This is a genomic window from Trinickia symbiotica (genome assembly GCF_002934455.1).
GTDB classification, from domain to species: Bacteria; Pseudomonadota; Gammaproteobacteria; order Burkholderiales; family Burkholderiaceae; genus Trinickia; species Trinickia symbiotica.
The window spans coordinates 56,327-112,217 of the sequence record NZ_PTIR01000014.1 but is presented as its reverse complement, the minus strand read 5'-3'; the positions used below and the strand labels follow the sequence as shown (position 1 = coordinate 112,217).

At 64.7% G+C, this 55,891-nt stretch carries 54 protein-coding genes and 1 other RNA gene (2 of these 55 cut by a window edge); 22 read left to right on the top strand and 33 right to left on the bottom strand.

The genetic code is table 11. The features are described 5' to 3' along the window. The 3 genes in view from B0G57_RS19925 to B0G57_RS19915 are tightly spaced (at most 34 nt apart) and all read right to left on the bottom strand, a layout consistent with a single transcriptional unit that may run on beyond the window. Positions 1 to 627, bottom strand: partial view of an NAD(P)(+) transhydrogenase (Re/Si-specific) subunit beta gene (locus B0G57_RS19925; RefSeq protein WP_018439953.1) — the 5' end (the start) only. The gene continues 825 nt to the left of window position 1, outside the view; only the first 627 of its 1,452 coding nucleotides appear in the window; it begins with the start codon at positions 625 to 627; its stop codon lies beyond the left edge, outside the window. Next, positions 628 to 945, bottom strand: a complete 318-nt coding sequence (locus B0G57_RS19920; protein ID WP_018439952.1) for an NAD(P) transhydrogenase subunit alpha — start codon at positions 943 to 945, stop codon at positions 628 to 630. It lies immediately after the preceding gene. A 34-nt stretch (positions 946 to 979) separates the two neighbouring features. Further along, the gene (locus tag B0G57_RS19915; protein WP_020566110.1) at positions 980 to 2,131 is read right to left on the bottom strand and encodes a Re/Si-specific NAD(P)(+) transhydrogenase subunit alpha; all 1,152 of its coding nucleotides are present in this window, start codon (positions 2,129 to 2,131) and stop codon (positions 980 to 982) included. Between the two features lie 332 nt (positions 2,132 to 2,463). Between B0G57_RS19915 and B0G57_RS19910 the strand changes: the two genes are divergently transcribed. From B0G57_RS19910 to B0G57_RS19900, 3 genes are all read left to right on the top strand, one after another. After that, entirely contained in the window at positions 2,464 to 2,946 is a 483-nt protein-coding gene (locus tag B0G57_RS19910) for an NUDIX hydrolase (RefSeq protein ID WP_018439950.1), read from the top strand. A gap of 63 nt (positions 2,947 to 3,009) precedes the next feature. Continuing rightward, positions 3,010 to 4,167 (top strand): tRNA 2-thiouridine(34) synthase MnmA, encoded by a 1,158-nt coding sequence (mnmA, locus tag B0G57_RS19905; protein WP_026229535.1) that lies wholly within the window; start codon positions 3,010 to 3,012, stop codon positions 4,165 to 4,167. A gap of 61 nt (positions 4,168 to 4,228) precedes the next feature. Next, positions 4,229 to 5,842, top strand: coding sequence for an FMN-binding glutamate synthase family protein (locus B0G57_RS19900; RefSeq protein ID WP_018439948.1), 1,614 nt, complete (start codon positions 4,229 to 4,231; stop codon positions 5,840 to 5,842). Positions 5,843 to 5,856: 14 nt separating this feature from the next. On the opposite strand, the gene B0G57_RS19895 is transcribed toward B0G57_RS19900, so the two are convergent. Continuing rightward, the gene (locus B0G57_RS19895) at positions 5,857 to 6,687 is read right to left on the bottom strand and encodes an ABC transporter permease subunit (RefSeq protein ID WP_018439947.1); all 831 of its coding nucleotides are present in this window, start codon (positions 6,685 to 6,687) and stop codon (positions 5,857 to 5,859) included. 75 nt (positions 6,688 to 6,762) lie between these two features. Beyond that, positions 6,763 to 7,374, bottom strand: coding sequence for a glutathione S-transferase family protein (locus B0G57_RS19890; RefSeq protein WP_026229534.1), 612 nt, complete (start codon positions 7,372 to 7,374; stop codon positions 6,763 to 6,765). A gap of 236 nt (positions 7,375 to 7,610) precedes the next feature. On the opposite strand from B0G57_RS19890, the gene B0G57_RS19885 reads away from it, so the two are divergent. From B0G57_RS19885 to B0G57_RS19845, 9 genes are all read left to right on the top strand, one after another. Next, positions 7,611 to 9,026: an aminopeptidase P N-terminal domain-containing protein gene (locus tag B0G57_RS19885; protein WP_018439945.1), complete on the top strand. Its 1,416-nt coding sequence runs from the start codon at positions 7,611 to 7,613 to the stop codon at positions 9,024 to 9,026. 62 nt (positions 9,027 to 9,088) lie between these two features. Further along, on the top strand, positions 9,089 to 10,342 hold the full coding sequence (locus B0G57_RS19880) for a UbiH/UbiF/VisC/COQ6 family ubiquinone biosynthesis hydroxylase (protein ID WP_018439944.1): 1,254 nt from the start codon (positions 9,089 to 9,091) through the stop codon (positions 10,340 to 10,342). Positions 10,343 to 10,488: 146 nt separating this feature from the next. Continuing rightward, entirely contained in the window at positions 10,489 to 11,553 is a 1,065-nt protein-coding gene (gene dusB, locus B0G57_RS19875; RefSeq protein WP_026229533.1) for a tRNA dihydrouridine synthase DusB, read from the top strand. After that, positions 11,550 to 11,783, top strand: coding sequence for a Fis family transcriptional regulator (locus tag B0G57_RS19870; RefSeq protein WP_018439942.1), 234 nt, complete (start codon positions 11,550 to 11,552; stop codon positions 11,781 to 11,783). Before dusB ends, B0G57_RS19870 begins: the two co-directional genes overlap by 4 nt. 41 nt (positions 11,784 to 11,824) lie before the next feature. After that, the gene (gene purH, locus B0G57_RS19865; protein WP_018439941.1) at positions 11,825 to 13,390 is read left to right on the top strand and encodes a bifunctional phosphoribosylaminoimidazolecarboxamide formyltransferase/IMP cyclohydrolase; all 1,566 of its coding nucleotides are present in this window, start codon (positions 11,825 to 11,827) and stop codon (positions 13,388 to 13,390) included. A 214-nt stretch (positions 13,391 to 13,604) separates the two neighbouring features. Then, a complete protein-coding gene (ruvC, locus tag B0G57_RS19860; RefSeq protein ID WP_018439939.1) occupies positions 13,605 to 14,147 on the top strand; it encodes a crossover junction endodeoxyribonuclease RuvC in 543 nt (180 codons plus the stop codon). 115 nt (positions 14,148 to 14,262) lie between these two features. Further along, entirely contained in the window at positions 14,263 to 14,844 is a 582-nt protein-coding gene (gene ruvA / locus B0G57_RS19855; protein ID WP_018439938.1) for a Holliday junction branch migration protein RuvA, read from the top strand. A 152-nt stretch (positions 14,845 to 14,996) separates the two neighbouring features. After that, positions 14,997 to 16,070, top strand: coding sequence for a Holliday junction branch migration DNA helicase RuvB (ruvB, locus tag B0G57_RS19850; RefSeq protein ID WP_026229532.1), 1,074 nt, complete (start codon positions 14,997 to 14,999; stop codon positions 16,068 to 16,070). A 69-nt stretch (positions 16,071 to 16,139) separates the two neighbouring features. Next, positions 16,140 to 17,078, top strand: coding sequence for an oxygenase MpaB family protein (locus tag B0G57_RS19845; protein WP_018439936.1), 939 nt, complete (start codon positions 16,140 to 16,142; stop codon positions 17,076 to 17,078). An 8-nt stretch (positions 17,079 to 17,086) separates the two neighbouring features. Here the strand turns inward: B0G57_RS19845 and B0G57_RS19840 are convergent, their stop codons facing one another. From B0G57_RS19840 to tyrS, 3 genes are read right to left on the bottom strand one after another with little or no spacing between them, the layout of a single operon-like run. Beyond that, positions 17,087 to 17,833 (bottom strand): histidine phosphatase family protein, encoded by a 747-nt coding sequence (locus B0G57_RS19840; RefSeq protein WP_018439935.1) that lies wholly within the window; start codon positions 17,831 to 17,833, stop codon positions 17,087 to 17,089. 23 nt (positions 17,834 to 17,856) lie between these two features. Beyond that, a complete protein-coding gene (dtd, locus tag B0G57_RS19835) occupies positions 17,857 to 18,315 on the bottom strand; it encodes a D-aminoacyl-tRNA deacylase (protein WP_018439934.1) in 459 nt (152 codons plus the stop codon). Positions 18,316 to 18,328: 13 nt separating this feature from the next. Continuing rightward, entirely contained in the window at positions 18,329 to 19,576 is a 1,248-nt protein-coding gene (tyrS, locus tag B0G57_RS19830; RefSeq protein ID WP_018439933.1) for a tyrosine--tRNA ligase, read from the bottom strand. Between the two features lie 107 nt (positions 19,577 to 19,683). On the opposite strand from tyrS, the gene B0G57_RS19825 reads away from it, so the two are divergent. Continuing rightward, positions 19,684 to 20,883, top strand: coding sequence for an anhydro-N-acetylmuramic acid kinase (locus tag B0G57_RS19825; RefSeq protein ID WP_018439932.1), 1,200 nt, complete (start codon positions 19,684 to 19,686; stop codon positions 20,881 to 20,883). A 123-nt stretch (positions 20,884 to 21,006) separates the two neighbouring features. Here the strand turns inward: B0G57_RS19825 and erpA are convergent, their stop codons facing one another. The 3 genes from erpA to rplM all read right to left on the bottom strand — a co-directional run bounded on the left by erpA (position 21,007) and on the right by rplM (position 22,411). Continuing rightward, the gene (gene erpA, locus B0G57_RS19820; protein WP_018439931.1) at positions 21,007 to 21,372 is read right to left on the bottom strand and encodes an iron-sulfur cluster insertion protein ErpA; all 366 of its coding nucleotides are present in this window, start codon (positions 21,370 to 21,372) and stop codon (positions 21,007 to 21,009) included. A 206-nt stretch (positions 21,373 to 21,578) separates the two neighbouring features. Beyond that, positions 21,579 to 21,971: a 30S ribosomal protein S9 gene (rpsI, locus tag B0G57_RS19815; protein ID WP_018439930.1), complete on the bottom strand. Its 393-nt coding sequence runs from the start codon at positions 21,969 to 21,971 to the stop codon at positions 21,579 to 21,581. Between the two features lie 11 nt (positions 21,972 to 21,982). Beyond that, positions 21,983 to 22,411 (bottom strand): 50S ribosomal protein L13, encoded by a 429-nt coding sequence (rplM, locus tag B0G57_RS19810; protein ID WP_020566108.1) that lies wholly within the window; start codon positions 22,409 to 22,411, stop codon positions 21,983 to 21,985. 536 nt (positions 22,412 to 22,947) lie between these two features. Here rplM and B0G57_RS19800 point away from each other — a divergent pair. After that, positions 22,948 to 23,370 carry an OsmC family protein gene (locus B0G57_RS19800; protein WP_018439928.1) on the top strand — a complete coding sequence of 141 codons (423 nt, stop codon included), beginning with the start codon at positions 22,948 to 22,950 and terminating at the stop codon, positions 23,368 to 23,370. 57 nt (positions 23,371 to 23,427) lie between these two features. On the opposite strand, the gene rnpB is transcribed toward B0G57_RS19800, so the two are convergent. The 3 genes from rnpB to pyrC all read right to left on the bottom strand — a co-directional run bounded on the left by rnpB (position 23,428) and on the right by pyrC (position 25,909). Next, an RNA gene (gene rnpB, locus B0G57_RS19795) (RNase P RNA component class A) lies at positions 23,428 to 23,855 on the bottom strand. Positions 23,856 to 23,945: 90 nt separating this feature from the next. Next, on the bottom strand, positions 23,946 to 24,788 hold the full coding sequence (locus B0G57_RS19790) for a DUF3025 domain-containing protein (protein WP_018439927.1): 843 nt from the start codon (positions 24,786 to 24,788) through the stop codon (positions 23,946 to 23,948). 32 nt (positions 24,789 to 24,820) lie between these two features. Continuing rightward, a complete protein-coding gene (pyrC, locus tag B0G57_RS19785; protein ID WP_018439926.1) occupies positions 24,821 to 25,909 on the bottom strand; it encodes a dihydroorotase in 1,089 nt (362 codons plus the stop codon). Here pyrC and B0G57_RS19780 point away from each other — a divergent pair. Then, positions 25,908 to 26,093: a hypothetical protein gene (locus tag B0G57_RS19780; protein ID WP_104489596.1), complete on the top strand. Its 186-nt coding sequence runs from the start codon at positions 25,908 to 25,910 to the stop codon at positions 26,091 to 26,093. The two genes, pyrC and B0G57_RS19780, sit on opposite strands and share 2 nt — an antisense overlap. A gap of 49 nt (positions 26,094 to 26,142) precedes the next feature. Beyond that, complete coding sequence (locus tag B0G57_RS19775; protein WP_018439924.1) at positions 26,143 to 27,060, top strand: class II glutamine amidotransferase; 918 nt, start codon at positions 26,143 to 26,145, stop codon at positions 27,058 to 27,060. 34 nt (positions 27,061 to 27,094) lie between these two features. Here the strand turns inward: B0G57_RS19775 and B0G57_RS19770 are convergent, their stop codons facing one another. The 6 genes from B0G57_RS19770 to B0G57_RS19745 form a co-directional block, all read right to left on the bottom strand. Beyond that, positions 27,095 to 27,820, bottom strand: coding sequence for an amino acid ABC transporter ATP-binding protein (locus B0G57_RS19770; RefSeq protein WP_018439923.1), 726 nt, complete (start codon positions 27,818 to 27,820; stop codon positions 27,095 to 27,097). Beyond that, on the bottom strand, positions 27,817 to 28,494 hold the full coding sequence (gltK, locus tag B0G57_RS19765) for a glutamate/aspartate ABC transporter permease GltK (protein ID WP_018439922.1): 678 nt from the start codon (positions 28,492 to 28,494) through the stop codon (positions 27,817 to 27,819). The genes B0G57_RS19770 and gltK overlap by 4 nt, the downstream gene beginning before the upstream one ends. Beyond that, the gene (locus B0G57_RS19760; protein ID WP_018439921.1) at positions 28,494 to 29,234 is read right to left on the bottom strand and encodes an amino acid ABC transporter permease; all 741 of its coding nucleotides are present in this window, start codon (positions 29,232 to 29,234) and stop codon (positions 28,494 to 28,496) included. The genes gltK and B0G57_RS19760 overlap by 1 nt, the downstream gene beginning before the upstream one ends. 101 nt (positions 29,235 to 29,335) lie before the next feature. Beyond that, positions 29,336 to 30,232 carry a glutamate/aspartate ABC transporter substrate-binding protein gene (locus B0G57_RS19755; protein ID WP_018439920.1) on the bottom strand — a complete coding sequence of 299 codons (897 nt, stop codon included), beginning with the start codon at positions 30,230 to 30,232 and terminating at the stop codon, positions 29,336 to 29,338. 243 nt (positions 30,233 to 30,475) lie between these two features. Further along, positions 30,476 to 31,780: a Glu/Leu/Phe/Val family dehydrogenase gene (locus B0G57_RS19750; RefSeq protein ID WP_020566103.1), complete on the bottom strand. Its 1,305-nt coding sequence runs from the start codon at positions 31,778 to 31,780 to the stop codon at positions 30,476 to 30,478. A 106-nt stretch (positions 31,781 to 31,886) separates the two neighbouring features. After that, a complete protein-coding gene (locus tag B0G57_RS19745) occupies positions 31,887 to 32,864 on the bottom strand; it encodes a LysR family transcriptional regulator (RefSeq protein ID WP_018439918.1) in 978 nt (325 codons plus the stop codon). A gap of 432 nt (positions 32,865 to 33,296) precedes the next feature. Here B0G57_RS19745 and B0G57_RS19735 point away from each other — a divergent pair, with 432 nt between their 5' ends. The 3 genes from B0G57_RS19735 to B0G57_RS19725 all read left to right on the top strand — a co-directional run bounded on the left by B0G57_RS19735 (position 33,297) and on the right by B0G57_RS19725 (position 36,927). Further along, the gene (locus B0G57_RS19735; protein WP_018439916.1) at positions 33,297 to 34,703 is read left to right on the top strand and encodes an MFS transporter; all 1,407 of its coding nucleotides are present in this window, start codon (positions 33,297 to 33,299) and stop codon (positions 34,701 to 34,703) included. 176 nt (positions 34,704 to 34,879) lie between these two features. Then, positions 34,880 to 36,268: an adenylosuccinate lyase gene (gene purB, locus B0G57_RS19730; RefSeq protein ID WP_018439915.1), complete on the top strand. Its 1,389-nt coding sequence runs from the start codon at positions 34,880 to 34,882 to the stop codon at positions 36,266 to 36,268. A gap of 194 nt (positions 36,269 to 36,462) precedes the next feature. Then, positions 36,463 to 36,927: a CHRD domain-containing protein gene (locus tag B0G57_RS19725; protein WP_018439914.1), complete on the top strand. Its 465-nt coding sequence runs from the start codon at positions 36,463 to 36,465 to the stop codon at positions 36,925 to 36,927. Positions 36,928 to 36,942: 15 nt separating this feature from the next. Here the strand turns inward: B0G57_RS19725 and B0G57_RS19720 are convergent, their stop codons facing one another. Next, a complete protein-coding gene (locus B0G57_RS19720) occupies positions 36,943 to 37,593 on the bottom strand; it encodes a cytochrome b/b6 domain-containing protein (protein WP_018439913.1) in 651 nt (216 codons plus the stop codon). Between the two features lie 516 nt (positions 37,594 to 38,109). Between B0G57_RS19720 and B0G57_RS19715 the strand changes: the two genes are divergently transcribed. Beyond that, positions 38,110 to 38,904, top strand: a complete 795-nt coding sequence (locus B0G57_RS19715; protein WP_018439911.1) for a substrate-binding periplasmic protein — start codon at positions 38,110 to 38,112, stop codon at positions 38,902 to 38,904. Beyond that, positions 38,901 to 41,609 carry a bifunctional diguanylate cyclase/phosphodiesterase gene (locus B0G57_RS19710; protein WP_018439910.1) on the top strand — a complete coding sequence of 903 codons (2,709 nt, stop codon included), beginning with the start codon at positions 38,901 to 38,903 and terminating at the stop codon, positions 41,607 to 41,609. The genes B0G57_RS19715 and B0G57_RS19710 overlap by 4 nt, the downstream gene beginning before the upstream one ends. Before the next feature lie 63 nt (positions 41,610 to 41,672). On the opposite strand, the gene B0G57_RS19705 is transcribed toward B0G57_RS19710, so the two are convergent. The 4 genes from B0G57_RS19705 to edd form a co-directional block, all read right to left on the bottom strand. Beyond that, entirely contained in the window at positions 41,673 to 42,185 is a 513-nt protein-coding gene (locus B0G57_RS19705; RefSeq protein WP_018439909.1) for a gluconokinase, read from the bottom strand. Positions 42,186 to 42,204: 19 nt separating this feature from the next. Continuing rightward, positions 42,205 to 43,626: a GntT/GntP/DsdX family permease gene (locus B0G57_RS19700; protein ID WP_018439908.1), complete on the bottom strand. Its 1,422-nt coding sequence runs from the start codon at positions 43,624 to 43,626 to the stop codon at positions 42,205 to 42,207. 302 nt (positions 43,627 to 43,928) lie between these two features. Beyond that, positions 43,929 to 44,564, bottom strand: a complete 636-nt coding sequence (eda, locus tag B0G57_RS19695; protein WP_018439907.1) for a bifunctional 4-hydroxy-2-oxoglutarate aldolase/2-dehydro-3-deoxy-phosphogluconate aldolase — start codon at positions 44,562 to 44,564, stop codon at positions 43,929 to 43,931. A gap of 17 nt (positions 44,565 to 44,581) precedes the next feature. Further along, entirely contained in the window at positions 44,582 to 46,447 is a 1,866-nt protein-coding gene (edd, locus tag B0G57_RS19690; protein ID WP_018439906.1) for a phosphogluconate dehydratase, read from the bottom strand. A gap of 307 nt (positions 46,448 to 46,754) precedes the next feature. Here edd and B0G57_RS19685 point away from each other — a divergent pair, with 307 nt between their 5' ends. Then, the gene (locus B0G57_RS19685; protein ID WP_018439905.1) at positions 46,755 to 47,597 is read left to right on the top strand and encodes a MurR/RpiR family transcriptional regulator; all 843 of its coding nucleotides are present in this window, start codon (positions 46,755 to 46,757) and stop codon (positions 47,595 to 47,597) included. Between the two features lie 21 nt (positions 47,598 to 47,618). Here the strand turns inward: B0G57_RS19685 and B0G57_RS19680 are convergent, their stop codons facing one another. The 8 genes from B0G57_RS19680 to dapB all read right to left on the bottom strand — a co-directional run. Further along, positions 47,619 to 48,035, bottom strand: a complete 417-nt coding sequence (locus B0G57_RS19680; RefSeq protein ID WP_018439904.1) for a CopD family protein — start codon at positions 48,033 to 48,035, stop codon at positions 47,619 to 47,621. A gap of 87 nt (positions 48,036 to 48,122) precedes the next feature. Then, a complete protein-coding gene (locus B0G57_RS19675) occupies positions 48,123 to 49,409 on the bottom strand; it encodes a glutamate-5-semialdehyde dehydrogenase (protein ID WP_018439903.1) in 1,287 nt (428 codons plus the stop codon). A 107-nt stretch (positions 49,410 to 49,516) separates the two neighbouring features. Continuing rightward, positions 49,517 to 50,608: a DNA polymerase III subunit delta gene (gene holA / locus B0G57_RS19670; RefSeq protein ID WP_018439902.1), complete on the bottom strand. Its 1,092-nt coding sequence runs from the start codon at positions 50,606 to 50,608 to the stop codon at positions 49,517 to 49,519. A 51-nt stretch (positions 50,609 to 50,659) separates the two neighbouring features. Beyond that, positions 50,660 to 51,211 carry an LPS-assembly lipoprotein LptE gene (locus B0G57_RS19665; RefSeq protein WP_020566099.1) on the bottom strand — a complete coding sequence of 184 codons (552 nt, stop codon included), beginning with the start codon at positions 51,209 to 51,211 and terminating at the stop codon, positions 50,660 to 50,662. A gap of 51 nt (positions 51,212 to 51,262) precedes the next feature. Next, a complete protein-coding gene (gene leuS / locus B0G57_RS19660) occupies positions 51,263 to 53,857 on the bottom strand; it encodes a leucine--tRNA ligase (protein ID WP_026229528.1) in 2,595 nt (864 codons plus the stop codon). Between the two features lie 156 nt (positions 53,858 to 54,013). After that, positions 54,014 to 54,451 carry an ExbD/TolR family protein gene (locus B0G57_RS19655; protein WP_018439899.1) on the bottom strand — a complete coding sequence of 146 codons (438 nt, stop codon included), beginning with the start codon at positions 54,449 to 54,451 and terminating at the stop codon, positions 54,014 to 54,016. 20 nt (positions 54,452 to 54,471) lie between these two features. Continuing rightward, positions 54,472 to 55,161, bottom strand: coding sequence for a MotA/TolQ/ExbB proton channel family protein (locus B0G57_RS19650; protein ID WP_018439898.1), 690 nt, complete (start codon positions 55,159 to 55,161; stop codon positions 54,472 to 54,474). A 210-nt stretch (positions 55,162 to 55,371) separates the two neighbouring features. Next, positions 55,372 to 55,891, bottom strand: partial view of a 4-hydroxy-tetrahydrodipicolinate reductase gene (gene dapB / locus B0G57_RS19640; protein WP_026229526.1) — the 3' portion only. 278 nt of this gene lie beyond the right edge of the window; the window shows 520 of its 798 coding nt (coding positions 279-798); its start codon lies beyond the right edge, outside the window; the stop codon is at positions 55,372 to 55,374.

The following is a 55,891-nucleotide window of genomic DNA, read 5'->3' as shown; positions in this document are numbered from 1 at the left end:
CGGCAGCCACGACTGGGTGAGAAAGAAGATAATGCCGAAGCCGAGCATGCCGAGCGCGAGCATCAGGTTCAGCAGATGCTGCCCGGGGTAGACGACAGGCGCGCCTTGAAAGAGGCGGAACTTGTACTTACCCGAGAGCTTGCCGAACGCGATGACCGAGCCCGAGAACGTGATGGCGCCGACGAACGTGCCGATGAAAAGTTCGATCCGGTTGCCGTAGGGCAGATAGCCGGCGTACGGCGCGTCAGGCGGCACGAGCCCGAAAGCGGCCGGCTCATAGACGACGGCGTAGGCAATCGCCACGGCAGCCAAACCGATCAGCGAGTGCATCGCCGCGACGAGCTCGGGCATCTTCGTCATCTCGACACGCGCGGCCACGAACGCGCCGATCGCCCCGCCGACGACGAGCGCGGCAAAGAGTAGCCCGAGCCCGAGCCCAAGGTTGGACCCGAACAGCGCCGCCTCCTTGACGATGAGCGCAAGCGTCGTGAGGATCGCGATCGCCATCCCCACCATGCCGAAGACGTTGCCCGCGCGCGCGCTCTTCGGATTCGACAGCCCCTTCAAGGCCTGAATGAAGCAGATCGACGCAAGCAAATAAAGGAGCGTAACGACGTTCATGCTCATTTATGCGCCCTCCTTCGTTAGCTTCATCGGCTCTTTCTTCTTGAACATTTCGAGCATGCGGCGCGTCACCAGAAAGCCGCCGAACACGTTGACGGCGGCGAGCAGCACCGCGAGCGTGCCGAAGAACTTGCCGGGGCCGCCCACGGTCAAGCCCGTGGCGAGCATCGCCCCGACGATGACGATCGCCGAGATCGCGTTCGTCACGGCCATGAGCGGCGTATGCAGCGCGGGCGTGACGTTCCAGACCACGTGGTAGCCGACATAGACGGCCAACACGAAGATGATCAGATTGATGACCGTGTGATTGATCACTTCCATCGTCGCTTCTCCTTAGCCTTATTCGTGTTCGGAATCACGCGCTGCGTGCAAGCGCGCCGTCGCGGGTCAACAGCGTCGCCGCGACGATGTCGTCCGCCATGTCGATATTGAGCGTCCCCTCTTTCGTCACGATCAGTTTCAGGAAGTCGAAGAGGTTGCGCGCATACAGCGAAGAGGCGTCGGCCGCGACCATCGCGGGCAGGTTCGTATGCCCGACGATCGTGACGCCGTGCTTCGTCACGACCTTGTCCGGCTCAGTCAGCGGGCAGTTTCCGCCGCGCATGCCGGGCGCCCCAGGCAACCCGGGCCCGCGGCCCGCGGCGAGATCGACGATGACGGAGCCGGGACGCATCGCCTCGACCGTCTCGGCCGAAATCAACGTCGGCGCATCGCGCCCGGGAATGAGCGCCGTCGTGATGACGATGTCCGATTGCTTCGCGCGCTCGTGCACGGCCGTCGCCTGACGCGCGAGCCAGCTCGCCGGCATCGGCCGTGCATAGCCGCCCACGCCCTCCGCGGCTTCGCGCTCTTCCTGGGTCTCATAAGGAACGTCGATGAACTTGCCTCCGAGCGATTCGATCTGCTCCTTGACGGCCGGCCGCACATCGGATGCTTCGATGACGGCACCCAGCCGACGCGCGGTCGCGATTGCCTGCAGCCCCGCCACGCCGGCCCCGAGCACGAGCAGGCGCGCGGCCTTCACCGTGCCGGCAGCCGTCATCAGCATCGGCAAAAACCGAGGATAAAGATCGGCGGCGATCAGCACCGCCTTGTAGCCGGCGATGTTCGCCTGCGAGGACAGTACGTCCAGGCTTTGCGCGCGCGTCGTGCGCGGCGCCGCTTCGAGCGCGAAGGCCGTGACGCCGGCGGCGGCGAGACGGGCGGCGTTTTCCGTATTGAACGGCTCGAGCATCCCGACGAGCACGGCACCGCGCTTCATGGTCGCGAGTTCGCTCTCGACGGGCGATTGGACTTTGAGAACGAGCTCGGCGCCGAATGCCGTCGCGGCATCGGCGAGCTCGGCACCGGCGGCGGCGAACGCCTCGTCGGTAAAGCTCGCGGCGCTGCCCGCCCCTCGCTCGACCGTGACGCGATGCCCTGCGGTGACGTACTTCTTGATCGTCTCGGGCGTCGCGGCCACGCGCGCTTCGTGCGCGCGCGTCTCGGCTGGCACTCCGATATGCATCGTGGAATCCTCCTCACCTTCTCGTTGTTCAAGTGCTGCGAAGACTGAAGACTGGCCGACGATGCTGCGCCGGCTCATCTCGAGACACACGGCTTGCACGACTCATTCGGTACGAACGCGCTCGAATCGCATGCCGCAGCCCGTTCCGGCGGACTGTCGGCCTCTCGCTCGAGGCGCGCTGAAGCGTCACTTTAACCGAAGTTGCCCGGTGCGAACGAATTCGGTTCGGATCGCAGCTCGTTGGGTCTCCGTGGCACCTGCGGCGTCCGACGTCTTGCCCCCGGGTCGGCGCGTCGGGCAGGGTTCTTCCGCAGACGGTAAAATACGCACCCATGAAACAGGAACGCTGGACGCCTCATGTAACGGTGGCGGCCGTCGTGGAGCGCGATGGCCGGTTTCTCGTCGTCGAGGAAGAAACGGCCGACGGCTTGCGCATCAACCAGCCGGCGGGACACCTCGAAGCCGGCGAAACGCTCGTCGAGGCGGTCATGCGCGAGACGCTCGAGGAAACGGCCCACGCGTTCGCGCCCGAGGCGCTCGTCGGCGCCTACATGACCTACATCGGGAAGCCCGGCGGCGGCGCCACCTACCTGCGTTTCACGTTTTGCGGGGCGAGCGGGGCTGAGCAGCCGGCGCGCGCGCTCGACGAGGGCATCGTCCGCGCGCTGTGGCTCACGGCCGACGAGTTGCGCGCCTGCCACGCAACGCACCGCACACCGCTCGTGCTGCGCTCGCTCGAGGACTACCTCGCGGGCCGACGATTTCCGCTCGACTTCGTGCATACGCATTCGGTCGGACCAGCGAGCGCGCAATGACGCCGGTCGGCACCGATCGGCCAATCGATCGGTCGCAAGACCGCCCAAGCAGCGAATGAATCAATGAGCAAGCAAAGAGTGGTGGTGGGAATGTCGGGCGGCGTCGATTCGTCGGTGACCGCATGGCTTCTCAAGGAAGCCGGCTACGAAGTCGTCGGCCTCTTCATGAAGAACTGGGAAGACGACGACGACAGCGAGTACTGCTCGACCCGGCAGGACTGGATCGACGTCGTCTCAGTCGCCGATCTGATCGGCATCGACGTCGAGGCCGTCAACTTCGCGGCCGAGTACAAGGATCGCGTTTTCGCCGAATTCCTGCGCGAGTACTCGGCCGGCCGCACGCCCAATCCGGACGTGCTCTGCAACGCCGAAATCAAGTTCAAGGCGTTCCTCGATCACGCGATGTGGCTCGGCGCGGAAACGATCGCGACGGGCCACTACGCTCGCGTGCGCGAAGTCGATGGTCGCTTCGAGCTGCTCAAGGCCAAAGACCATACGAAAGACCAATCGTACTTTTTGCACCGGCTCAATCAGGCGCAGCTTTCGAAAACGCTTTTTCCGCTCGGCGAGATCCCGAAGACTCAGGTGCGCGCGCTCGCCGAGCAAATCGGCCTGCCCAACGCGAAGAAGAAGGACTCGACGGGGATCTGCTTCATCGGCGAGCGGCCTTTCCGCGAGTTCCTCAACCGCTATCTGCCGACTCGCCCAGGACCGATGAAGACGCCCGACGAGGCGATCGTCGGCGAGCATATCGGGCTCGCGTTCTACACGTTCGGACAGCGCAAGGGCATCGGCCTCGGCGGCAGCAAGACCGGTAGCGGCGAGCCGTGGTTCGTCGCCGCCAAGGACATGGCCGCGAACACGCTCTACGTCGTGCAGGGCCACGATCATCCCTGGCTGCTCTCGCAAACGCTCGTGGCCGGCAACGTGAGCTGGGTTGCCGGCGAGGCGCCTACGAGCGGCGCGCGGCTCGCGGCCAAGACGCGCTATCGCCAGACCGATGCCGCCTGCACTTTCGGCGGCGAGACGCCGGCGCCAAGCGCGGACGGCGCATTCACGTTCGCGCTCTCGTTCGATGCCCCGCAATGGGCTGTGACGCCCGGTCAATCGGCCGTGCTGTACGACGGCGATGTCTGCCTTGGGGGCGGCATTATCGAAAAAGCGAGCGCATCCGCCGAGACCACGAAAAATCTGCTTACCGCTCAATTGCAAACGACCTGACATCGGACCCGATTAAAATCACGGACTTTCGAGCGGCCATCGCCGCCCAGGAGCCCCCCCGATGTTCTCTCGACGCTACTTCGCCGTCTGGTGCGCGCTTCTGCTCGCCGCGGCATGCGCCTTCTTCGCCGCGAAACATGGGATCTCGTGGGGGTGGTTGCTCGTGCCGCTCGCGCTGATCGCGCTCGGCGTCTTCGATCTCAGGCAGCAGCGTCACAGCATTCTGCGCAACTATCCGATAGCAGGCCGCCTGCGCTTCTTCTTCGAGTTCATCCGCCCCGAGATCCGCCAATACTTCGTCGAGGACGATACCGAGGAAAAGCCGTTTTCGCGCGCCCAGCGCAGCATCGTCTATCAGCGCGCGAAGAATGAGCCCGACAGCCGCCCTTACGGCACCGAGCTCGACGTGCGGGCGGTCGGACATGAATGGATCAGCCACTCACTGTCACCGACGAAAATAGAGAGCCCCGACTTTCGCATCGTCGTCGGTCCTGACCGCGCCCAGCCGTACTCGATGTCGATCTTCAATATTTCGGCGATGAGCTTCGGCGCATTGTCGGCCAATGCGATCCGCGCGCTCAATCTTGGTGCGAAAAAAGGCGGCTTCGCGCATGACACGGGCGAAGGCTCGCTTTCGAAATATCACCGCGAACATGGCGGCGACATCATCTGGGAAATCGCCTCGGGCTATTTTGGCTGCCGCCGCGACGACGGCGGCTTCGATCCCGACAAGTTCGCGAAGCAGGCAAGCGATCCGCAAGTGAAGATGATCGAGATCAAACTGTCGCAGGGCGCGAAACCCGGACACGGCGGCGTGCTGCCGGCCGCGAAGGTGACACCGGAGATCGCTGAAGCGCGCGGCGTGCCGATGGGCCGCGACTGCGTCTCGCCGGCCGCGCACAGCGAGTTCAAGACGCCGCGCGGACTGCTGGAATTCCTCGAGCGACTGCGAACCCTGTCGGGCGGCAAGCCGACCGGCTTCAAGCTCTGCATCGGCCACCCGTGGGAGTTCTTCGGCATCGCGAAGGCAATGCTTGAGACCGGGATCGTGCCGGACTTCATCGTCGTCGACGGCGCCGAAGGCGGCACCGGCGCGGCGCCGCTCGAGTTCACCGATCACATCGGCGTGCCGCTGCAAGAAGGGCTCCTGCTCGTGCACAACACGCTCGTCGGCATCGGCTTGCGCGATCGGATACGCATCGGCGCAAGCGGCAAGATGATCACGGCCTTCGATATCGCACGCACGCTTGCAATCGGCGCCGACTGGGTCAACTCGGCACGCGGCTTCATGTTCGCGGTCGGCTGCATCCAGGCGCAGACCTGCCATACGGGACGCTGCCCGACCGGTGTCGCGACGCAAGATCCGGTGCGTCAGCGCGCGCTCGTCGTGCCTGACAAGGCGGATCGTGTCTACCACTTCCACCGCAACACGCTCCATGCGCTGCTCGAGCTCGTCCAGGCGGCGGGCATCGAGCATCCGTCGCAATTGCGCGCGCACCACATCGTCCGCCGCGTGTCGTCCCACGAGGTACGGCTGATGTCGGACCTGCTCAAGTATCTCGAGCCGAACGACCTTGCCAACGGCAACTATCGCTATTCGCTCTACGAGAAGTGGTGGCCCGTCGCGCGCAGCGATTCATTCGCACCCAAGGCGCTCGCGCCGGCGCTTTCTTAGGCGCCCTCGCCGCACTATCGGTTCGATCGCCCGCTCGCTGTCGACTGGTCATTATCGAGCGGACGAGCTCCGTTCTCGATAGGAGCAGCGCGCCGCCGCCACGCGCGCTGGAGGGCACCGGCGAACAAGTCGACAACCACTCCAATGGCGACGAGGACGACAAGCGCCGCATAGACGCCGCCCGCGTTGAACTGCTGAACCGCGCGCGCGATGAGAAAGCCGATCCCGGAACGCGCGACGAAGCATTCGCCGAGCACGGCACCGGCGAGCGCGAGCCCGCACCGCCAGCGCACCGTCTCGAACGCGGGCCGGCTCGCGCGCGCGTCTGCAAACGCCACGAGGAACACGAGTATCGTGGCGAATGCCGCTCTCGCAGCTATGCCGAAGCCAAGCCCGAGCCCCAGTGCCGCTGCAAGCGCGACGACGGGTGCAGGCCGCAAAAGCCATACGAATAGCGCGAAGACGTCGCCGCGCAGCGTGCCGGCGCGAAACAAGAAAGCGCAAGCCGCGCCGAGAATCGATCCTGCCGCAACGCCGAGCGCAGCTTCCGCGAGCGTCACGCCGACATGGACAGCGAGCGGCCCATTCGACGTGCCGCCGTGCCACCAGTCGAAAAGCTGATAGGCGAGAGCCGAAGGGCGCGAGACGAAGAACGGATCGACCCATCCGCGCCGCGAAGCGAGTTCCCACCCGAACGCAAAAAGGACGACTAGCCCAAGCGTGATTGCCCAGGCGAGCAGACGCTTTGGTCTGATCAAAGACAAAGACCGCCGCCCGGCCATGGCGACCCCGATCCGGCCCGAGGCGCTCGGGCGCGCAGACGACGCGTCGGTCCTATCGGGCATGCTCTCTCCTTGCGATAGACCTCGGCCTGGCACGATCGGACGCGCCACGGCACGACGAGCGCCCGAGCCGCGTGCTCAGGCGGGAATCGTATCGATGAAAGACTGTCGCTGCGAGAGCTTGGCGAAGTGCTTTTCGAGATTCGAATGCTTCTCGCGCCAGTTGAGCTCGGGCATGCGGAAATCGAGATATCCCAGCGCGCAGCCTACCGCCACGTCGGCCAGCGTGAAGTGGTTGTTCGAGCACCACGGCTTGCCGGCGAGCCCCTGCGAGATGGCGTCGAGCCCCTCGTCGACCTTGCGCTGCTGCCGCGCGATCCAGCTCTCGCTGCGCTCGCCCTCGTTGCGCAGCGTCGATTCCAGCCGGATCAGCACGGCCGCTTCGAGCACACCGTCGGCAAGCGCTTCCCAGCAGCGCACTTCGACGCGTTCGCGGCCCGATTGCGGAATCAGCCGGCCGACCGGCGAAAGCGTATCGACATATTCGCAGATGACGCGCGAATCGAAGACGGCCTCCCCATCCTCCATGACGAGGCATGGCACCTTGCCGATCGGATTGAACGTATGAATGGTCGTATCCGGCGCCCAGACGTTCTCGAGCACCAACTGGTAGTCGATCTTCTTTTCTGCGAGCACGATGCGCGCTTTGCGCACGAAGGGACTCGCGAGCGAACCGATTAGTTTGATCATCTGCTTTCTCTGGAGTGCGACCGAGAGTATACCGTCGCCCACGATCATAACCGTGGACATGCCCGCCATGATATCGGCCCTCCCGGCAGCTGCGCGCGTATCGGTGTCGGCCCGACGCAACAACTCACCGCTCGCCGGCCTGGCTCTGGCCGTTGCCGGCCCGCGACTGCCGCGCCGCCGTTCGTCGATGGTCGCGCGGCGAGAGCCCCATTCGAATAGGGCGGTACAATCGAACGATGAATGAGCCAGCCGAATCTTCCATCGTCATCCCCGTGGCCGTCTACCGGGCGCGCCGCGAACGCGTGTTGGCCGCGTTGCGCGCGGCCGGCGGCGGCGTCGCCGTCGTTCCGACGGCCCCCGAAGTCTCGCGCAATCGCGACACGGACTATCCGTACCGCCACGACAGCTATTTCTACTACCTGACGGGCTTTTCCGAGCCGCAGGCGCTCGTCGTGCTCGACGCCGATGCCGATGTCGGGGCGGGGGAGCCTGCTTCGATCTTGTTCTGCCGGACGAAAAACGCCGAGCGCGAGACCTGGGAAGGATTCCACTATGGTCCCGAAGCGGCGCGCGAGGCGTTCGGCTTCGATGCCGCATTCCCGATCGAAGGAGTCGATGCGGAACTGCCGCGCCTCCTCGCCGATGCGTCGGCGCTGCACTATGCGTTCGGCCGCTCGGCCGAGCTCGACTCGCAGGTGCGCGGCTGGCTCGACGCCGTGCGTGCGCAAAGCAGGAGCGGCGTGGCCGCGCCCGCAACGCTCGCCGACATCACGCCCCTTCTCGACGACATGCGGCTCGTGAAGGACGAGGACGAGCTGGCGCTGATGCGACGCGCCGCGCGGATCTCGGCCGAGGCGCATCGGCGCGCGATGGCAACCTGTCGCCCCGGCATGCGCGAGTACGAGCTCGAGGCCGAGTTGCTGTACACGTTCCGCCGCCGCGGCGCGCAATCGCCGGCCTACGGCTCCATCGTGGCCGCCGGCGCCAACGCCTGCGTGCTGCACTACCCCGCCGGCAACGCGATATTGCGCGACGGCGACCTCGTGCTCATCGACGCCGCCTGCGAGCTGGACGGCTACGCATCGGACATCACGCGCACGTTCCCGGCAAGCGGACGTTTCTCGCCCGCGCAACGCGAGCTTTACGATATCGTGCTCGCGGCCCAACAGGCAGCCGTCGACGCCACGCGCGCCGGTGCGAACTTCGAAGCCCCGCACGACGCGGCCGTGCGCGTGCTCGCGCAGGGACTGCTCGATACGGGCATCATCGCGCGCGACAGGTTCTCGTCGGTCGACGATGTGATCGCCGAGCGCGCCTACGCGCGCTTTTACATGCATCGGACGGGGCACTGGATCGGCATGGACGTGCACGACTGCGGCGACTATCGCGAGCGCGACGCCGAGCGGAACGACCAAGGCACATTGCCCTGGCGAACGCTGCGCCCGTCGATGACGCTCACGATCGAACCCGGACTTTACGTGCGCGCCGCGGAGGACATACCCGAGCGCTACTGGAACATCGGCATCCGGATCGAAGACGACGCGATCGTGACCGAGACCGGCTGCGAGCTCATCACGCGCGACGTACCCGTGCGCGCCGATGAAATCGAGGCGCTGATGCGCGACGGCGACACCGCTCGGAAAAAGGCGTGACGCCGAAATTTCGGCCGATGGCGGACTCTCTTCGATAGACCCGGATAACGTGAGCACGAGCGATGAGCGATAACGCGCCCCTCTCTCCCTCGAAGGCCGTGGAAGATTTCGACGTGACGATCGTCGGCGCAGGCCCGGTCGGCCTCGCGCTCGCCGCTTGGCTCGCGCGACGCAGCGCGAGCACGGCGCTCACCGTCGCGCTCGTCGATGCACGGGAGCCCGTCGATGCGGCTGCCGATCCGCGCGCCATCGCCGTTTCCGAAGGCAGCCGCATGCTGCTCGAGCCGCTCTCCGCATGGCCCGCCAGCGCCCATGCGATCGAGCGCATCCACGTTTCCGAGCGCGGCCGCTTCGGCCGCACGCTGATCGAGCGCGACGAGCACGGGCTGCCGGCGCTCGGCTATGTGGCGCGCTACGGCGCGATCGTCGATGCGCTCGGAGAGACCGTGCGCCGCACGCACACGCGCTGGCTCACGTCCGCGAGCGCCTTGACGCCGCATGCCGAGCAGGGCGACGACTGGATCACGCTGCCAATCGAAAGCGGCCGGCAACACCCGACGTTGCACACGTTACGCACGCGCGTGCTCGTGAATGCCGAGGGGGGGCTTTATGGCGACGTGCGCGCAATCGGCGGCGCGGGCACGCCCGTCAGCCGCGAAAAAGACAACGGCGGAGCGACACGCGATTACGGTCAAACGGCCCTCGTCGGCACAGTAACCGTATCGGCCCCGCAGCCGCACACGGCCTGGGAGCGCTTCACAGCAGAAGGGCCGATCGCGCTCTTGCCCGTGGGCGGCATGCGCCAAGCCGACTACGCGCTGGTCTGGTGCATGGTGCCCGAGCAGGCGGAGCGCCGGCTGCCGCTTTCCGACGACGCCCTGCTCGCCGAGCTCGGCGTCGCTTTCGGCGACCGGATGGGTCGCTTCGAGGCCATCAAGGGACGCGCCGCCTTCCCGCTCGGCCTCACGGCCGCGAAGACACTCGCGCGCGGCCGCATCGTGGCGATCGGCAACGCGGCGCAGACGCTGCACCCGGTCGCGGGGCAAGGACTCAATCTGGGCCTGCGCGACGCGCACGCGCTGGCCGATGCGCTCGCTCGGCACGGCGCGACGCCCCGCGCGCTCGCGGACTTTGCTCGCGTACGCGCGCTCGACAGACGGCTTACGATCGGCGCGACCGACGCGCTCGCGCGCCTTTTCACAGTCGATATGGGGCCGCTCTCGGGGTTGCGCGGGCTTGCGCTCGCGGCGCTCGAGCTCGTGCCGCCGGCCAAGACCGCGCTCGCGCGCCAGATGATGTTCGGTCAGCGGCGATAGCGCCCGCATGCGCTGACCGCCGGTCTCCGCTCTCGCGGTTTCTCCCGCGCTGCAACTTGGCCGCTCCCCCGTTAACGGTAAAATGGTCGTTTCCCTCATCGTCCGCCGCGCTCGTGTGCGTCCCGAGCGCGCGCGGCCATTTCGTCATGCCAACGCTTGGGTCCCACGTCCTGCGCAACAACCTGTTCGTCGCCCCGATGGCGGGCGTCACGGACCGGCCGTTTCGCCAGCTCTGCAAGCGGCTCGGGGCGGGCTACGCCGTCTCGGAGATGGTCGCCTCCAACGCCCAGCTTTGGAAAAGCGAGAAGACGATGCGGCGCGCCAATCACGCGGGCGAAGTCGAGCCGATCGCCGTGCAGATCGCCGGTGCCGATCCCGCAATGATGGCTGAGGCCGCGCGTTACAACGTCGCGAACGGCGCGCAGATCATCGATATCAACATGGGCTGCCCCGCGAAAAAGGTCTGCAACGTCGCCGCGGGCTCGGCGCTTTTGCAAGACGAGCCGCTCGTCGCGCGCATCGTCGAAGCGGTGGTGAGCGCCGTCGGCACGGGGCCTGACGCCGTGCCCGTCACGTTGAAGATTCGCACGGGCTGGGACCGGGCGCACAAGAACGCGCTGACGATCGCGCGCATCGCCGAGAACGCCGGCATTTCGATGCTGACGGTGCACGGCCGCACGCGGGCCGATCTTTATCACGGCGAGGCCGAGTACGAGACCATCGCGGCCGTGAAGGCGGCCGCGCGCATCCCGGTCGTCGCGAACGGCGACATCGATTCGCCGATGAAGGCCCGCGTGGTGCTCGAAGCGACGGGCGCCGACGCGATCATGATCGGCCGCGCGGCCCAGGGGCGCCCGTGGCTCTTTCGCGAGATCGATCATTTCCTGCGGCACGGGGAGTTGCCGCCGCCGCCTCGCATCGCCGAGATCCGCGAGGTGATGAACGGGCATCTCGAGGATCACTACGCGTTCTACGGAGAATTCACGGGCGTTCGTACTGCGCGCAAGCACATCGGCTGGTACACTCGCGGCCTTCCCGGCGCCAATGCGTTCCGGCACCGGATGAACACGCTCGATACCACACGCGAACAGCTCGCTGCCGTCAACGAGTTCTTCGACGCGCAGCAGGCTTTGTCGGACCGTCTCATCTACGTGGAAGACGAGACGCTCGAGCAAACCGAGCCGACTTGTAACGAACCCTTAGCAGCATGAGCAAGCACAACATCGAACAATGCGTCCGCGACAGCCTGGGGATGTACTTCCAGGATCTCGACGGCGCGAATCCGCACGACGTTTATGACATGGTGATGTCGTGCGTCGAAAAACCGATGCTCGAGGTGGTGCTCGAGCAGGCAGGCGGCAACCAGTCGCTCGCCGCCGATTATCTCGGCATCAACCGCAACACGTTGCGCAAGAAGCTGCAACAGCACGGTCTGCTGTAGTCGCGCGCCGCCCTCGATTCTTTTCGGTCTTCGTTCTCATCATGATCAAGCAAGCGCTCATTTCCGTTTCCGACAAATCCGGCATCGTCGAGTTCGCCCAATCGCTCTCGGCGCTCGGCGTCAAGATCCTGTCGACGGGAGGCACGGCCAAGCTCCTCGCCGAGGCGGGGCTGCCCGTTACCGAAGTCGCCGACTACACCGGCTTTCCGGAAATGCTCGACGGCCGTGTGAAGACGCTGCATCCGAAAGTGCACGGCGGCATTCTCGCGCGCCGCGACCTGCCCGAGCATATGGCCGCGCTCGAGACGCACGGCATCCCGACGATCGATCTGCTCGTCGTGAACCTCTATCCGTTCGTCGCCACCATTTCGAAAGACGAATGCACGCTCGAAGACGCCATCGAGAACATCGATATCGGCGGTCCGACGATGCTGCGGTCGGCGGCCAAGAACCATCGCGACGTCACGGTCATCGTCGATCCGGCCGATTACGCGGCCGTGCTCGAAGAAATGCGCGCGAACAACAACAAGGTCGGCTACAAGACCAACTTCCGTCTTGCGACGAAGGTATTCGCGCATACGGCGCAATACGACGGCGCGATTACGAACTATCTGACGAGCCTGACGGAAGGGCTGCAGCACAACTCGCGTAATACGTATCCGAATACGCTCAATCTCGCGTTCACGAAGGTGCAAGACCTGCGCTACGGCGAGAATCCGCATCAAAGCGCGGCGTTTTACCGCGACCTCGCTGCGCCTGCTGGCGCGCTGGCCGCCTACCGACAGTTGCAAGGCAAAGAGCTTTCGTACAACAACATTGCCGATGCGGATGCGGCTTGGGAATGCGTGAAGACGTTCGAGGCAACGGCCTGCGTGATCATCAAGCATGCGAACCCGTGCGGCGTGGCGATCGGCGCCGATCCGCTCGAGGCGTACTCGAAGGCGTTCCAGACCGATCCGACTTCGGCGTTCGGCGGAATCATCGCATTCAACCGCGAGCTCGACGAGGCGGCCGCGGCGGCCGTCGCGAAGCAGTTCGTCGAAGTGCTGATCGCGCCGTCTTTCAGCGAGGGCGCGAAGGCGGTTTTTGCAGGGAAGCAGAACGTGCGCTTGCTCGAAATTCCGTTGGGCTCCGGTCAGAACCCGTTCGACTTCAAGCGCGTGGGCGGAGGCCTGCTCGTGCAGTCGCCCGATGCGAAGAACGTGACGCCGCGCGAGATTCGCGTCGTGACGAAGCGGCATCCCACGCCGCAGGAGATGGACGATCTGCTCTTCGCCTGGCGTGTCGCGAAGTTCGTCAAGTCGAATGCGATCGTGTTCTGCGGCAAGGGGATGACACTGGGCGTCGGTGCGGGGCAGATGAGCCGCGTCGATTCGGCGCGCATTGCGAGCATCAAGGCGGAGAACGCGGGGCTGTCGCTGAAGGGCTCGGCTGTGGCGTCGGATGCATTCTTCCCGTTCCGCGACGGCCTCGATGTCGTCGTCGCGGCGGGCGCGACTTGCGTGATTCATCCGGGCGGCTCGGTGCGCGACGATGAGGTGATCGCCGCCGCCGACGAGCACAAGATCGCGATGATCATGACGGGCGTGCGGCACTTCCGGCATTGAGCATCATGTCGCACTGCGATCCGACCGCCAACCTGCACAGCTTCTACCACGTCGTCGAGGGCGAAACGCTCATCGACACTTGGCCGATCGATATGCGCGGCAAGCTATGAGCGCCGCGCAGCCGCCGGCGTGTGACTCGCATCCCGCGAGCAGTCTGCTCGCGGGCAGCCGCCGTTCGTTGTAGTATCGCAGCCAGTTCGTCCGCCATCTTTTCATGAGAATCCTCGGCATCGATCCTGGCTTGCGCGTAACCGGCTTCGGCGTCATCGAGCAGACGGGCCAGCGGCTCGCCTATGTGACGAGCGGCGTCATCCGCACCGCCGACGGCGACCTCCCCTCGCGGCTCGGCACTATCTTCGCTGGCATCGCCACACTGATCCGAGAACACTCGCCCGATCAATCAGCGATCGAGAAAGTCTTCGTCAACGTCAATCCGCAATCGACGCTGCTGCTTGGCCAAGCGCGCGGCGCGGCGATCTGCGGCCTTGTCGCGGGCGGAGTCCCAGTCGCCGAGTACACGGCGCTGCAGTTGAAGCAGGCCGTCGTCGGCTACGGCCGAGCAACGAAGGAACAAATGCAGGAGATGGTCGGGAGGCTCCTCAATTTGCCTGGACTGCCAGGCACTGACGCGGCAGATGCGCTGGGTATGGCAATCTGCCACGCGCACGGCGGAAGCGCACTCGGCACGCTGGGTGGCATGGCGCCCAGCCTCGCTAAAAAGGGCTTACGCGTACGGCGGGGTCGGCTGGTCGGCTAGAAGCGTTCTCCCTCTACACAAACGCTCCTTTCAACGCGGAAGCAAGCCGCACCGCAAAATCGACAGCAGCACCTTGCGCTAAACTCGCGCTTTCCCGTCCTCACTCGCATTCGCCATGATCGGTCGCATCGCCGGCACGCTGCTCGAAAAGAATCCCCCTCATTTGCTCGTGGACTGCAACGGCGTCGGCTATGAGGTCGACGTGCCGATGAGTACCTTCTACAACCTCCCATCGACCGGCGAAAGAATCGTCCTGCTGACGCAGTTGATCGTTCGCGAGGACGCGCACCTTCTCTACGGCTTCGGCACGGCGCAGGAGCGCACGACGTTCCGCGAGCTGCTGAAGATCAGTGGGATCGGCGCGCGCATGGCGCTCGCGGTGCTCTCGGGCATGAGCGTGGCGGAGCTCGCCCACGCCGTGACGCTGCAGGATGCAGCGCGCTTGACGCGCGTGCCCGGCATCGGCAAGAAAACGGCCGAGCGGCTCTTGCTCGAGCTGAAAGGCAAGCTCGGCGCCGATCTGGGCGCGAGCGCCGCGGCAGTGTCGCCGTCGGACCACGCGACCGATATCCTGAACGCGCTGCTCGCGCTCGGCTACTCCGAGAAGGAAGCGCTCGCGGCCATCAAGAACGTGCCGGCCGGCACGGGCGTGTCCGAAGGCATCAAGATTTCGCTGAAGGCGTTGTCGAAGGCGTAAGCGCCCTTTCGACGATTGCGCGTCCCAGCGGCAAGCGAGAGCCGAGAGCCGAGAGCCGACAGCCGAGAGCCGACAGCCGACAGCCGACAGCCGACAGCCGACAGGCAAGCGTCGCCGCTTGAGCATCGAGCGCGCGCGGTACAATGACGCGCATGATCGAAACCGACAAGCTCGCCGCCGAGCGCATCATTTCCGCGACGCCCGCTTCCTCCCACGAGGAGGCGTTCGAGCGCGCGCTTCGTCCGCGCCAGCTCGACGAATACGTCGGCCAGGAAAAGGTGCGCGGCCAGCTCGAAATCTTCATCGAGGCGGCCAAGCGCCGCTCCGAAGCACTCGACCATGTCTTGCTGTTCGGCCCGCCGGGCCTCGGCAAGACGACGCTCGCACACATCATCGCGCGCGAAATGGGCGTCAATTTGCGGCAGACGTCGGGGCCCGTGCTCGAGCGCGCCGGCGATCTCGCGGCACTGCTCACGAACCTAGAGGCGAACGACGTCCTGTTCATCGACGAAATCCATCGGCTGTCGCCCGTCGTCGAAGAGATCCTCTATCCGGCGCTCGAGGACTATCAGATCGACATCATGATCGGCGAAGGGCCGGCCGCGCGCAGCGTCAAGCTCGACTTGCAGCCCTTCACGCTCGTGGGCGCAACGACGCGCGCCGGCATGCTGACGAATCCGCTGCGCGACCGCTTCGGTATCGTCGCGCGCCTCGAGTTCTACAACGCCGAGGAACTCTCGCGCATCGTCGTGCGCTCGGCCGCGCTGCTCGGTGCGAACATTCACCGTGACGGCGCCCTCGAAATCGCGCGGCGCTCGCGCGGCACGCCGCGTATCGCGAACCGGCTGCTGCGGCGGGTGCGCGACTTTGCCGAAGTCAAGGCGGACGGGAACATCACGGCAGGCGTGGCCGACGCGGCGCTCGCCATGCTCGATGTGGACCCGGTCGGCTTCGACCTGATGGACCGCAAGCTGCTCGAGGCGATCCTGCACAAATTCGACGGAGGTCCCGTCGGGGTCGACAATCTGGCCGCCGCGATCGGCGAGGAGCGCGATACGATCGAAGACGTACTCGAACCGTATCTGATCCAGCAAGGCTACCTCCAGCGTACGCCGCGCGGCCGGGTGGCCACGCTCGCCGCCTATCGCCACTTCGGCCTGGCCACGCCCGCGGAATCGAGCCCCGTGCGAAGCCTCTGGGATGATGGAGAGGCCGATCCCGCGTAGCGCCCGCGGAACGTCCTTTCGGGCAGCGCTCGATGAGCGAAACGCAGTCTCGATAACGGAACACAAACGATGTCAGACCATGCCGGCATCCCGCCTCGTGATCACTCCGGCATCGGGCATTCGCTCGCCGGTCACTTGCGCAAGCGAGTCGCGCATGCCGTGACGCATCTGACGACGGGCAGCGGCGGCCCATCGCTCGACTATTCGTCACCGCCCGGCGATCCGGGCCTCTTCGGTCCCGACGCCGTTTGCTGGCAGGTCCATTCCGATTTCACGGCCATGATGGTCGGCGGCATCAGCGCCCTCATGCTGCAAGCGCTCCATCCGCTTGCGCTCGCGGGTGTTTGGGATCATTCGACGTTCCGCACCGACATGCTCGGCCGATTGCGCCGCACCGCGACGTTCATCTCGGGCACGACCTACGGCAACCGCCACGACGCGCTCGCGCTAATCGAGCGCGTGAAGCGCATCCACGCAGCCGTGAAGGGAACCGCGCCCGATGGCCGCCCCTATCGCGCCGATGACCCTGCTCTGCTGACATGGGTCCATGTCGCGGAGGTCTCGAGCTTTCTCGCCGCGCATCTGCGCTATGTCACCCCGAGGCTCAGCCCTGTCGCGCAGGACCGCTACTACGCTGAAATGGCGTGCATCGCGCAATCGCTCGGCGCAACCGACGTCCCTTGCTCTCGCCATGAGATCGCGGCCTATCTCGCGGCGATGCAGCCCGAGCTCGAAGCTGGACCACGCGTCTTGGAGGTCGTGAGAATACTGCGCCATGCCGCGCCCGGCAGCGCGCTCATGAAGCCGGCCGGGGCTCTGATGTTCGGCGCCGCCGTCGATCTGCTGCCCGACTGGGCGCAACGCCTCATCGGCTTCTCCGCGCTCGCGCGCTTGCAAGGAAGACTGTCGCGGCCCGGCGTGCGCACCGTCGCCCCCGTTATTCGCTGGGCGCTCGTCAACGGCGTATCGAAGCGCGCACGTCGCCGCGTTGCGGCGAGCCAAGGCTGAGAGGCTTTTCAGCGAGAGGCGGCGCTTGCAGGGCTAAGCCCGTCGTCCTCGCTTTCGCCGTGGAGATGTTCGACATCGGCCCACGCCACGATCGACGCGCGGCCCGCTTCGTCGAAGTCGACCGTATTGATGCTGGCATTGAGGAGCGGATAGTCGCGTGGCGCTTCGAGCGACAACCCGCGCGCATGGCGATAGATGCAGTCGAGCACGCCGCCGTGCGTCACGCAGGCAATATGGCCGCCCGGATGCGCGGCGACGATCGAGGCCACCGCATGCAGCACGCGGTGAAAGAACCCGCGCGACGACTCGCCCCCGTCGGGCGCAAACCCGGGATCACGCGTTTGCCAGACCGCGTAGGCATCGGGAAAGCGTGCCGCAATCTCGCCGCTGTCATGTCCCTGGAAGACACCGTATGCGCGCTCGCGCAACCCCGTGCATAACTGTAGCGGAAGCCCCAGCGCGCTTGCCGTCGGCTGAGCCGTTTGCTGCGCGCGCTGCAGGTCGCTCGAATAAATGGCGTCGAGCACCGAGCGCGGCGGCTGCGCTTCGATTGCACCCACTGAACGAGCTTCGCACGCTGACTGCGACGGCCGCGCCGGCTGCCGGCCATTCATTCGCGATGCAAGCCGCGCGGCCAATCGCTCGGCTTGCGCCAATCCGCTCGCCGCGAGCGGAATGTCGATATGCCCCTGTATCCGCTTGACGCGATTCCAGGTCGTTTCGCCGTGACGAATGAAAAGCACGCGAGTCGTCATTGCGTAGGGACCTCTTTCTTTCGTCAGCCGCGCGTTTGCAGCCAAAAGGTGACGGGACCGTCGTTGATTAGCGAGACCTGCATTTCGGCGCCGAACTCGCCCGTTTCGACGATCGGATGCCGCGCACGCGCCGCCGCGACGAAGCAATCGAAAAGACGCCGCCCTTCATCGGGCGGCGCAGCCGGCGTGAAGCTCGGCCGCAATCCGCTGTCCGTATCGGCGGCGAGCGTGAACTGCGAAACGAGCAACAGCCCGCCCGCGCGACCCTCGCCGTCGATGTTCGTGACGGGCAAATTCATCTTGCCGGCCGCGTCGCTGAAGACACGATAGCCGAGCAGCTTCGCCACGAGCTTGTCCGCGAGCGCCTCGGTGTCACCGCGCTCCGCGCAAATGAGCGCCAGGAGCCCGGCGCCGATCTGGCCTGTCACGCGCTCGCCCACGCGCACCTCGGCGCGCGCGACACGCTGAATCAACGCGATCATCGCCGCGCCGCCGTTACGCCGAAAGCGTGACGCGCGCGAAGCGGCGCTTGCCGACCTGCACGACGTATTCGCCGGCTTCGACTTTGAGCCCCTTGTCGGAGATCGTCACGCCGTCAATCTTGACGCCATTCTGCTCGATGTTGCGCAGCGCCTCGCTCGTCGACGGGACGAGGCCCGCCTGCTTGAGCAGTTGACCAATGCCGAGCGGCGCCCCGGTGAGCGCGACCGACGGAATATCGTCGGGTACGCCGCCCTTCGCGCGATAGTCGAATTCCTCGAGCGCGCGTTCGGCATCGGCCTGCGAATGAAAGCGCGCGACGATTTCCTTCGCGAGCATGACCTTGAAGTCGCGCGGATTGCGCCCTTGCCCGGCTTCGCGCTTAAAGCGCGCGATCTCGTCGAGGCTGCGGAACGAGAGCAGCTCGTAATAGCGCCACATGAGATCGTCCGAGATGCTCATCAGCTTGCCGAACATGTCGCCGGGCTTTTCGCTGATCCCGACGTAGTTGTTCTTCGATTTCGACATCTTCTCGACGCCGTCGAGCCCTTCGAGCAGCGGCATCGTCAGGATGCATTGCTGCTCCTGTCCGTACTGCTTCTGGAGCTCGCGTCCGACGAGCAGGTTGAACTTCTGGTCCGTGCCGCCGAGCTCGAGATCCGCATTGAGCGCAACGGAGTCGTACCCTTGCATCAGCGGGTAGAGGAATTCATGGATCGAGATCGGAACGCCGCCTTGAAATCGCTTCGTAAAATCTTCGCGCTCGAGGATGCGCGCGACGGTGTAGCGGGAGGCGAGCTTGATCATGCCGTCCGCGCCGAGCGGCATCGACCATTCGCTGTTGTAGCGAATCTCCGTCTTCTCCCGGTCGAGCACGAGCGACGCCTGCTCGAAGTAGGTCTTCGCGTTCGATTCGATCTGCTCGCGCGTGAGCGGCGGGCGCGTCGCATTGCGACCGGACGGATCGCCGATCAGCGAAGTGAAATCGCCGATCAGGAAAATCACGGTGTGACCCAGGTCCTGGAGCTGCCGCATCTTGTTCAGCACGACCGTGTGGCCGATATGGATGTCGGGCGCCGTCGGATCGAGCCCGAGCTTGATCCGCAGCGGCTTGCCCGTCGCGGCGCTCCTCGCGAGCTTGCCGGCGAACTCCTCTTCGATCAGCAGTTCATCGGCGCCGCGCTTCGCGACGGCGAGCGCGTGGCGAACCTCGTCCGTGATCGGGTACGTCGGCGCGGGTTTGGCAGTGGACTCGGTGCTCATCTCTGGAATTCTTGAAACGGGGATGGTGCAAAAGCCTCGATTGTCCCATATTCTCGCCGCGCTTCCGGCGCATCGCTCGCTTAACCGGGTCCCCGCTTGCGCGGATAATGGTGGACTGCGGAACAAATTATGAGGAGCCCAGCGTGCCACGTAACACGCCCCCCACTTCGGACGGCATCTATTTCGGGCTGATGTCGGGCACGAGTCTCGACGGCGTAGACGGCATCGCGGTCGAATTCGCCGCCGGCAAGCCGCCTCTCGTGCTCGCCGATGCCTTCGTCAGCTTCGCCGACGGTCTGCGCGGCGCCCTGCTCGCGTTGCAGCAGCCGGGCGAGAACGAGATCGAGCGCGAGGCGCTCGCTTCGTCGGCGCTTGCGTCGCGCTACGCGGTCTGCTGCCACGAACTGCTGCGCTCGGCCAACGTGGGGCCCACCCGTGTGCGGGCGATCGGCGTGCATGGGCAGACCGTCCGTCACCGCCCGGAAAAGGGCTATACGCGCCAGATCAATAATCCGGCGCTGCTCGCCGAAATGACGCATATCGACGTCGTCGCCGACTTCCGCAGCCGCGACGTCGCCGCCGGCGGCCAGGGCGCGCCGCTCGTTCCAGCGTTCCACGCGCAAATCTTCGGGTCTGACGACGAAACCCGCGTCGTCTGCAATCTCGGCGGTATCAGCAACATCACGATCTTGCCCGCCGCCGTCGACGCGAGCGTGGGCGCGTCCGTGCGCGGCTTCGATTGCGGCCCCGCCAACGTGCTGCTCGACGAATGGGCGTTCCGGCATATCGGCATGCCTTACGACGAGGGCGGGCGCTTCGGCGCGAGCGGCACCGTGCATCAGCCGCTGCTCAATGCGTTGCTCGACGAGCCGTTTTTCGAGCAGGCGCCGCCGAAGAGCACCGGCCGCGACCTCTTCAACGCCGCGTGGCTCGACGCCAAGCTCGCCGCCTTCAGCGATGCCGAGCTGAAGCCAGCCGACGTTCAGGCGACGCTCGCGGCGCTTACGGGCGTCACCATCGCGCGCGAGATCGAGCGGCATGCGTCCGATTGCCGCGCCGTCTACGTGTGCGGCGGCGGTGCGCGCAATCCTCAGCTGTTGAAGGCGATCGACGCGGCGCTCGCCAGGAGCGGCGTCAATGGCGTACCCGTCAGGACGACCGATGCGCTGGGCGTGCCGCCCCATCACGTGGAATCGCTCGCATTCGCCTGGCTGGCTATGCGGTGCGTGGAACGCACGCCCGGCAATCTGCCCGCTGTCACGGGCGCTGCCGGTGAGCGAATTCTGGGCGCTATCTATCCGCGCTGAAGCGCAACGGCACCCGGCCGCTCGAAGCGGCCAGACATGGCAAACGGGGCCGGAGCCCCGTTAAAGTGCCGCGACAGCGAGCGCTGCGGCGGCCCAACAACGATTGTCGACGCTGGCGCCGACTCAGACCGAGAACGACGATCCGCAGCCGCAGGTGGTCGACGCGTTCGGGTTCTTGATGACGAATTGCGCGCCGTTGAGGTCGTCCTTGTAGTCGATCTCGGCGCCGACGAGGTATTGATAGCTCATCGAATCGATCAACAACTGCACGCCGCCTTTCACCATGACGGTGTCGTCTTCGTTGATCGTTTCATCGAACGTGAAACCGTACTGAAAACCCGAGCAGCCGCCACCCTGCACGAAAACGCGCAGTTTGAGGTCGGGATTGCCCTCTTCGTCGATCAGTTGTTTCACCTTGTCAGCCGCCGCGTCCGTGAAGACGAACGGGGCCGGCATTTCGGTCACGGGGGTATCGGTGACGGCGTTCATTCGAACTCTCCAAAAAAGCTTCTAGCGCCATTGTAAGTCGCTTAGGAATATCGTGCTGAAAGCCTTGAATGCAATAGGTGCATGTGGGTGCATGTGCGCCACGCAACGAAAAGAGCCGCCGACACCCGTGGCTCGGGCATCGGCGGCTCTTCGTGCCGCCTCTCGCAACGCCATTCCGCTCTCGCGGTGCGTGCGCAGCGCGGTGCTTAACGCTTCGAGAACTGCTTGCGACGACGTGCCTTGTGGAAACCGACCTTCTTCCGCTCGACCTCACGTGCATCGCGCGTCACGAAGCCGGCGCTCGACAGCGCCGGCTTCAGCGTGGCGTCGTAATCCATCAGCGCACGCGTGATGCCGTGACGAACGGCGCCCGCCTGACCCGTCTCGCCGCCACCCGTGACGTTGACCTTGATGTCGAACGTCGTGGCGTGGTTCGTGAGCTCGAGCGGCTGACGCACGATCATCAGCGACGTTTCGCGCGAGAAGTAGTCGGCGATGGGCTTGCCGTTGACGACGATCTCGCCCTTGCCCGCCTTGATGAACACACGGGCGACAGCGCTCTTGCGACGGCCCGTGCCATAGTTCCAGTTACCGATCATGTGGGCTCCCCTTAGATCTCGAGCGCTTTCGGCTGCTGAGCCGTATGCGGATGCGTGGCTTCGGCGTAGACCTTCAGCTTCTTGATCATCGCGTAGCCGAGCGGCCCCTTAGGCAGCATGCCCTTCACGGCCTTCTCGAGCGCGCGGCCCGGGAAACGCTCCTGCATCTTGCCGAACGTCGTTTCGTAGATGCCGCCCGGGTAGCCCGAATGGCGGTAGTACTTCTTGTCCGTCGTCTTGTTGCCGGTAACCTTGAGCTTGCCGGCATTGATGACGATGATGAAATCACCCGTATCGACGTGCGGGGTGAACTCAGGCTTGTGCTTGCCGCGAAGACGGCGTGCCACTTCGCTGGCGACACGGCCGAGAACCTTATCCGTCGCGTCAATCACGTACCATTCGCGCGTCACCTCATGGGCTTTGGCGGAAAATGTCTTCATGATCGATCCCAAAAATTGCCCTGCCCTTCATGTTGTTCCTGCTTGTTCGCGGCGCTGACGGTACCCGGCCCTCGTCGTCTCTCGACTTCGTCGGGCCGCTCCGGCGCGCTGCCGGCCGCTGGATCGTTTTCGGTGCCGAAAACCCCCAAAGGCTCTTGCTGCAGGCTCTCCCTGTTCTTCTTCCGCGGGCATGGATGCGGAAAAGCCCTGAATTATAAAGGAATTCGTCGAGCAGAGTCAAAAAAAAGCCCGAACTCTCGGTTCGGGCTTAATCCACCTAAGGAGGAGGGTGGAGGAGACATGCGGAGGTTGCCAGCATCGACAACCAATGCAGTGTATTGTACAGACGCGTTGGCGAACGCGCAAGAAAATTTGCATCGCGAAATCGCAACCCACAATGTGGAATAAGGATAGGCGCGATCGCGGAAAGGGGCTCGACTCGACCGGACGTCGGGCGGGGCTCGCTGCACTGCAGCGAAGGCCCGGCAGCGCGGTAGAATGGCGTTTGAACTGATCAACCGCGCGGGAGCTTCGACATGGAATGCAAAGTGAGCTGGATGGGGCCTGACGGCATGGCGTTCGCCGCCGAAACCGGCAGTGGCCATCTCGCCATGATGGATGGAGCGCCCGAAGGCGGTGGCCGCAATCTTGCGCCGCGGCCGATGGAGATGGTGCTGCTCGGCACCGGCGGCTGTACCGCGTACGACGTCGTGATGATCCTCAAGAAAAGCCGGCAGGAGATCGCGGGCTGCTCCGTCACGTTGAAGGCAGAGCGCGCGAGCGAGGATCCGAAGGTGTTCACGAAGATCCACTTCCATTTCACCGTCACAGGCAAGAACCTGAATCCTGCAACGGTCGAGCGCGCCATCAACCTCTCGCACGACAAGTACTGCTCGGCTTCGATCATGCTCGCGAAGACGGCCGAGCTTTCGCATTCGTTCGATATCGTCGAGAACTGAAGCGCGCGTCATCAAGAAAAAAGCCGGCGCCGAGAACGACGCCGGCCCTTCCATGATCGGCAAAGCGGGCCGGTAAGCCGGATTCTGTGCACGCGCAACGCCGCAATGGGCGCCGCGCGCGTGGCAGCCATTCCTCTAGGCGCGCCATTGCTGACGCGCTCGAGCTTCCTACCCGCAGGCGCGACGGGGGCCCCGCCCTGCATCCGAAGATGCGTGCCTGCCTACTTGGAATTGCTCCGGGTGGAGGTTGCCGTGCCGGACTGCGTCGCCGCAGCCGCGGTGCGCTCTTACCGCACCGTTTCACCCTTGCCTGATCCCGGCTTGCGCCGGGCCATCGGCGGTCTGCTTTCTGTTGCCCTGTTCCGCGTGTCGCCACGGATGGCCGTTAGCCATCACCCTGCCCTGTGGAGTCCGGACTTTCCTCGCCCTCCCACCGTCAGGGCCGAAGCCCGACATCAGGAGGCCGCGACTGCCTGGCCTGCTTTGCAAATGCAAGTATAGCAACAGCCACGCACGTGCATGCTCACGGGCGCTGGCGCTACAGCGCCCGCCTCTTCCGGAAGGGCGCCGTCCCGTCAACGAAGCGGCGTTCGCAACTCGGCCGCCCCGACTCGGCGGCCCCTTCGAAACACGCGCTCGTCGTCGTAAAAAGCAGAATCGCGGTTGGCCGGCCACCAGCCCGGAATGCCGAGAACAGGCAGCGGAGCAAACAGGCGGCTCGTCAGCGGTGCCGCGGCAAGCGTCGCGGCGACCGTCTCGTCAAGCCATGTCGTTTGCCGTGTCGCGGACCAGTCGAAGAATTCGGGCGGCGCCTCGACGATCCAGGCGTGCCCGGTGCAGGCCTTGTAGGGGTTGATCAGTTTTTCGAGCAACGCGTGCCCGAACGGCCGAACCAGACAACGCCGCCCCCAGGCGGCGCGCTCGGTGACGAAAAGACGCCGCCAGTCGAATTCGACGAGCGCGCGGCTCAGGGCCGGATCGCACGCGACGAAAACGACGGCGTTTTCGTCGAAGAGCGTCAGCGCATCGCGCTCGGCTCCCCGTGCGCCGCCGATCCCGTCGCGCGCGATGGCCCGCGCCTGTCGGGCGTTGAGGACGGCCTTCACGCGCGGATAGCTGAACCAGACCAGGGCGTTGAAAAAATCGTGCAAATTCTCGCGGGTCGGCACACCGCCCGTCGCCGCGATGTGCGCCTCGTAGGCGGTACCGGCGGGCAGCTCCGCCTGCGCGATAAACGTCAGCGGCGCGCCGCGGCCCGTTGTCTGCGCGCTCGCGCGCGCATCGCGCCGCAGTTCGCCGAGGTAATCGTCGGGGTGCTCGAGTGCCACGCGTTGCCAGCGCTTGCCACGCTCGGCAAAAGGCGAGAACCAGGCCGTGGACCAGTCGATGCGATGGAAGTCGACGAATCCCGCGCTCACGTTCGTATCGGCCGGCTAAACGATCAGGACGATCAAGCGAGCCGCCAGCCGATTTCTTCCCCGCCGCGCAGCGGTACGACCGAGGACTCACCGGCCTCGATCGCAGCCGGCAGCGTCCACGGCTCGCGCACGAGCGTCACCTTCTCGGTGCTGCGCGGCAGGCCGTAGAAGTCCGCGCCAAAAAAGCTCGCGAAGCCTTCGAGCTTGTCGAGCGCGCCGGCCTGGTCGAACGCTTCCGCATAGAGCTCGAGCGCATGGAGCGCGGTGTAGCAGCCTGCGCAGCCGCATGCATGCTCCTTCAGCCCCTTCGGATGCGGTGCGCTGTCCGTGCCGAGGAAGAAGCGCGGATCGCCCGAGGTAGCCGCCGCGACGAGCGCCACACGATGCGTCTCGCGCTTCAGCACCGGCAGGCAATAGTAGTGCGGCCGAATGCCGCCCTGGAAGATCGCGTTGCGGTTATAGAGCAGATGATGGGCCGTGATCGTCGCGCCGAGCCGCCCCGGCGGCGCGCCGGCGTCGCGAACATAGTCGGCCGCGTCTTTCGTCGTGATGTGCTCGAACACGACTTTGAGCGCCGGGAAATCGCGCCGCAGCGGCTCCATGACGCGATCGATGAAGACTTTCTCGCGATCGAACAGATCGACGGACGGGTCCGTCACTTCGCCGTGAATCAGCAACGGCATGCCCGCTTCCTGCATCGCCTCCAGCGTCTTCGCGCAGTGGCGAAGATCGGTGACGCCGGCGTCCGAATTCGTCGTCGCCCCGGCCGGATATAGCTTCACCCCGTGCACGAAGCCGCTGTCTCGCGCGCGCCGGATCTCGTCGGGCGCGGTGTTGTCCGTCAGGTAAAGCGTCATCAAGGGCTCGAAGGGCATGCCCGCGGGCAACGCGGCCAGGATCCGCTCGCGGTAGGCGCGCGCCGCCTCGGTCGTCGTGACGGGCGGCTTCAGGTTGGGCATGACGATCGCGCGGCCGAACTGGCGCGCCGTATGCGGCAGGACGGCCGCGAGCATCGCACCGTCGCGCAAATGAAGATGCCAGTCGTCGGGACGCGCAAGCGTGAGCATCGACGGGCGGCCGCCGCTTGCAGCGGCGGTCTGGGACGAAGGGGAAACGGTCATGGCGACGATCGAAGAAGAGAGAACCGGCTTCTCGCGCCGAAGCCCGGCAGCGAAGCGACGCGCGGTTTATGCAAAAAATGCCGGGACGGGTCGTGGAAAAACCGCAACGCCCATCGGGCCGTGCATGCTGATTTCGCTTTTTTCGGTCAGCGGCTCGGTATATGCTTCAAAAAACATATTGTAGCGGGTTCGGCGAAGGGTTAGCCCCGTCGCGGCCCGCCCCCCTCAGCACCATGTGCCAACTCCTCGGAATGAACTGCGCCGCGCCGACGGACGTCACGTTCTCCTTCACCGGCTTCGCGGCGCGGGGCGGCGTCACCGATCACCACGCCGACGGATGGGGCATCGCCTTCTTCGAAGACAAAGCCTGCAGGCTCTTCATCGATCATCAATCGTCGGCCACCTCGCCGATCGCCGAGATGGTCAAGCGCTATCCGATCAAGTCGAAGAACACGATCGCGCACATTCGCAAGGCGACGCAAGGTCACATCCTGCTCGAGAACTGCCATCCGTTCATGCGCGAACTGTGGGGGCGGCACTGGATCTTCGCCCACAACGGCGACCTGAAGGACTACCGGCCGACGCTCTCGGGCATTTGCCAGCCGGTCGGCACCACCGATAGCGAGCTCGCGTTCTGCGCGATCATGCAAGGCCTGCGGAAGGCGTTCCCTTGCGCGCAGCCGCCGCTGCACGATCTTTTCGCGGCGGTCGCCGAACTCACGCGCGACGTCACGAATTACGGCGTCTTCAACTTCCTCATGTCGAACGGGCAGGCGCTCTTCGCGCATTGCTCGACGCATTTGCACTATCTTGTGCGACGCTGGCCGTTCTCGACCGCGCATCTGATCGACGCGGACATGTCGATCGACTTCGCGCAGTACACGACGCCTGAAGATCGAGTGGCCGTCATCGCGACGCAGCCGCTCACCGACGACGAGGTCTGGATGGCCTTCGAGCCCGGCGATCTGCTGATGTTCCAGAACGGCGACGTCGCCGCGCGCACGCATATCCCGGTGCCCGCGCACGTGCTCGAGAAGGCGCGCAACCCGGCCTGCGACGAAACCGCTTCCGCCTCGATGCGCAACGCAAAGGCGGATGCAACCGGAGATCTTGCCGCCGAAGCGGATGACGTCGCTGCCTACGAATCGTGATTCGGCCTACGCCGGAAACCAGTACGATTAGACGTCAGTGCAGGATCTTCGCGAGGAAGTCTTTCGCGCGATCCGATTTTGGATTGGCGAAGAACGCATCTTTCTGATCATCCTCCACGATGACGCCGCGGTCCATGAAGATCACGCGGTGCGCGACTTTCTTCGCGAAGCCCATCTCGTGCGTGACGACCATCATCGTCATGCCTTCCTTCGCGAGTTCGACCATCACGTCGAGCACTTCGTTGATCATCTCCGGATCGAGCGCTGAAGTCGGCTCGTCGAACAGCATCGCGACCGGATCCATCGACAGGGCCCGCGCAATGGCGACGCGCTGCTGCTGGCCGCCCGAAAGCTGGCCCGGGTACTTGTCGGCGTGAGCGCGCAAGCCGACGCGATCGAGCAGCTTCATCCCCTTGGTCGTCGCCTCGTCCTTCGACCGGCCGAGCACTTTCTGCTGCGCGAGCGTCAGGTTCTCGGTGATCGTCAGATGCGGAAAGAGCTCGAAGTGCTGAAACACCATCCCGACCTTCGCACGCAGCTTCGACAGGTTCGTGCTCCTGTCCTTCAGCGACTGTCCGTTGACGACGATATCGCCCTGCTGAAACGGCTCCAGGCCGTTCACGGTCTTGATGAGCGTCGACTTTCCCGAGCCGGACGGTCCGCAGACGACGACGACTTCGCCTTTGTTGACCTCTGTCGTGCAATCCGTCAGCACCTGGAACTGCCCATACCACTTCGATACGTTCTTGAGTGAAATCATCTTGCAACCTTTTTCCGAAGCCCTTTGACCACGCCGGAGGCAACCGCGCACACGACAAAATAGCAGGCGCCCGCAAACAGTATCATCTCGACCATGGTGCCGTCCCGATCGCCGATATTCGTGGCCGTGCGAAAGAAATCCGCGAGGCTGATCACATAGACGAGCGACGTGTCCTGAAACAGCACGATGGCTTGCGTCAACAGCAGCGGAACCATCGCGCGAAACGCCTGCGGCAGGATGATGTAGCGCATCGATTGCCAGTACGTCATGCCGAGGGCGAACGATGCGTTGACCTGCCCGCGCGATACCGACTGAATCCCCGCGCGAATGATCTCCGAGTAATAGGCCGCCTCGAAGAGCGAAAAAGCGACCATCGCCGAGGCCAGGCGAATGTCGATGTTCGGCGACAGCCCGAGCACGTTCTGTAGCAGTTGCGGCACGATCAGGAAGAACCACAACAGCACCATGACGAGCGGGATCGAACGGAAGGTCGTGACATAGCCCTGCGCGAACCACGCGAGCGGACCAACGCCGGAAAGACGCATCAGCGCGAGCATCGTCCCCCAGACGATGCCCACGACGATCGCGATGACCGTGATTTCGAGCGTGACGACAGCACCCGACGCGAGCGCCGGCAGTGCGCCGGGGATACTCGTCCAATCGAATTGGTGCATCACTTGCCTCCGATATAGCCGGGCAGACGCGTTTTGCTCTCGACCCAGCGCATGAACGCCATCACGACGAGATTGATGATCAGGTAGGCAACCGTCACGGCGATGAACGATTCGTAGGCCTGCGCCGTATAGTCGACGAGTTGCCGTGCCTGCGCGGAGAGTTCGAGCAGGCCGATCGTCGAGGCGACGGCCGAGTTCTTGAAGATGTTGAGAAACTCGGACGTGAGCGGCGGCACGATGATGCGGTAGGCAACGGGCAGCAGCACGTGCCGATAGGTCTGCCACTGCGTGAAGCCGAGCGCGAGGCCGGCGGCGCGCTGTCCGCGCGGCAATGCCTCGATGCCCGAGCGCACTTGCTCGCAAACGCGCGCGGCCGTGAAGAGGCCGAGGCAGACCACCGACGACGTGAAGAACTGCACGCCGGGCGGCGATTGCTTGAACGCGGTCCCGATCGATACCGGGAGCAGTTCCGGCACGACGAAGTACCAGACGAAGAACTGCACGATGAGCGGAATGTTGCGGAACACCGAGACATAGACGGTGCCGATACCGGTCAGAATGCGGCTCGGCGTCGTGCGCAGCACGCCGAAGAACGATCCGACGATGAGCGCGATCACCCACGCGCAAAGCGAGACCGATACCGTCATCCACATGCCCGAAAGCAGCCAGCCCAGGTATGTCGTGGGCTCGCCGGTGGAGACGGGCTGCAGCAGGACCGCCCAATTCCAGTGATACGACATGTCAGAGACTCCAACGAAAAGAACGGAAGAAGCGCTGCGCTCCTTCCGTCCGATTCAATCTTTCAATAACGTAGCGAGAAACCCGCCGACGACGCCGGCGCTCAGTCGATCGCCTTGTCGTTCGGGTTCTTGAAGAGGGCCTTCATGTCGTCGCTTTCGGGGAATTTGAGGTTGAGCCCCTTCGGCGGAATCGGCGATTCGAACCACTTCTTGTACAACTGATCGGCCTCGCCCGACGTCTCCACCTTTGCTATCGCATCGTCGACAACCTTCTTGAACTCGGTATCGCCCTTGCGCATCATGCAGCCGTACGCCTCGCGCGACTGCGGCGTGCCGACGATCACGAAATCGTCAGGCGTTCTCGATTTCGCGCGCTCGCCCGCGAGCAATGCGTCATCCATCATGAACGCGACTGCGCGCCCCGTCTCGAGCGTATGGAACGACTCGCCGTGATCTTTCGCGCTGATGATGTTCATCCCCATGTTCTTGTCCTGATTCATCTTGCGCAAGAGACGCTCGGATGTCGTGCCGGCCGTCGTGACGACGGTCTTGCCTTTCAGGTCGGGGAAATCCTTGATGCCCGAGTCTTTCTTCGTCATCAGCCGCGTGCCGATCACGAAGATGGTGTCGGAGAAGTCCGCTTGCTGCTGACGCTCGGCATTGTTCGTCGTCGATCCGCATTCGATGTCGACCGTGCCGTTCTGCACGAGCGGAATGCGATTTTGCGAGGTGACGGGAATGTTCTTCACCTGCAGGTTCGGCATATTGAGCTTCTTCTTCACCGCGTCGACGATCTTCATTTGGAAGTCGCGCGAGTAGCCGATCACCTGCTGCTTCTCGTCGTAGTACGAAAACGGAATCGAGGATTCGCGATGCCCGAGCGCGATGACGCCCGTATCCTTGATCTTCTTCAACGTGCCCGAATCCTGCGCGAACGCGCTGCCCGCCATCACGGCACCGGCGCATAGCGCAACCAGCATGCTCATCTTGAACTTCATTTGCGATCTCCTTCTTTAACCTTCGCAAAGCCCCGCGCCAGTGTAGCGCAAAGTAATGCTGTTGAAAGCATCGAGTTCACTCGCGATGTGCGCCCGCAAACGGAAAGCGGGCGGCATGGTCGATGCCGCCCGCACCCGGCGCCCGGCGCACCGTGTTATGCACGATGCTCGAGCGCCATCACGAGGATTGTTTTATCGAAGCGACGCCCGCAGCACGGGCGCGTCGACTCGCGCAAACGAGGCTCAGGGGTAGAGCCCGCGCATCTCGCGCGCCATCAGGATGCGTTTGCAGGCAACGATGAACGCGGCCGTGCGCATGGAGACGTCGTTGTCGCCCGCCACCTGCCAGACGGCGTTGAACGCTTCGCGCATCACGCGCTCCAGGCGCTGATTGATCTCGTCTTCGGTCCAGAAGAAGCTCGAGAAGTCCTGCACCCATTCGAAGTATGAGACCGTCACGCCGCCGGCGTTCGCGACCACATCGGGCACGACGAGCACACCGTTGTCGTGCAGGATGTCGTCGGCCGCCGTCGTCGTCGGGCCGTTCGCGCCTTCGACGATGATCTTCGTCTTGATCTTCGAGGCGTTCTTCTCGGTGATCTGGTTTTCGAGCGCGGCCGGAATCAGGATGTCGCTTTCGATCGTCCAGAATTCGTCGTTGCCAAGCGGGTCCGCGCCGGCGAAGCCGCCGACACCGCCCGTCTTCGCGACATGGTCGAGCAGTGCCGCCGTATCGATGCCGCTCGACCGGCAGATCGAGCCCGTGTGGTCCTGCACCGCGATCACTTTCGCGCCGGCTTCCTGGAAGAGCCGTGCGGCGATGCCGCCGACGTTGCCGAAGCCCTGAACGGCGACACGCGCACCTTCGATCTCGAGTCCCTTGCGGCGGGCCGCCTCCGTGCCGACGACGAACACGCCTCGGCCCGTGGCCTCGCGACGCCCGAGCGAGCCGCCGAGCGAGATCGGCTTGCCCGTCACGACGCCCGTAGCCGTCTGGCCCTGGTTCATCGAATACGTGTCCATCATCCACGCCATGATCTGTTCGTTCGTGTTGACGTCGGGCGCGGGGATGTCGGTGTTCGGTCCGATGATGATGCCGATCTCGCTCGTGTAACGGCGCGTCACGCGCTCGAGCTCACCGCGCGAGAGCTTGCGCGGATCGACGCGAATGCCGCCCTTGGCACCGCCGTACGGCACGTTCACGGCTGCGTTCTTGACTGACATCCAGGCCGAGAGCGCCATCACTTCCGAGAGCGTCACGTCCTGGTGGTAGCGCACGCCGCCCTTGCCGGGGCCGCGCGAGACGTTGTGCTGCACGCGATATCCCTCGAAATGAGCGACTGTGCCGTCGTCGAGCTCGATGGGCACGTCGACGATGAGGATCCGCTTCGGGCGCTTCAACGTCTCGATCCAGCGCGAGGCCGAACCGAGATAAGGAGCGACGCGATCGACCTGGCGCAGATAGTTGCCCCAGGGACCGAGATCGTCGGCATGCAGGTAGGAGGGAATCGATTGCGCCAACGGCGCGGACGACAATTGCGAAGACATGGACACTCCAGCGGTCAGAGAATGTGCGCCATTGTGGGAAAAGCGGTTTTTGAAATCCAATGCCGATTGGTCATCCTCTTATGCAAAATTTGCATGACACGGCTTTTCAGCCAATCTCATCGGTCTCGCTCTTTCCGTTCATGCCGAGCTCGTCGGCGACAACCTGCCATAGACGCTGCACGAGCCGCTGACGTCGATCGTCGGCGGCGGCGGCAAGCTTGTCGCGATAGAGGCGAATCTCCATCGTCAGCGTGAAACGGTCCGCGGCCGTGCCGCGCGTCGGGCGATCGAGCCGGATCAGCGCGCCTGCCGCGACCGCGTCCTCCACCGCGCTGTGCGGCAGAAACGCGACGCCGTGGCCCGCGAGCGCCATCGCCTTGAGCGCCTCGGCCATGTCGGTTTCATAGACGCGGTCGAGGTAGAGCCGCTCCGGCGCTTTCGCGATGATGACTTCGGTCATCCGGCCCAGGTACGCATTCGGCGTGTACGAGAGATACGGAACCGGCGCATCGGCCGTGCCCGGCAGTTGAAAGCGCGGGCGCCCCGCGCGCGACGGCGCCGAGAACGGGCTGATCGGCTCGAAGCCGAGCGTGAGCATGTCGTAGTGACCCGGATCGAGCGCGACCGGATGGCTCGGATGGTGATAGCCCATCACGAGATCGCACCCGCCCTCGACGAGCGAAAGCACGGCGTCGTGAACGTTGAGCGCCCGCAGCCGCGTATGAATGGGCCCCATCTGTGCCTCGATTCGCTGCAGCCATTTTGGGAAATAGGTGAGCGAAAGCGTGTGGGGGACGGCGAATTCGATCGTCGTGGCCGGCGCGCCGATATGGCCGCGCAACAACACCCGCGCCTCGTGCACTTGCGAGAGCATCGCGAGCGCCTGCTCGTAGAAGACTTCCCCGGCATTGGTCAAGCGCGTCGGATAGACCGAGCGATCGATGAGCTCGGTGCCGAGCCACGCTTCGAGTGCCTGGATTCGCCGTGAAAAAGCGGGTTGAGTCACATGCCGAAGCTCGGCGGAGCGGCTGAAGCTGCGCGTTTCCGCGAGCGAGACGAAATCTTCCAGCCACTTCAGTTCCATGTCCGGTCTCGCCTACCCGTGTCCATCATGTTCGAGTCTCCTCGGAGAAGGTCGGACGCCATTGTCGCGCATGCCGCCTTCCGACGCCTCGGGGACGCGCATCGAACTTCCGCAACGCACCATTACCGAGCGCGCGGAGCACGCGCGCAGTGCCGCCCGCGCACCGCTGGTGCGCAAGTCGAACGAAGGCCGTTCCCGCCCCTCGTTGCCGCCGTTCGCCCGAGATCGAAACGGCCATCCCCGACAAGCAGCCTGCAATGCTGGATTCGGCTTTCATCTGACTGACACCCGCGCCGCCAAAAGCAACAACCGATGGCCGGGAAGCCCCGTGCGCCGGACGATGGCATGGCCCTTGCGTTTCGATGCGGCCGCGCTGCATTGCAAAAAGACAAAGTGCGCGTTTCACCTTCGATCACCCGACGTGAGGATGTCATGAAGAACCTGCAACACGCGCTACGGAGCGGCAACTGGCGTTCGCTTCTCGCCTGCTTTCTCTATTTCGATACGGGCTTCACCGTCTGGGTCCTCTACGGCCCGCTTGCGCCGTTCATCGGCAAGGACGTGGCGATGTCGGCGGCGCAGCAAGGCTTCCTCGTCGCGGTGCCCGTGCTCGCGGCCGCTATTCTGCGCGTCGCGCTCGGCAATCTCTATCAGTCGGCCGATGGCCGGCGCGTCGCGTTGATCGGCGTGCTGCTGTCGGCGCTGCCGACCATCATCCTGCCATTCTGGCCCGCGACGCCGTCGTACTCGCTGCTGCTCGTGCTCGGCGTCTTTCTCGGGGTCGGCGGCGCGAGCTTCGCCGTGGCGCTGCCGATGGCGGGCAGCAGCTATCCGCCGAAGGTGCAGGGCCTCGTGCTGGGGCTTGCCGCGGCCGGCAACATCGGCGCCGTGCTCGACGGCTTCCTCTTTCCGCATGTCGCCGCCGCGCTCGGCTGGCAATTCGCGACCGCTGCGGCACTGCCGCTTCTGGCGATCGCCGGCCTCGCCCTCTTTGCCTGGGCCGACGATCGCGCCGAAAAGTCAGGGAGCCTGCCGCGCGCGGCGGCGAGCTTCGCGGCGGTGCTCGCCGGGCTCGTGGCACTGGTGCTCGCGGTCAAGGCCGGCGTCTTCGGCTCGGGCAAAACCGGCGTACTGCTCTTGCCCGTGTTCGGCGCGGCCGGCGCCATCGCGCTTTTGCCCGCCCGCTATCGGGCTGTCCTCGCCGAGCGCGACACCTGGGTCATGATGCTCATCTACAGCATCACCTTCGGTGGGTTCGTCGGGATGTCCTCGTATGTCACGCTGCTGCTCACGAACCTCTATCAGATGCCGAAGCTCGAAGCCGGCCTCTTCATGTCGCTGCTCGCGTTTCTCGGCGCGATCGTGCGCCCGATGGGCGGCTATGTCGCCGACCGTGTCACGGGCGTGCGTGCGCTGATGCTGCTGCTCGCCGTCATCTCCATCGCCGATTTCGCGTTCGCCGCGTGGATGCCCCCGCTCGGCGGCGGCATCGCGCTGCTCGTGCTCCTCTACATCGCATTCGGGCTCGGCAACGGCTCGACGTTCCAGCTCGTGCCGCATCGCTGGAAAGGCAAGACGGGTTTGCTTTCGGGCGTCGTCGGGGCGGCGGGCGGCATTGGCGGCTTCTACCTTCCCGTCGTAATGGGCATCGCGAAGGAAAGCACGGGCAGCTACCAGATGGGCTTCGCGACCTTCGGCGCGCTCGCGGCATGCGCTTGCGGCATCCTCGTCGCGCTGCGCGGGCAGTGGCTCGTCTGGGCCGCGCCGGCCGCCATCGCGGCCAATGCGTCGATGCCTGCGAGCGCCAGCATCGGTCAAACTGCTTCGGCAGGGAAGTGACACGCGAGCGAGCGCCGCGGCGCTCTCGCCGCGACAAGGAATGTCCGGTCTGACGGCTGGCGCCGCTCGCTTAGCTGGGCGCGGCCAGCCTGGGCGGCTGGCGACCCGAAGGTGGTAAAATTCGCGGTTCCCTTCCGCTTCCGAACGGGCGCATTCGGGCGCCCGACCGCCTCATCATGTCCGATACCCGCGCCGATACCCTTTTCACGCTCACCGCCCTCTCCCCGCTCGACGGCCGCTACGCGGCCAAAACCGAAGCACTGCGCGACTGGCTTTCCGAAGCCGCGTTCATGCGTCATCGCGTGACGGTCGAAGTTCATTGGCTCATCGCGCTCTCGCAGGCCGGCTTCGCCGAGGTCCCAAGGTTCTCCGGGGAATGCGAACGGTTTTTGCTCGAGCTCGTCGAGCGCTTTTCCGCCCATGACGCCGCGCGCATCAAGGAAATCGAGCGCGTGACGAACCACGACGTGAAGGCCGTCGAGTACTGGCTCAAGGAATCGGTGAAGGGCCAGCCCGAGCTCGAGCGCGCGAGCGAATTCATCCATTTCGCCTGCACGTCCGAGGACATCAACAATACTTCGCACGGTCTCATGCTGGCCGGCGCGCGCGAGCATGTCATCCTGCCCGCGCTGCGCTCCGTCCATGCGCGGCTCGTCGCGCTCGCGCGCACGCACGCCGAGCAGCCGATGCTCTCGCGCACGCATGGCCAGCCGGCGAGCCCGACGACGCTAGGCAAGGAAATCGCCAACGTCGCCGCGCGCCTTGCGCGCGCGATCGAGCGCATCGCCGCCGTGCAAATTCTCGGCAAGATGAACGGCGCCGTCGGCAACTACAACGCCCATCTGTCCGCCTACCCCGACTTCGATTGGGAGGCGTTCTCGCGCAACGTCGTCGAAAATCGCCTGAAGCTGGCGTTCAACCCCTACACGATTCAGATCGAGCCGCACGATTACATGGCGGAGCTCTTCGATGCCGTCGCGCGGGCGAACACGATCCTGCTCGATCTGGACCGCGACGTCTGGGGCTACATCTCGCTCGGGTATTTCAAGCAGAAGACGAAAGCTGGCGAGATCGGCTCGTCGACGATGCCGCACAAGGTCAACCCGATCGATTTCGAGAACTCCGAAGGCAACCTCGGGCTCGCGAACGCGACGCTGCGCCATCTCGCCGACAAGCTCCCCGTCTCGCGCTGGCAGCGCGACCTCACCGATTCGACGGTCCTGCGCAACATGGGCGTAGCGCTCGGCTACTCGCTGCTCGCCTACGACGCGCTGATCCGCGGCCTCGACAAGCTCGAGGTCAACCCGCAGCGTCTCGACGAGGATCTCGACGGATGTTGGGAGGTACTCGCCGAGCCCGTGCAAACGGTCATGCGGCGCTATGGCATCGAAAACCCTTACGAGCAGCTGAAGGAGCTCACGCGCGGCAAGGGGATTACGCGCGAAGCCCTGTGGCAGTTCATCACGGCGCTTGCGATTCCCGACGATGCGAAGGCGCGCCTGCTGGCGATGACGCCCGGGTCCTACATCGGAAAGGCCGTCGAGCTCGCCAAGCGAATCGGCTGACGGCCCTGGCTCAGCCCGCTGTGGCTTGGCGGGCAGATCCGAGCGACTCGGCTTACAATGCCTTCGCGGCTGGAGGGAGCAAAAAGCCGCTATTCACCGCGTCCGAAGAAGAACCTGGCTTCAATGCCGATCCTCGTTCGACGACATCGGATCATCGTCTCTCGACTGAGGATTCCCGATAGGAGTGATGGCAGATGAGCATTTCCAGATTGCGGCGAGCCGCCGTGACGCTTGCCGGTATCGCTTGCGCGAGCGCGGCAGTCGTCGCGCAGGCCGCGCCCATGTCTTTTTCCGTGCCGCTCAACGGTTCGGAGCAGGTGCCCCCGGTACAGACGAAGGCAACGGGTGACGCGAAGCTGACCTACGATCCCGATACGCGGGTCGTGACGTGGGACATTACGACCCACGACCTCTCGGGCCCCGCGACCATGGCGCACTTCCACGGCCCGGCGACGGAGGGGAAGAATGCGCCCCCAGTCGTATGGCTTTCGAAGAAGGGCTCGACGAGCACGCCGATCACGGGCCCCATCGAGGGCAAGGCGACCTTATCCGAGGAACAAGCGAAGGAGCTTATGGCAGGCGAGCTCTATATCAACGTGCACACGAAGGAGCATCCGGACGGCGAGATTCGCGGTCAAGTGATGCCGCCCAAGCAATAACTCTCGCAGCAAGCTTCAGAGATACTTCGCGAGTACGGCTGCCGCGGCACTCGCGGCAGCGAACAGCAGCAACGCGAGCCCCATCGACCCCAGCCGGGGCTCGCATACTTCCGTTGGCATCGATTTGCGGCCGCTCAGCATCGGCCATAGCAAGTTGTGACCCTTCGCCGCGGCATAGACGGCAATAGCCAGCAGATGCATCGCCACGGCGGCAACTAGTGCGTCCCACAACCATGTGTGTAAATCGGTGATCGCATTGGCGATCCACGCCGGCACCCAGGGCGTGAACGGCCCCTCGTCGGCCACATCGTTGTTCGTGTAAAGACCTGTCAACGTCTCGCCCAGCAGCAAGGCGAGCAACAGCACCACCATCCAGCCGCCTGCCGGGTTATGCCCGATCTGCAAGTCGGGCTCGCGCCATAACATTCGCCGCAAGTGATGCAGGGCCGCGGCGGGCGACGCGAGAAAACGGCGAAACCTTGCCGTATCGCTGCCGAAGCAGCCCCAAAGGATGCGAAACAGCACCAGCGCAAGCACCGCTTCACCGATCCAGGCGTGCCAATCCATCCAGTTGAGCCGTTCGGTCACATAGGCGGCCGTGACGAGCACGACGATGAGCCAATGAAAGAGCCGCGTCGGCACGTCCCAGATGAGGACGGGGCGCATATTTGCTCCTGGCGCTGCCGAATCGACATGTTTATTGTTCATAGTCGCGGTGTCCTAAGCAGGAACACGCCAAATGGTATCCCGAAACGTCGTCTTCCCTCGCGGCGTCGGAATGTCGACAAGCGTCGCACTACCAGATTGCTTGCGCGCAATAGCATCGAACGTTTGTACACCGTTAAATGGGAGTTGATATGCCGAAGGGGCAAACCATTGACTGACAAGAGCGGAGAAGTGCGCGAGCTGACCGCAACGGATATGCGTCGCTTTGGAAAGTGCGACGAAGTACTAGGCACTTCGCTCCAAGCGAAATTGGCTTGCGCGGCCGACGATACGCTTGTAGCAACCCTCAAGATCCGTCATCGAAAGCCGATATTATGTCTGGAGCTATTTCGGGCGATGCTTCGCGGTGGCGAGGACGCGACCGAATGAAGCAACGATTGCGCGTGCAGTCATCAAACGTCGCCGACAGCCAATAAGAAACCCTGGACAAGTCAACCTTTCTTCGCTGGAGACCTCGTGATTCGACAAGCACTCGTCGCCCTGCTTCTCGTGCTGGGCAGCCTCGGCAACGCGCTCGCAGGCGGCCCGGACTGCTCCAGGCCTTTCACGCTCGCGCTGCATGATCATGGCCTGCTCTATTCGCTCGATACCGATACAGGCATCGACAAGGATTTCGCCGAAGAACTGACCCGCCGCAGCGGTTGCCAGATCCGCGTCAGCCTCATGTCGCGCGCGCGGATCTGGAATCTGATCGAATCGGGCGCGCTCGATTTCAGCCTCTCGGGCATCGCCAACGAAGAGCGCGTCCGTTACGCCGACTTCGCCTGGTACTTCAGCAACAAATACTATCTGCTGGTGCGCAAGGACGCGGGCATCCGGCAATTGTCGGACTTCGAGCACAACGATGAATTCCGACTCGGCGTCATTCGGAGCTTCCGCTACAGCGAATCGGCGAACCGGCTTGTCGATTCGCTCGCCGCCGCCAACCGGGTCAGCCAGGCAGGCGGTCTCGAGCCGCTCTACGAAGCGCTCGTCCTCGATCATATTCAAGGCATGATCATCGAGCCGTTCGATTACCCGGCGATCGACGATAAGAAGATCCGCGACATCACGACGATCGTCGAATTCAACGATCCGTCGGTGCCGCACGGTCTCATCATGTCGAAGAAGGCATTGCCCCCCGAGGAGCGCGAGAAGTGGCGGGCGCTCGTCAACGAGATGCGAGCGGACGGCACGGTTCGCCGCATCTTCGAAAAGTATTTCAAACGCGACCTGGCCGATACCATGGTCGACTTCAAGTCCCCGCCGTGATCCGGGCACGCCTCGTTCTCCTACCCCTCGTGATTCTGCTGGCCGGCCTCGGCATCACGTGGGCCGTGTGGAACCATGAGCGCCAGGCGTCCCGCCATGAACTGCTTGCTCAGTTCAACTTCGAGCTCGGCGACGCCGTCGGCCGCATCGAGCAAAGGATGGCCGCTTACGAGCAGTTGCTGCGCGGCGTCCAGGCGCTATTTGTCGCCACCGGGACGATGGACCGGGCGCGGTTCCATGACTACGTGAACTCGGTCAGCTCGGATGCGAACTTCTCCGGCATCCAAGCGCTCGGGCTGGTGCAATGGGTCCCCGCGGCCGGCAAGGCCGCCCACATTGAAATGATGCGCGAGACCGTCGACCGCGAATACACGATCGTTCCGGCCGGCACTCGCGAAAGCTATGCGCCGATCGTGCAGCGCGAGCCGCCAACGGACCGACGGCGCCGAGTGCTCGGTTTCGACGCATGGGCGGTTTCCGCACGGCGGCTCGCCCTGGAGAAGTCGCGCGATTCGAGTCTTGCGGTCGTGTCCGGCAAGGTGCAGCTCGCCGTCGATGAGGGCGACGAGACGCAGCCGGGCTTCGTAATCTACCTCCCGGTGTATGCCCAAGGCGTGCCGCTCGATACCATCGAGCAGCGCCGGGCTGGGCTCATCGGGTGGGTCTATGCGTCGTTCCGGATGCGCGATGTCATCGCCAGCCTCTACGGCCAGCTTTCGCCCGGCCTCTCGCTCACCATCTACGACGGTGTCGAGCCGACCGACGCGGCGCTGCTCTATCGCTCGCCGAACGTCAACAAGCGACCGCTGGCCCAGGGCCTTTCGTCGAATGAGTACCTCGTCGTGGGCGGACACGAATGGGTGCTCTCGATGGTTGCGCTCGACGGCTTCCAGAACCGGTTCGAACGCGATTCCCAGACGCTGATTCTCGTCACGGGCACGGGCCTGAGCTTGCTGCTCGCCCTGCTGGCGTGGGTGATGGGAACAGGCCGCAACCGAGCCATGAGGCTCGCTTCGGCCATGACGAAGGAGCTGCGCATCTCCGCGGTCGCGTTCGAGTCGATGGAGGGGATGATGGTCACCGACGCGAGCGGCAGGATTTTGCGCGTCAACTCGGCCTTCACCGCGTGCACCGGCTACAGGGCCGAAGAATTGGTCGGCAAGATGCCGAGCATCTTGCAATCCGACCGTCACGACAAGGCCTTCTATCGCGACATGTGGGACACGATCCATCGCACCGGCGGCTGGCAGGGGGAAATCTGGGATCGCCGCAAGAACGGCGAGATCTACCCGAAGTGGCTGACGATCACCGCGGTGAGGGGCGACGACGGCAATGTGACGCACTACGTCGGCACGCACAACGACATTACCGAGCGCAAGATCGCCGAGGAGCGCATCAAGGAGCTCGCCTTCTTCGACGCGCTCACGCGATTGCCGAATCGCCGACTGCTATGGGACCGCCTGCGGCAAGCGATCGCCGTCAGCGCGCAGAACGAAACCTGCGGCGGCCTGCTTTTCATCGACCTTGACAACTTCAAGACGCTCAACGACACCCTCGGTCACGACAAAGGCGACATGCTGCTGCAGCAGACGGCGCAACGTCTTCTGGCCTGCGTCCGCGAAGGCGATACCGTCGCGCGCGTGGGCGGCGACGAGTTCGTGCTGGTGCTCGGCAGCTTGAGCACGAACGAACAGGACGCGGCGAGCCAGATCGAGGCAATCGGCGAAAAGATACTCGCGATGCTCGGCAAACCCTATCAGCTCGAAGGCGCCGATCATCGCAGCACGGCAAGCATCGGCGCCACGATGTTTCGCGGGCACCAGGCCACTATCGAGGAACTGCTCAAGCAGGCGGACCTCGCGATGTATAAGTCGAAAGAGCGCGGCCGCAACGCGATGTGCTTTTTCGATCCGACGATGCAAACGGTCGTCGTCGAGCGCGTGGCAATGGAGGCCGCGCTGCGCCGCGGCATCGACGAAGCGCAGTTCCTGCTCCACTATCAGGCGCAGGTGGGCGCCGGCAATCGCGTGACGGGAGCCGAGGCGCTCGTGCGCTGGCAGCATCCCGAACGCGGCATCGTGGCGCCGGCCGAGTTCATCACGCTCGCGGAAGAATCGGGGTTGGTGCTACCGCTAGGCTACAAGGTGCTCGAAGACGCCTGCGCGAGGCTCGCGCGATGGTCGGGCGAACCGGAACTCGCGCATCTCACGCTCGCCGTCAATGTCAGTGCGCAGCAGTTCCGTCAGCCAGGCTTCGTTGGCGACGTCCTCTCGATCATCGGGCGCACGGGAGCCGATCCGAACCGGCTCAAGCTCGAGCTGACCGAAAGCGTGGTAGTGGACAACGTGCAGGACATCATCGACAAGATGGCCGCGTTGAAAGCCGTCGGCGTCTCTTTCTCGCTCGACGATTTCGGCATCGGCTACTCGTCGCTTTCGTATCTAAAGCAGTTGCCGCTCGACGAACTGAAGATCGATCGCTCCTTCGTGCGCGACATCCTCATCGATCCCAACGATGCCGTCATCGCCAGGACCATCGTGGCGCTCGCTCAGAGCCTCGGCCTCGACGTCATTGCCGAGGGCGTGGAGAACGAAGCGCAGCGAGACTTCCTTGAGCGGGCGGGATGCCATGCATGGCAAGGCTACTTCTTCTGCCGTCCGGTGCCTGTAGCCGAGTTCGAGGCGTTCGCGAGCCGAAACGGATAGTGCGCACGCCTATGGAATCCGAGCCCGCGCACAGGCACACGCAAACGCAAACGCACGCGCCGATCAGCGTAGCCGTTCCCGCGCGATCCGCGCGACGACCTCGTCGACGATCGCCTCGGGCGTGTGCTCGATGCTGACCGTCATCGCCTCGTCCTCGCCGGGCTCCTCGAGCGTGTCAAGCTGGCTGCGCAGCAGCGAGGGATCGAAAAAATGCCCGGTGCGCGAGCCAAGCCGCTCGTGCAGCACCTCGAACGACCCCTTCAAATAAACGAAACACACATCGGCGTCCGCGGGCGCGCCGCCGCGCAGCACGTCGCGATAGACGCGCTTGAGCGACGAGCAGCCGAACACGGCCGTCTCGCCCGCGCGCACCTTCGCTTCGATCGCTGCGCGAATTGCCGCGAGCCACGGCCAGCGGTCGTCGTCGGTCAACGGGATGCCGTGCGCCATTTTTTCCTTATTCGCGGCGCTATGGTAGGCATCGCCATCGGTGAAGCTGCATGACAGGCGTTCGGCCAGCAGCTCGCCGACCCTCGTCTTGCCCGCACCGGATACGCCCATCACGATAAAAATCATCTTTCCTCCGTTTGCTTCCTCAAAGGACCGCCGCCAGCGCAAACGTCAATCCGAGGCCGAGCAGCGAGATGATCGTCTCGCAAAGCGACCAGGTCTTGAACGTTTGACCGACCGTCATTCCGAAATATTCTTTGATCAGCCAGAAGCCGCCGTCGTTCACGTGCGAGAAGATCAGCGAGCCGGAGCCGGTTGCGAGCACGAGCAGTTCGGGCCGAACATGAATCGTGCCCGCCGACGCGATCGGCGCGACGATGCCGCAGGCCGTCGTCATCGCGACCGTTGCCGACCCCGTCGCGAGGCGAATCAGGGCCGCGACGAACCAGCCGAAGAGCAACGGCGAAAGCTGCGCATGCGTGGCGACGGCGACGATTTGCTGAGAAATCCCGCTGTCGCGTAATACGCCGCCGAAGCCGCCGCCCGCGCCTACGATCAGCGTGATGCCGGCGATCGGCGCGAGGCAGTCCCCGCAGAACTTCTGGATCTGCTCACGCGTAAAGCCGCGTTGCGCGCCGAACGTCCAGAAGCTCACGAGCACGGCGATCAGCAATGCGACGTCGGCATTGCCGATGAAACGAAGCAGATTGTTGGGAACGGATTTCGGCGCAAAGAAGAGATCGGCCCAGCTGCCCACCAGCATCAGCAGCACCGGCAAGAGGATCGTGAAGAGCGTGATGCCGAAGCTCGGCAGTTCGCGGCGGCCGGCGCCGGGATTCGCGCCGGACGCGAGCTGCGCGCCGACCGCACCGCCCGGGTTGCCGCGATCGTTGCCGTTGCCCTGGACGAACTGCGCGGCGAGCGGATTGACGGCGGGCAGCTTGATTTGTCGGTACACGAGCAGTGCGAAGATCGGCCCCGCGACGAGCGCCGTCGGCACGCCGACGATGATCCCATACGCCACGGTCTTGCCGATGTCGGCACCGTACGCCTGCACGGCCAGCAGCGCGGCCGGGTGCGGCGGAATGAGGCCGTGCACGACGGAGAGGCCGGCCACCATCGGCAGACCGATCAAGAGCAGCGACTTGCCCGTGCGCTTGGCGACGTTGAAAGCGATCGGAATCAGCAGCACGAAGCCGACTTCGAAGAAGACGGGCAAACCGACGATGACGGCGACGAACATCATCGCCCAGTGAATATTCTTCTCTCCGAACCAGTCGATCAGCGTGGTGGCAATGCGCTCCGCGCCGCCCGATTCAGCCATCATCTTGCCGAGCATCGTCCCGAGCCCGACGACGATTGCAATATGACCGAGCGTGCCGCCGTTGCCGTTCTCGAATGACTTTACGATCTTGTCCATCGGCATGCCGGCGGCCATGCCGAGCCCGAGCGAGACGAGAATCAAGACCAGGAACGGGTACAGCTTGTAGCGCGTGATCAGCAGAATCAAAAGTGCGATGGCGATCACCGCGTAGAGAAGCAATAGGCCGCCTTGGACCGATTCCATGAAACACCTCCTTGGTGTGGATATCCATTCGACTTGTTGTACGACCGGCGCAAAGCAGTGCCGAAATCGGGGACCGCGCCGACGCTGCATTGTAGGCGGGCTCGGCATTCATGGATAGAACCGGTTCCATCAAGGAAAACCCTCGACATCAGCACTATTTGCCGGGGGCGATGCGAGAGCCAACGGTGAGTTCGACCAGCGCTATCGAGCGCGTGCGCGAGCGCCGCCGGGCGCACCGCGAATGCGATGCGCCTCGTGCTTGACTTTATTTGCGGTGACTTGCTGATGAGGTGGTGCGCGAATCAGTGCTGATGCGCGGCGAGCTCCGAAGCGCCGCGTGCGAGACGCGTGACCTCGTCCCAGTTCTGTGCCGCCAGGGCGGCCTTCGGGGTGAGCCACGAACCGCCGACGCAAACGACGTTCGGCAACGCCAGGAACGTCGGCGCGGTTTCAGCCGTGATGCCGCCGGTCGGGCAGAACTTCAGCATCGGGAAGGGCCCGTGGAACGCCTGCAGCATCGCGATGCCGCCAGCCTGTTGCGCGGGAAAGAACTTGACGATCTCATAGCCAAGCTCGAGCGCGACGAGAATATCCGTCGGCGTCATGACGCCCGGTAGCAGCGGCAGCCCTGCGTCCTCGGCCGCCTTGTGCATGTCTTTCGTGAGCCCGGGCGACACGCCGAATCGCGCGCCTGCTTTTTTCGCGAGCGCACAGTGCTCGGGTTTGGTGATCGTGCCGACGCCGACGACGATATCGGGCGCGAGCTGGCTCGCCCGCTCGATCGCCTGCAAACCGGCCGGCGTACGCAGCGTGATTTCCAGCACTTTGACGCCGCCTGCGTGGAGCGCGCGCGATACGTGCTCCCCCTGCTCGACCGAATCGAACGCGAGCACCGGAATGACCGGGCCCAAGCGGACGATGTCTTCGATCTTGTTCATAGAGGACTCCTCCTTATTTAGCGCGTCGCGTGAACGCTTGGTTCGACCGTCTCGCCAACGAGCGGCCCGAACACCGAGGCGCCCATCTCCGCCGGCATCGCAGCGGCGCGGAAGACGCCGAACAACTCGCGCCCGAAGCCGACCTCGTTCTCGGCCTGATGCTTCGGTGCTTCGACTTCGCGCGCGGCCCATGTTGCTGCGTCGATCTCGACATCGAGCACGCCGCGCTCGGCATCGATGACGACCGTGTCGCCCGTGCGCAGCTTGCCGAGGGGGCCGCCTTGTATCACCTCCGGCGACACGTGGATGACGGCCGGCACCTTGCCTGACGCACCGGACATGCGCCCGTCGGTGACGAGCGCGACCCTGAACCCTTGATCCTGCAGCACGCCCAGCAGCGGCGTGAGACGATGCAGCTCCGGCATGCCATTGGCTCGGGCGCCTTGGAAGCGGACGACGGCGACGAAATCGCGCTTGAGCTCTCCGTTGTCGAACGCTTCCTGCACCGCTTCTTGCGAATCGAAGACGATGGCCGGGGCGCGCACCGCGCGATGCTCGCGCGCGACGGCCGAAATCTTGATGACGCCTCGACCGAGCTTGCCTTGCATGAGTCGCAAGCCGCCGTCGGGCTGAAAGGGATCGCCGATCGGCCGCAGAACCTTGGTATCGCCGCTCACGTCGACGCCTTGCACCCACGTGAGCGCGCCGTCCACGAGCCGCGGCTCCTGCGTATAGCGCGACAAGCCGTTGCCGGCGACCGTCTTCACGTCTTCGTGAAGCAGTCCTCCCTCCAGCAGGTTGCGGACGAGGAACGCCATGCCGCCCGCCGCATGGTAGTGATTCACGTCCGCCTTGCCGTTCGGGTAGATCTTCGCGAGCAGTGGGACGACCGCCGAAAGCTTGTCGAAGTCGTCCCAGTCGATGACGATGCCCGCCGCGCGGGCGATCGCGACGAGATGCAGCGTATGGTTCGTCGAGCCGCCTGTGGCGAGCAGCGCGACGATGCCGTTCGCGATCGCCTTCTCGTCGATCACGTGGCCGATCGGCGTGTAATTGCCGCGCTCGACGGTGAGATCGAGCACCCGCCGCGCGGCTTCGGCTGTCAACGCATCGCGCAGCGGCGTGTGAGGATGCACGAACGCGGCCCCGGGCAAATGCAGCCCCATCACTTCCATCAGCATCTGGTTGCTGTTCGCGGTGCCGTAGAACGTGCACGTCCCATGCCCATGGTAGGCGGCCGACTCGGCTTCGAGCAACGCATCGCGGCCGACTTGCCCCGTCGCGAACTGCTGGCGGATCTTCGCCTTGTCGTCGTTCGACAGGCCGCTCGTCATCGGTCCGGCCGGCACGAAGATCGTGGGCAGATGACCGAACTGCAGCGCGCCGATCAGAAGACCCGGCACGATCTTGTCGCAGATGCCGAGGCACAGTGCGGCGTCGAACATGTTGTGGGTCAAGGCGACCGCCGTCGCCATCGCGATGACTTCGCGCGAGAAGAGCGACAGCTCCATGCCCGGATTGCCCTGCGTGATGCCGTCGCACATGGCCGGCACGCCGCCCGCGAACTGCGCGACACCGCCGGCCTCGCGCGCGGCGAGCTTGATGATGTCCGGGAAGTCCTTATAGGGCGCGTGCGCGGAGAGCATCTCGTTGTAGGACGAGACGATTCCGACGTTCGGCACGCGCATGGCCTTGATGGCGAGCTTGTCGTTGCCTTCCAGCCCGGCGAAGCCGTGCGCAAGGTTCGCGCACGAAAGCGTGCCGCGCGCCGGGAACTGTCCCTGGGCCGCGTCGATGCGCGCGAGATACGCCGACCGCGTCGGCTTGCTGCGCGCGATGATGCGCTCGGTCACTTCGATCAGCGTGGGATGCAGCGAAGCCATGGGAGAACGCTCCTTTGCTTTGAAAAACGGCGAGCACCGCAATCTTGGCTCGCTTTCGATCGCAACGACGCGGTGACGGCAGCCACCGGACAGAACAGCAAGGCCTACTGAGCGCACGAAGTTTAGTAGAAAAACTACATCACAGCAATGGGCAGCACACCCAATGCCGATGAACCCGCCTTCCTGCTCTGTACGGTTTAAGCAACTAGCTAAAACAGGCCGTAGCGAAATTGTGTAGATTTTCTACACGCGAGCAGCGATACTGTTCCGACGATCGATCCATTGCGCACAACGCGTGCCCTTCGCCATGCTTGCCCGAATCGAAACGATGCGCGCGCAGCTGCGCCCGTCGGAACGCAAACTCGCCGATTACATCCTCGATACCCCGCGCGAGGTACTCGATCTCGCCATGACCGAGCTGGCCGAGCGCGTCGGTGTCAGCCAGCCGACGATCGCGCGCTTCTGCCACGCGCTCGGCTGCGGAGGATTCCGCGAATTCAAGATCAGGCTCGCACAAAGCATCGCGCAGGGCCTGCCGTCCGTCTATCGCGACGTACGACCCGACGAGCCGGCACCGGGCGTCGTGGCCAAGGTATTCGATCGGACCATCGGGGCGCTCATCGAGGTGCGCAACAGCTTGTCGGCGGCGAGCATCGCGAAGGCGATCGATCTGCTCGCCGAGGCCTCGCGCATCGAGTTCTATGGCGCCGGCGGCTCGGGCATCGCCGCGCAGGACATTCAGCACAAATTCTTCCGCCTCGGCATTCCAAGCGTCGCCTACGCGGATCCGCACACGTACTCGATGTCGGCCGCGCTGCTCTCGGCAGGCGATGTCGTCGTGGCGATCTCGAACACGGGCCGCACACGCGATATCGTGGATGCGGCGCAATCGGCGCTCGATTGCGGCGCGAAGGTCGTTGCGATCACGCATGGCAACTCCCCGCTCGCGCAGATCGCGACGGTGAGCCTCATCGCGAACGTCACCGAGGAAACCGATGTGTTTTCGCCGATGACCTCGCGCATGTCGCATCTTGCGATCGGGGACATTCTCGCCGTCGGCGTCGCGCTGCGGCGCGGACCCGAGCTTGCCGATAAGCTCGGGCGCGCGAAGGCGACGATCACGCGTCGCCGCATCGACGGGAGTGGATAGGACGCGCGCGGAACGTCGCGCTCAGAACGGCTTCAAGACGACGAGCGCAACCGCGGCGAGCAGGCCGAGCACGGGCAGTTCGTTGAATAACCGATACCAGCGGTGCGAGCGGCGGTTTTCGCCGCGTTCGAACGTGGCGAGCAAACGCCCGCAGTAGAAGTGATAGAGGACGAGCAGCACGACGACGCCCACCTTCGCGTGGATCCAGCCCTGCCCCGCGCCAATGCCGATCACGAGCCAGAGCCAGAGCCCGCACGCGAGCGCCGGCACGGCGATGAAGGTCATGAAACGAAACAGCTTGCGCGCCATCACGAGCAGACGCTTCACGGCCGCCGGCTCGGTTTCCATCGCGAGATTGACGAAGATGCGCGGAAGATAGAAAAGCCCGGCGAACCAGGCGGCCACGAGCACGATATGAAACGTCTTGATCCAGAGCATTGGCGATTTATTCGAAACTTGTTACTGGCGCCCCTCGCCGTGCCGCAGTACGACATTCCATAGCATCGGCGATTTGTTTAAAACCTGTTACTGGCGCCCCTCGCCGTGCCCCAGCACGACGTACTTCAGCGACGTGAGGCCCTCGAGCCCGACCGGGCCGCGCGCGTGCAGCTTGTCGTTCGAAATGCCGATCTCGGCGCCGAGCCCGTATTCGAAGCCGTCCGCGAAGCGCGTCGACGCATTCACCATCACGCTCGCCGAATCGACCTCGCGCAAAAACCGCATCGCGCGATCGTGATCTTCGGTGACGATCGCATCGGTATGAGCCGAGCCGTATGTGTTGATGTGCTCGATCGCGGCATCGATGCCGTCGACGACCTTGATGGACAGGATGGGCGCCAGATATTCGGTGCGCCAGTCTTCTTCCGTCGCATCGACGAGCCCGAGCGCGGGCGTGTCGCCCCCGCACGCCGTCTCGAGCACGGCGCGCGACGCCGCATCGACGCGCAGTTCGACGCCTTTGTCGCGATAGAGGCGCGCTAGCGGCGGCAGAACGGCACGCGCGATGCCGCGCCCCACGAGCAGCGTCTCCATCGTGTTGCAGGTGCCGTAGCGCTGCGTCTTCGCGTTGTCGCAGACGGCGAGCGCCTTCGCCACGTCGGCGCGGTCGTCGACATAGACGTGGCAAATGCCATCGAGATGCTTGATCATCGGCACGCGCGCTTCCTCGATCAGCCGTGCGATGAGGCTCTTGCCGCCGCGCGGCACGATCACGTCGACATACTCGGTCATCGTGATCAGCTTGCCGACGGCAGCCCGATCGGCCGTCTCGACGACCTGCACGGCATCGCGCGGCAAGCCGGCCGCCGCGAGCCCCTCACCTATCAGCGCCGCGAGCGCCGTATTCGACGCGAGCGCCTCGGAGCCGCCGCGCAGGATCGTCGCATTGCCCGACTTCAGGCAAAGCGCGGCCGCGTCGATCGTGACGTTCGGGCGCGACTCGTAGATGATCCCGACCACGCCGAGCGGCACACGCATGCGTCCCACCTGAATGCCGCTCGGGCGGTACTTGAGACCGTCGATCTCACCGATCGGATCGGGCAACGCCGCCACTTGGCGCAGCCCCTCCACCATCGTCGATAGCGCCTTGTCAGAAAGCGTGAGGCGGTCGACGAACGCCGCGTCGAATCCTTTTTCGCGCGCACTGGCCACGTCCCGCGCATTGGCTTCTTTCAGCGCGGCGGCCTCGCGTTCGATCGCGCGCGCGATCGATTCGAGGGCGTCGTTCTTCGCCGCCGTCGTGGCACGTGCCATCGCGCGGGAAGCCTGGCGGGCCCTGCGGCCGACGCCGCTCATGTAGTCGTCGATGTTCATAATCATTCTCATAGCGAATGGCGCGCCGACGTCGAAGCGCCATGCCTGCAAACGGGGATTCACCGATTGTAAGCGGAACCCGCGCAATCGAGCGTGGGCCGGCGTGCTTAGGTCGCAGCCCGCGAATCGGCGCCTCGACGCTTTTCCGGCGCCGCGACGAGCGCCGCGAGCTCGAAGAGGCCGTCCCATGGATCGGGGGGCAACGGCTCGCGGCGGCGTGCGCCCGGCACACTGCCTGTGAGCCCCTTCACCTGCCTGTCGAGGGCGGCGGCGAGCGCCAGCCCCTCTTCGAGCCGAGCCTCGGTCAAGCGCGCCAGCGCCGGCCCGACGAGCCGCTCGCGTGGCCCCCAGACGCGGTTCTCACGCAAGAGCACGGCGAGCGGCTTGCCGGCCGCAATCCCGCGCTTGATCCGGAGCAGCGTGCGCACCTCTTCGGACAACGCCCAGAGCACGAGGACAGCCGCCTCGCCTTCGCCCTTCAATCCGTCGATCATGCGCGCGAGCCGGGCGACGTCGCCCGCGAGCATCGCCTCGTTGAGCTTGAACACGTCGTAGCGCGCCACGTTGAGTACGGCGTCGTGCACCGCGTCGAACGTCAGTGTGCCGGCCGGATAGAGCAGCCCGAGCTTCTGGATTTCCTGGTGCGCCGCGAGCAAATTGCCCTCGACGCGCTCCGCGATGAATTGCAGCGCGCGCCGCCCCTCCTCGCCCGCCGCGACGCGCTGCCCCTGTTGGGCGAGCCGCTGCGCCACCCAGTTCGGCAATTGCGCGCGCTCGATGGGATCGATGCGCAACGCCACACCGGCATCGGTGAGCGCGGCAAACCATGCGGCTTTTTGCGTCGCCGCATCCAGGCGCGGCAGCGTGACGAGCATCAGCAGATCGGGGTTGCCGGCCGACGCCAGCGCCTTCAGCGCATCGGCGCCGTCCTTGCCCGGCTTGCCCGACGGGATCCGCAGCTCGATCAGTTGCCGCTCGCCGAACAGCGACATCGATTGGCTCGCGCCGATCAGTGCGCTCCAGTCGAAGCTGCGCTCGACCGTGAACACCGAACGTTCCGTGAAGCCGGCCGCGCGCGCCGCCGCGCGAATACGGTCGCAGGCTTCCTGAACGAGCAGATGCTCGTCGCCGTAGACGACGTAGAGGCTTCCGAGCCCCTTGGCGAGATGCGCTTCGAGCGCGTCGAGTCGCAGTTGCATGCGAATCCGATACGAGTGCCGGCGGATGAAGGCGGACGCGGCGGCCGGCCGTCAGAGCGGCGGCGGCGGCAGCGGCGCGCGCGGCGCCACACCCGGCACTTGCTGGCCCGGTCCGGGATGCAGCGAGTGCACGGCCGCGAGACGCCGAGTGAGCTGATCGACGGCGTCGTTTTGCATGTCCGCGTAGAGCAGCTCCGATTCCTGCGACTTCGCGAGCGTGTACTGGGTGCTATAGGTCATCGCGCGGTTGAGCGCAATGACGCTCGGCGGAATCAGCACCGTGCCGTCGACGCCTGTCAGCGTATAGCTGAGCGAGTAGTTGAGCTGATACTCTTCCGCGATGCCGAGCGAGCTCAGCGTCAATATCGACTGGCCGCGACCCTCGCTGACGCTCAGGATCGCGTCGGCATCGGCCGTCGACTTGACGATGACCGTATCGCTGCCGCCTTGCACCATGCGGGCGAGACGCGCGGCGACCGGTGCCGGCGCGCCGACGATCGCGAGCCGCTTGAACGCGTAGTCCTGCTGTCCGCGCAGTTGAAAGCCGCACGCGCTCAGCATCATCGCGCCGCAAGCGAGGGCAAGAAACGATCGGCGAATCACGTTGTAGGTTCCCCTGTTCTATCGCTGCGAGGCCTCATCCCGAGCCCGCCGTCAGACGACGATGTTCACGAGCCGTCCCGGCACCACGACGATCTTTTTCGCCGGCTTGCCTTCGCCGAAACGCGCGAACATCTCGTGCGCAAGCGCCGCGCTTTCGATGGCCTCGCGCGGCGCATCCTTCGCGATCGTCAGCGCGCCGCGAACTTTGCCGTTCACCTGCAGCACGAGCTCGATCTCGGCCTGCTCGAGCGCTTTTTCGTCGACCTTCGGCCACGGCGCATCGAGCAGCGGGCCGAACTCGTCCGCGTAGCCGAGCGAGCCCCACAGCGCATGCGTGACGTGCGGCACGACCGGATAGAGCACACGCAGCAAGATGCCATAGCATTCGCGCACCACCGGCGCGTGGCCGTTCTTCGCGGCTTCGAGCGCGTTGAGCATTTTCATCGCCGCCGAAACGACCGTGTTGTACTGCAGGCGCTGATAGTCGAAATCGGCTTGCTTGAGCACGCCATGGATCTCGCGCCGGAACGTCTTGTCGGCCTCGGCGAGCGAGCCGGCATCGAGCGCGCCGCGTGCCGTCAAGGTCGGACGGTTCGCATATGCGAACGACCAGAGGCGCCGCAAGAAACGGCTCGCGCCTTCGACGCCCGCGCCCGACCATTCGAGCTGTTGCTCGGGCGGCGACGCGAACATCGTGAACAGACGCGCGGTATCGGCGCCGTATTGATCGATGAGCAGCTGCGGATCGACGCCGTTGTTCTTCGACTTCGACATCTTCTCGATGCCGCCGAGCTGCACGGGCTGACCGTCCGAGTTCAGGGTCGCACCGATCGGCCGGCCTTTCTCGTCGTGCGAGACCGTGACGTCGGCTGGGTTGTACCAGGTCTTCTTGCCCGACGCGTCTTCGCGATAGAACGTTTCGTTGAGCACCATGCCCTGCGTGAGCAGGTTTTTCGCCGGCTCGCCGAACGAAACGAGGCCCATGTCGCGCATCACCTTCGCCCAGAACCGCGAGTACAGCAGGTGCAGGATCGCGTGCTCGATGCCGCCGATGTATTGATCCATCGGCATCCAGTAATCGGTGCGCGCGTCGACCATCGTCGGCGCATCGGGACATGCGTAGCGCGAGAAGTACCAGGCCGAATCGACGAACGTATCCATCGTGTCCGTTTCGCGTTTCGCCTGCGCACCGCATTTGGGGCACGCGCAGTTAAGGAACGCTTCGGACTTGGCGAGCGGATTGCCGGTGCCGTCCGGCACGAGATCTTCGGGCAGCACGACGGGCAGGTCCTGCTCGGGCACGGGCACGTCGCCGCACGAAGGGCAGTGGATGATCGGGATCGGCGTGCCCCAATAGCGCTGGCGCGAAATGCCCCAGTCGCGCAGGCGCCACGTCACGCGCTTGTCGCCGAGACCAAGCGCGTTCAAGTCCGCCGCGATCGCGTCGACGGCGTCCTGATGCGACAGGCCGTCGTACTTGCCGCTCTCGATGCAGACGACGCCCTCCTTGTCGGCGTACCAGTCCTGCCAGGCATCGGTCGAATAGTCGAAGCCGGCTTTCGCGATGACCTGCTTGATCGGTAGACCATATTTCTTCGCGAACGCGAAATCGCGCTCGTCGTGCGCGGGCACGCCCATGACCGCGCCTTCGCCGTAGCTCATCAGCACGTAGTTGCCGATCCAGACCTCCACGCGCTCTTGAGTGAGCGGATGCGTGACGAAAAAGCCGGTCGGCACGCCTTTCTTTTCCATCGTGGCGATATCGGCCTCGGCCACTCCGCCATGCCGGCATTCGTCGATGAACGCCTGCAGCTCGGGCTTGTCCTGAACGAGGCGTGCCGCGAGCGGATGCTCGGCCGCGATGGCGCAAAAGGTCACGCCCATGATCGTGTCGGCGCGCGTCGTGAAGACGCGAAGCAGCTTCTTCTCGCCATCCAGCTGGTACGGAAAGCCGAAGTTCACGCCATAGCTCTTGCCGATCCAGTTCTGCTGCATCACCTTCACGCGCTCGGGCCAGCCGAGGCCGTCGAGGTCGTTCAGCAGCTCGTCGGCATAGTCGGTGATCCGCATGTAGTACATCGGAATCTCGCGCTTCTCGACGACCGCGCCCGAACGCCAGCCCCGCCCGTCGATCACCTGCTCGTTCGCAAGCACGGTCTGGTCGACAGGGTCCCAGTTCACGGTGCCGGTCTTTTTATAGGCGATGCCCTTCTCGAGCATCTTCAGAAAGAGCCACTGATTCCACTTGTAGTAGTCGGGCTTGCAGGTCGCGACCTCGCGCGACCAGTCGATCGCCAGCCCCATCGACTGCATCTGCCCCTTCATGTAGGCAATGTTGTCGTAGGTCCACTTCGCGGGCGGCACGCCGTTCGCCATCGCCGCGTTCTCGGCCGGCATTCCGAACGCATCCCAGCCCATCGGCATCAGCACGTTGTAGCCGTTCATCCGCAAATAGCGGTACATGACGTCGTTGATCGTGTAGTTGCGCACATGCCCCATGTGCAGCTTGCCCGACGGATACGGCAGCATCGACACGCAGTAGAACTTCGGCTTGGCCGGAATCTCCTCGCTCCGGTAAGCGTTGGATGCGCGCCAATCTGCCTGGGCAGCGGCTTCGATATCGGCGGGTAAGTATCTTTCTTGCATGGGCGTGGTTTGGGCTGGTATCTCTTGGCGCTTCGTCTCGTCGGCCGCTTCGGCTTGCTCGCGCGCGGGACAGGAGGCCCGCGTGAAAATCACGGCGTTGGAAAGCGCGTCCCCTCTCGCGAAGGGAAAGGGTCGATTATACCGTCGGAGCAGACGTCAACGCGCTGCGGGACTTTGCGGTGGGGGCGGCTCGGTCACGAAACCGATCCGCTCGAGGCCGGCCTGCTGAGCCGCGCCCATGACCTGGGCGATGATGTCGTAACGCGTGGCGCGTGCCGCGCGCAAGTGGATCTCGGGAGGCTGCGGCGCTTTGCCCGCCGCGGCCAACGCCGCGCGCACGGCCTCGAGCGAAGACGGTTTGCCGTTCCAGTAGAGCTTGCCCGCATCGTCGATCGAAAGCGTGATCGTCTGCGGCGTCTGCCGCGCCGGCGCCGACGAAACCTTCGGCAGATCGAGGCGGATCGCGTGCGTGAGCAACGGCGCGGTGATGATGAAGATGACGAGCAGCACGAGCATGACGTCGATGAGCGGCGTCATGTTGATGTCCGCCATCGGCGCGGCTTCATGATGCCCGTCGAATCCGCCGAATGCCATCGTCGTCTCCTTCCTCTTTACTACGCCTGCAGTTGCGCGTCGCGCGGCCGATGGGTCGCCTCTTTGCCGGGCGCGCAGACATAAGCGTGCAGATCGCGGGCGAAGCCGTCCAAATCTTCGGACAGTTGCCGCTGCAAGCGGCCGAGGATGTTGTAGCCGAGCACGGCGGGAATGGCGACGACGAGGCCGAACGCCGTCATGATGAGCGCCTCGCCGACGGGCCCCGCCACGTTCTCGATGACGGCCTGCCCGCTTGCGGCAATGCTCGTCAGTGCGTGGTAGATGCCCCAGACCGTGCCGAGCAGGCCGACGAACGGCGCGGTGCTGCCGATCGAAGCAAGCAGGACATGGCCGAACTCGAGCCGCCGCCGTGACGCGGTCAGCGCCTGGCGCAGCGCCCGCGTGACGCGCTCAGAAAGTTCGACACGCGCGAGCATCGCATTGGGCGCGTACGCCTGCCCTGCTTCGAGCGCCGCTTCCGCCAGCGGTGCGAACACGCGCTCCTTGTCCGCGCCGCGAATCGCGAGCACGGCCTCCGAAAGCGTCGGCGCCTGCCAGAAGAGCGTCATGGCGCGCGGCCCCTGGCGCTTCGCTCGGACGAGCATCCAGCATTTCGCGATCAGGAAGCACCAGCTCGCCACCGACATCGCCAGCAGAAGGTAAGCCACGCCGTGCGTCACGGCGTCACCGGATTCCAGGTAGTGAAGCATGCCGGTGTTCACGATTCGATCCGAACTGAAAATGCGTTGTCTCGGGACAGGACGTCGTCGGCTTTTCGGCTCAGCGCCGTAACGCCGCCGTGACGCCGCCGTGCGTCCTCGTTCGCCCGAGTGTAGCGCACGAGCCGCGTCGGCCGCGTGACAAAACCGGAGAAATCGACGAAATCGGGAAAATCGCCCGCCTCAAGGCCTGTCGGCGCGTCAGCGCAGCCCGAGGACGTCCTGCATGTCGTAGAAGCCCGCATCGCGCCCGGCGAGAAAGTGTGCCGCACGCAGCGCTCCTTGCGCATACGAGACGCGGCTCGCCGATTTGTGCGTGATCTCGATGCGCTCGCCGGCACCGGCGAAAAGGACCGTGTGATCGCCGACGATGTCGCCGCCCCGGATCGCGGAGAAGCCGATCGTCGACGGATCGCGCTCGCCCGTGATGCCGTGCCGGCCATAGACGGCGCAATCGTCGAGCTTGCGCCCGAGTGCGCCGGCGACGGCCTCGCCCATCATCAGCGCGGTGCCCGAAGGCGCATCGACTTTGTGGCGGTGATGCGCCTCGATGATCTCGATGTCATAGCCTTGGGCGAAGTATGGTGCGGCGAATTCGAGCAGCTTCAATGTGACGTTGACGCCGATGCTCATATTGGCCGCGAAGACGATGCCGATTTTCTCGCCGGCGCGCGCGAGCGCCTGCTTTTGGCTCGCATCGAAGCCCGTCGTGCCGATCACC

Coding starts and splice junctions, on each gene's coding strand:
- B0G57_RS19780 (WP_104489596.1), top strand. CDS start 25,908: ATGGCGACGATCGAAGAAGAGAGAACCGGCTTCTCGCGCCGAAGCCCG.
- B0G57_RS19650 (WP_018439898.1), bottom strand. CDS start 55,161: ATGCTTCACTACCTGGAATCCGGTGACGCCGTGACGCACGGCGTGGCT.
- purH (WP_018439941.1), top strand. CDS start 11,825: ATGATCAAGCAAGCGCTCATTTCCGTTTCCGACAAATCCGGCATCGTC.
- B0G57_RS19915 (WP_020566110.1), bottom strand. CDS start 2,131: ATGCATATCGGAGTGCCAGCCGAGACGCGCGCGCACGAAGCGCGCGTG.
- B0G57_RS19655 (WP_018439899.1), bottom strand. CDS start 54,451: ATGGCATTCGGCGGATTCGACGGGCATCATGAAGCCGCGCCGATGGCG.
- B0G57_RS19725 (WP_018439914.1), top strand. CDS start 36,463: ATGAGCATTTCCAGATTGCGGCGAGCCGCCGTGACGCTTGCCGGTATC.
- rplM (WP_020566108.1), bottom strand. CDS start 22,411: ATGAAGACATTTTCCGCCAAAGCCCATGAGGTGACGCGCGAATGGTAC.
- B0G57_RS19890 (WP_026229534.1), bottom strand. CDS start 7,374: ATGATCAAACTAATCGGTTCGCTCGCGAGTCCCTTCGTGCGCAAAGCG.
- B0G57_RS19745 (WP_018439918.1), bottom strand. CDS start 32,864: ATGGAACTGAAGTGGCTGGAAGATTTCGTCTCGCTCGCGGAAACGCGC.
- B0G57_RS19845 (WP_018439936.1), top strand. CDS start 16,140: ATGTCAGACCATGCCGGCATCCCGCCTCGTGATCACTCCGGCATCGGG.
- B0G57_RS19680 (WP_018439904.1), bottom strand. CDS start 48,035: ATGCTCTGGATCAAGACGTTTCATATCGTGCTCGTGGCCGCCTGGTTC.
- pyrC (WP_018439926.1), bottom strand. CDS start 25,909: ATGACCGTTTCCCCTTCGTCCCAGACCGCCGCTGCAAGCGGCGGCCGC.
- ruvB (WP_026229532.1), top strand. CDS start 14,997: ATGATCGAAACCGACAAGCTCGCCGCCGAGCGCATCATTTCCGCGACG.
- B0G57_RS19750 (WP_020566103.1), bottom strand. CDS start 31,780: ATGTCTTCGCAATTGTCGTCCGCGCCGTTGGCGCAATCGATTCCCTCC.
- tyrS (WP_018439933.1), bottom strand. CDS start 19,576: ATGAGCACCGAGTCCACTGCCAAACCCGCGCCGACGTACCCGATCACG.
- edd (WP_018439906.1), bottom strand. CDS start 46,447: ATGGCTTCGCTGCATCCCACGCTGATCGAAGTGACCGAGCGCATCATC.
- B0G57_RS19920 (WP_018439952.1), bottom strand. CDS start 945: ATGGAAGTGATCAATCACACGGTCATCAATCTGATCATCTTCGTGTTG.
- gltK (WP_018439922.1), bottom strand. CDS start 28,494: ATGCACCAATTCGATTGGACGAGTATCCCCGGCGCACTGCCGGCGCTC.
- B0G57_RS19870 (WP_018439942.1), top strand. CDS start 11,550: ATGAGCAAGCACAACATCGAACAATGCGTCCGCGACAGCCTGGGGATG.
- B0G57_RS19840 (WP_018439935.1), bottom strand. CDS start 17,833: ATGACGACTCGCGTGCTTTTCATTCGTCACGGCGAAACGACCTGGAAT.
- B0G57_RS19900 (WP_018439948.1), top strand. CDS start 4,229: ATGTTCTCTCGACGCTACTTCGCCGTCTGGTGCGCGCTTCTGCTCGCC.
- B0G57_RS19800 (WP_018439928.1), top strand. CDS start 22,948: ATGGAATGCAAAGTGAGCTGGATGGGGCCTGACGGCATGGCGTTCGCC.
- ruvC (WP_018439939.1), top strand. CDS start 13,605: ATGAGAATCCTCGGCATCGATCCTGGCTTGCGCGTAACCGGCTTCGGC.
- leuS (WP_026229528.1), bottom strand. CDS start 53,857: ATGCAAGAAAGATACTTACCCGCCGATATCGAAGCCGCTGCCCAGGCA.
- B0G57_RS19720 (WP_018439913.1), bottom strand. CDS start 37,593: ATGCGCCCCGTCCTCATCTGGGACGTGCCGACGCGGCTCTTTCATTGG.
- B0G57_RS19910 (WP_018439950.1), top strand. CDS start 2,464: ATGAAACAGGAACGCTGGACGCCTCATGTAACGGTGGCGGCCGTCGTG.
- B0G57_RS19825 (WP_018439932.1), top strand. CDS start 19,684: ATGGTGGACTGCGGAACAAATTATGAGGAGCCCAGCGTGCCACGTAAC.
- B0G57_RS19685 (WP_018439905.1), top strand. CDS start 46,755: ATGCTTGCCCGAATCGAAACGATGCGCGCGCAGCTGCGCCCGTCGGAA.
- B0G57_RS19675 (WP_018439903.1), bottom strand. CDS start 49,409: ATGAACATCGACGACTACATGAGCGGCGTCGGCCGCAGGGCCCGCCAG.
- erpA (WP_018439931.1), bottom strand. CDS start 21,372: ATGAACGCCGTCACCGATACCCCCGTGACCGAAATGCCGGCCCCGTTC.
- B0G57_RS19775 (WP_018439924.1), top strand. CDS start 26,143: ATGTGCCAACTCCTCGGAATGAACTGCGCCGCGCCGACGGACGTCACG.
- dtd (WP_018439934.1), bottom strand. CDS start 18,315: ATGATCGCGTTGATTCAGCGTGTCGCGCGCGCCGAGGTGCGCGTGGGC.
- B0G57_RS19880 (WP_018439944.1), top strand. CDS start 9,089: ATGAGCGATAACGCGCCCCTCTCTCCCTCGAAGGCCGTGGAAGATTTC.
- mnmA (WP_026229535.1), top strand. CDS start 3,010: ATGAGCAAGCAAAGAGTGGTGGTGGGAATGTCGGGCGGCGTCGATTCG.
- B0G57_RS19755 (WP_018439920.1), bottom strand. CDS start 30,232: ATGAAGTTCAAGATGAGCATGCTGGTTGCGCTATGCGCCGGTGCCGTG.
- dusB (WP_026229533.1), top strand. CDS start 10,489: ATGCCAACGCTTGGGTCCCACGTCCTGCGCAACAACCTGTTCGTCGCC.
- ruvA (WP_018439938.1), top strand. CDS start 14,263: ATGATCGGTCGCATCGCCGGCACGCTGCTCGAAAAGAATCCCCCTCAT.
- holA (WP_018439902.1), bottom strand. CDS start 50,608: ATGCAACTGCGACTCGACGCGCTCGAAGCGCATCTCGCCAAGGGGCTC.
- purB (WP_018439915.1), top strand. CDS start 34,880: ATGTCCGATACCCGCGCCGATACCCTTTTCACGCTCACCGCCCTCTCC.
- eda (WP_018439907.1), bottom strand. CDS start 44,564: ATGAACAAGATCGAAGACATCGTCCGCTTGGGCCCGGTCATTCCGGTG.
- B0G57_RS19770 (WP_018439923.1), bottom strand. CDS start 27,820: ATGATTTCACTCAAGAACGTATCGAAGTGGTATGGGCAGTTCCAGGTG.
- B0G57_RS19705 (WP_018439909.1), bottom strand. CDS start 42,185: ATGATTTTTATCGTGATGGGCGTATCCGGTGCGGGCAAGACGAGGGTC.
- B0G57_RS19735 (WP_018439916.1), top strand. CDS start 33,297: ATGAAGAACCTGCAACACGCGCTACGGAGCGGCAACTGGCGTTCGCTT.
- B0G57_RS19895 (WP_018439947.1), bottom strand. CDS start 6,687: ATGCCCGATAGGACCGACGCGTCGTCTGCGCGCCCGAGCGCCTCGGGC.
- B0G57_RS19700 (WP_018439908.1), bottom strand. CDS start 43,626: ATGGAATCGGTCCAAGGCGGCCTATTGCTTCTCTACGCGGTGATCGCC.
- B0G57_RS19885 (WP_018439945.1), top strand. CDS start 7,611: ATGAATGAGCCAGCCGAATCTTCCATCGTCATCCCCGTGGCCGTCTAC.
- rpsI (WP_018439930.1), bottom strand. CDS start 21,971: ATGATCGGTAACTGGAACTATGGCACGGGCCGTCGCAAGAGCGCTGTC.
- B0G57_RS19760 (WP_018439921.1), bottom strand. CDS start 29,234: ATGTCGTATCACTGGAATTGGGCGGTCCTGCTGCAGCCCGTCTCCACC.